Source organism: Pseudomonas sp. PDM21 (genome assembly GCF_014852505.2).
In the GTDB taxonomy this organism is placed as follows: Bacteria; Pseudomonadota; Gammaproteobacteria; order Pseudomonadales; family Pseudomonadaceae; genus Pseudomonas.
In genome coordinates this window covers 2,197,271-2,254,941 of sequence record NZ_CM181223.1, presented here as the reverse complement: position 1 = coordinate 2,254,941, position 57,671 = coordinate 2,197,271, and the positions used below count along the sequence as shown (strand labels likewise).

Below are 57,671 nucleotides of genomic sequence, written 5' to 3'. Positions count from 1 at the left end.
CTGCGCGACAAGCTGCCGCCAGAGGTCTTCAGCCAGGTCTACGTGCCGCCCACCAGCGACGGCAGCGGCATCATCCGCGAGCAGAAGCGCAAGGCCTACCAGTTGTTGCTGGAGGCCGGCTACAAGATCGAGAACGACAAGATGGTCGGCCCCGACGGCAAGCAACTGAGCTTCGAGTTCATGCTCGCCCAGGCCGACTTCGAGCGCGTGCTGCTGCCCTTCAAGCGCAACCTCGCGGAGCTGGGCATCGACATGCAGCTGCGCCGCGTCGACGTTTCGCAATACATCAACCGCCTGCGCTCGCGCGACTACGACATGATCGTCAGCAGCTGGCCGCAGTCCAGCTCGCCCGGTAACGAACAGCGCGAGTTCTGGCATTCCAGCAGCGCCGACAAGCCCGGCAGCCGCAACTTCATCGGCCTGCGCGATCCGGGCATCGATGCCCTGGTGGAAGCCCTGATCAACGCCGGCTCCCGCGAAAGCCTGGTGCGCCACGCCCGCGCCCTCGATCGCGCGCTGCTCTGGGGCCACTATGTGGTGCCCAACTGGTACCTGGGCAACTGGCGCATCGCCTACTGGAACCGCATCGCCCACCCGGAAAAACTGCCGCCCTACAGCTACGCGCTGCAGACCTGGTGGCAAGCCCGCGACAAGGCTGTACCGACCAAGACGGATACCAATGCCACGAGCGAAACGCCGGCCGACGGCGCCGTCGCCCAAGGGGCCCATTGATGCTGGCCTACATCCTGCGGCGCCTGCTGCTGATCATCCCCACCCTGTTCGGCATCCTGCTGATCAACTTCATCATCATCCAGGCCGCCCCCGGCGGCCCGGTGGAGCAGATGATCGCCAAGCTGGAAGGCTTCGACGCCGCCAGCGGCGGCGCCACCGGGCGCATCTCCGGCGGCGGCGGTGAAGTCGCCTCCGCCGGCACGCACTACCGCGGCGCCCAGGGCCTGGACCCGGAACTGGTGAAGGAAATCGAGCGCATGTACGGCTTCGACAAACCGGCGCCCGAGCGCTTCTGGATCATGCTCAAGAACTACGTGCACCTGGACTTCGGCCAGAGCTTCTTCCGCGATGCCAAGGTCACCGACCTGATCGTCGAGAAGCTGCCCGTGTCCATCTCTCTCGGATTGTGGAGCACGCTGATCATGTACCTGGTGTCGATCCCGCTGGGCATCGCCAAGGCGGTGCGCCACGGCAGCCATTTCGACGTCTGGACCAGCTCGGCGATCATCGTCGGCTATGCCATCCCCGCCTTCCTCTTCGCCATCCTGCTGGTGGTGCTGTTCGCCGGCGGCAGCTACTGGGACTGGTTCCCCTTGCGCGGGCTGACCTCCAACAACTTCGACGAGCTGACCTGGGGCGGCAAGGTACGCGACTACTTCTGGCACCTCGCGCTGCCCATCACCGCACTGGTGATCGGTAACTTCGCCACCATCACCCTGCTGACCAAGAACAGCTTCCTCGACGAGATCGGCAAGCAGTACGTGGTCACCGCCCGCGCCAAGGGCCTGACCGAGCGCCGCGTGCTCTACGGCCATGTGTTCCGCAACGCCATGCTGCTGATTATCGCCGGCCTGCCCTCGGCCCTGCTGGGCATCTTCTTCACCGGCTCGCTGCTGATCGAGGTGATCTTCTCCCTCGACGGCCTGGGCCTGCTCAGCTTCGAGGCAGCGCTGAACCGCGATTACCCGGTGGTGTTCGGCACGCTGTTCATCTTCACCCTGTTCGGCCTGATCATGAAGCTGGTCAGCGACGTCCTCTACACGCTGGTCGATCCGCGCATCGACTTCGAGAACCGGGAGTAATCCGATGCGCCTATCTCCCATCAATCAGCGCCGCTGGACGCGCTTCAAGGCCAACAAGCGCGGCTGGTGGTCACTCTGGCTGTTCCTCACGCTGTTCGTTCTCAGCCTGGGCGCCGAGCTGATAGCCAACGACAAGCCACTGGCGATCCGCTACGACGGCGAATGGTACTTCCCGGTGGTCAAGCGCTACCCGGAAACCGCCTTCGGCGGTGAGTTCCCCATGGAGGCGAACTACAAGAGCCCGTACATGCGCGAGCAGATCGCGCAGAAGGACGGCTGGATTCTCTGGCCGCCGATCGCCTACAGCTACGACACCATCAACTACGACCTGCGGGTGCCGGCACCCTCGGCGCCCACCGCGGAGAACTGGCTGGGCACCGACGACCAGGCGCGCGATGTGATGGCGCGGGTGATCTACGGCTTCCGCGTGTCGGTGCTGTTCGCCCTCATCCTCACCGTGCTCAGCTCCATCCTCGGTGTCGCCGTGGGTGCATTGCAGGGTTTCTACGGTGGCTGGATCGACCTGCTCGGCCAGCGCTTCCTGGAAATCTGGTCGGGCCTGCCGGTGCTCTACCTGCTGATCATCCTCGCCAGCTTCGTGCAGCCAGGCTTCTGGTGGCTGCTGGGCATCATGCTGCTGTTCTCCTGGATGAGCCTGGTGGACGTGGTGCGCGCCGAATTCCTCCGCGGCCGCAACCTGGAGTATGTGCGCGCAGCGCGCGCCCTGGGCATGCGCAACGGAGCGATCATGTTCCGCCACATCCTGCCCAACGCGATGATCTCCACCCTGACCTTCATGCCCTTCATCCTCACCGGCGCGATCGGCACCCTGACCTCCCTGGACTTCCTGGGCTTCGGCCTGCCCGCCGGCGCACCGTCGCTGGGCGAGCTGGTCGCCCAGGGCAAGTCCAACCTGCAGGCACCCTGGCTGGGCATCACCGCCTTCGTGGTGCTGGCCGTGATGCTGAGCCTGCTGGTGTTCATCGGCGAAGCCGCCCGCGATGCCTTCGACCCGAGGAAGTGACATGAGCCAGAACGAGAACCTCATCGAAGTCCGCGACCTGTCCGTCGATTTCCTCTGCGGCGACGAACAGGTGCGCGCGGTCGAACACATCAACTTCGACATCCGCAAGGGGGAGACCCTGGCGCTGGTGGGCGAAAGCGGCTCGGGCAAGTCAGTCACCGCGCACTCCATCCTGCGCCTGCTGCCCTACCCCACCGCCAGCCATCCCTCCGGCAGCATCCAGTACGCCGGCAAGGACCTGCTCAAGCTGCCCGAGCGCAAGTTGCGCGGCATCCGCGGCAACCGCATCGCCATGGTGTTCCAGGAACCCATGACCTCGCTGAACCCGCTGCACACCATCGAGAAGCAGATCGGCGAAGTGCTCGCGCTGCACAAGGGCATGAACGGCAATCAGGCCCGCGCCCGTACGCTGGAGCTGCTCGATCTGGTCGGCATCCCCAACCCCGCCAGCCGCCTCAAGGCCTACCCGCACGAACTCTCCGGTGGCCAGCGGCAGCGGGTGATGATCGCCATGGCACTGGCCTGCGAGCCGGAGCTGCTGATCGCCGACGAACCGACCACCGCGCTCGACGTGACGGTGCAGCTGAAGATCCTCGACCTGCTGCGTGACCTGCAGCAGCGCCTGGGCATGGCGATGCTACTGATCACCCACGACCTCAACCTGGTCCGGCGTATCGCCCATCGCGTCTGCGTGATGAAACGCGGCTGCATCGTCGAGCATGCCGATTGCGACACCCTCTTCGCGGCCCCACAGCACCCCTACACGCGCGAATTGCTCGGAGCCGAGCCCAGTGGCACCCCCGCGCAGAACGAGCCTGGTGCGCCGCTGCTGGAGGTCGACAACCTGCGCGTGTGGTTCCCGATCAAGAAAGGCGTGTTCCGCAAGACCGTCGACCACGTCAAGGCGGTGGACGGCATTGACTTCAGCCTGCCGCGCGGCCAGACCCTGGGCATCGTCGGCGAGAGCGGCTCGGGCAAGTCGACCCTGGGCCTGGCCATCCTCCGGCTCATCAGCAGCCAGGGCGGCATCTGCTTCGAGGGTCAGGCCATCGAAGGCATGAACCAGGCGGAAGTCAGGCCCCTGCGTCGCGAGATGCAGGTAGTCTTCCAGGACCCGTTCGGCAGCCTCAGCCCGCGCATGTCGGTCGGCCAGATCGTTGGCGAAGGCCTGGAAATCCATGGCATGGGCACGCCCGAGGAGCGCGAGCAGGCGATCATCGAGGCGCTCAAGGAAGTCGGACTCGACCCGGATACCCGCCACCGCTACCCCCACGAGTTTTCCGGGGGCCAGCGGCAACGCATCGCCATCGCCCGCGCGCTGGTGCTCAAGCCGGCGCTGATCCTGCTGGACGAACCGACCTCGGCACTGGACCGCACCGTGCAACGCCAGGTCGTCGAACTGCTGCGCGGGCTGCAGGCCAAGTACAACCTGACCTACCTGTTCATCAGCCACGACCTGGCAGTGGTGAAAGCCCTCAGCCACCAGCTGATGGTGATCCGCCACGGCAAGGTCGTCGAACAGGGCATGGCCGAGGAAGTCTTCGCCGCACCGCAACATGCCTACACACAGCAACTGCTGGAAGCAGCCTTCATGGTACCGACGCAAGCCTGAGCCAGCAGCAGACAAGGAAGCAATGACATGGGGTTTCTCGCCGGTAAACGCGTACTGATCGTCGGTGTCGCCAGCAAGCTGTCCATCGCCTCCGGCATCGCCGCGGCGATGCATCGCGAAGGCGCCGAGCTCGCCTTCACCTACCAGAACGACAAGCTCAAGGGGCGCGTCGAGGAATTCGCCGCCGGCTGGGGCTCCAGCGCCGAGCTGTGCTTCCCCTGCGACGTGGCCAGCGATGCAGACATCGAAGCCGTGTTCGCCGCGCTGGCGAAGCAATGGGACGGCCTGGACTGCATCGTCCACTCGGTGGGGTTTGCGCCAGGCGACCAGCTCGACGGCGACTTCACCGAAGTCACCACCCGCGACGGCTTCCGCATCGCCCACGACATCAGCGCCTACAGCTTCGTCGCCCTGGCCAAGGCAGGCCGCGAGCTGATGCAGGGCCGAAACGGCAGCCTGCTCACCCTCTCCTACCTGGGCGCCGAACGCACGATGCCCAACTACAACGTGATGGGCATGGCCAAGGCCAGCCTGGAAGCCGGCGTGCGCTACCTGGCCGGCAGCCTCGGCCCGGAAGGCACCCGCGTCAACGCCATCTCCGCCGGCCCGATCCGCACCCTGGCAGCGTCAGGCATCAAGAGCTTCCGCAAGATGCTCGCCGCCAACGAGCGCCAGACCCCGCTGCGACGCAACGTGACCATCGAGGAAGTCGGCAACGCCGGCGCCTTCCTTTGCTCGGACCTTGCCAGCGGCATCAGCGGCGAGATTCTCTATGTCGACGGTGGCTTCAACACCACCGCCATGGGCCCGCTGGGCGACGACTGAGCCTTCCCCCAGGCAAAGAAAAAGGCCGCTGATGCGGCCTTTTTCTTGTCCCGGATAAAACGAGGGCCGCTTGCGCGGCCCCTGTCTATCACTTCTTGGCTTCGTCGAACTTCTCGATCTTCGCCTGATCCTGCAGGTAGCGACGGAACGCGGAGAAATCGTCCTGACCGCTGCGCGAGGCGAGGAAGCGCTGGTACATCGCTTTCTCCTGCTCGGTCGGCTTGGCATCCGGCTCGCTGACACCACTGAGCTTGACCAGCACGAAGTCACCGTTCTGCAGTGCGACACCACCCAGGCTGGGCTTATCGGCACCTTCCGGACGAGCCATGCGGAACACGCTCTGCAGCACCACCGGGTCGACACCTTCCTGACCACGGGCGGCCGCTTCCACGACTTTCCAGTCCTGGCCGTCCTGAGCCTGGGTCAGCGGGATCTTGCCGTCGCGCAGACCAGCCAGCAGCGATTCGCCGCGAGCCTTGGCATCACTGGCTGCGTGTTCGACCTGCAGACGCTTGAGGATATCGGCACTCACCTGTTCCAGGGTTTCCTGCTCAGGCTTGTGGTGCTCCTTCACGCGCAGCACGACCGCAGTGTCGGGGTCCAGCTCGATAGCGCCACTGTTGGCGCCCTCTTCCAGCACTTCCGGGCTGAAGGCGGTCTGGATGACCTGGCGGTTGGCGGTCACGCCCTCGCCACCTTCTTTGCCGAACGGCTTGCTGGTCTGCACCTTCAGGCCCAGGTCCTGAGCCGGCTGGCCCAGATCGGAGGCTTCGTAGGCGGAGCTTTCCAGCTGCTTGGTTGCATCGACGAAGCGCTGCTCGACCAGTTGGGTCTTGGCTTCGTGCTCCAGCTTGACCTTCAGGCTGTCGAAAGTCGGAACCTCCGGCGCTTCAACGCCCAGCAGCTTGATCAGGTGCCAGCCGTAGGAGGTCTTCACCGGGGCGGAGACTTCGCCCTTCTTCAGCGCATACAGCGACTCTTCGAAGGCCGGGTCATACACGCCACGACCGGCAAAGCCGAGATCACCACCGTTTGCGGCGGAGCCGGTGTCGTTGGACAGCTCCTTGGCCAGCTTGGCGAAGTCTTCACCCTTGTCCAGGCGCGCCTTGATCTCGTCGATCTTGGCCTTGGCCTGCTGGTCGTTCTGCTTGTCGTTCACCTCGATCAGGATGTGCGCGGCGTCGCGCTGCTCGGCCAGACCGGCGATTTCCTTCTGATAGAGGGCATCAAGGTCTTCCTTCTTCACCTCGACCTGGTCGAAGAAGGCAGACTTCTTCAGCTCGACGTAGTCGATAGTGACCTGTTCGGGCGTCATGAACTCGGTGCTGTGGGCGTCGTAGTACGCCTTGATCTCGCTGTCCTCGACCTTGCTCTTGGCCGGGTCGGCCTTGAGCGTCAGGGTGGCGAAATCGCGGGTCTGCTTCTCCAGGCGGGCGAAGGCATTCAGCTCGTCATCGGTAACGAAGCCGGTACCGGCGATGCCGGCGCGCAGCTGACCGATGAGCATCTCCTCGCCGAACATGCGGCGGAACTGCATGCGGTCATAGCCCATCTGGCGGATGACCTGGTCGAAGCGCTCGGCGCTGAACTTGCCGTCCACCTGGAATTCAGGGGTCGACAGGATCAGTTGATCCAGCGCCTGCTGGGAGAAGGCGAACTTGTCGTTCTGGGCCGCCTGCAGGATCAGCTTGCGCTCAATGAGCGACTTCAGCGCAGAGTCCTTGAGCAGCTTGTCGTCTAGCATGGACGAATCGAAGTCCTTGCCCAGACGCTGCATCAGCTGGCGACGCTGCATATCCGCGGCCTGCTGCAGTTCCGGCAGACCGATGTCTTCACCGTTGACCTGAGCAGCGACGTTCTCGTGGTGGGTTGCGCGAATGATCTGATCGAACCCGGTCAAAGCCATGAGGACAACGATCACGCCCAGGATGGTCTTGGTGATCCAGCCTTGGGAATTGTCCCTGATGTTTTGCAGCATGCGGCCCCCGACGCGGCCACGGCTCACCGTCAATGGCGGCGCGGCGTGGAAAAAAGGCGGATATAAGAAAGGCGCATCCGAGGATGCGCCTTCTCGTAACTGGTGGAGCTTGCGGGCATTGAGCCCGTGACCCCTGATGATTCCAACCGACCTACGCCAGCCGGGTCATCGCTCCGTGACCGGCCCAACCGAAGTTGAACCGGTCCAGGTCAAGTCCAAAAAGACGCTTAGTTGACAGCGTCCTTGAGGGCTTTACCGGCCTTGAAGCCCGGGATCTTAGCAGCAGCGATCTTGATCGGCTTGCCGGTTTGCGGGTTGCGACCGGTGCGAGCAGCGCGCTCTTTGACAGCGAAGGTGCCGAAGCCTACCAGTACGACGGAGTCACCAGCCTTCAGGGCGCCAGTTACGGACTCGATCACCGCGTCCAGAGCGCGACCGGCAACAGCTTTCGGGATATCAGCAGATGCGGCGATAGCATCGATCAGTTCCGACTTGTTCACTCTAAGTCCCCTTATTTCTGTTGAGTATGTTTCTATGTGTTAGGTGTAAGCAAAAGCAGGTGCTGGTTTGCCAACTGACAAAGCAAGTGCCGCTTTATAACAAGGGCTCAAAAACAGTGTCAAGAAAGCCCCCCAACTAATGCGTGCTGATTCGCTCCTTGGAATCAGACTCGCGCTTCTCATCCTTTGCAACCATCTCGGGAGCCGCATCGGGCAAGGGCTCCGGGGCGTATTGCAGCGCAATTTGCAGGACCTCGTCAATCCATTTAACCGGTTTAATAACGAGATCAGCCTTAATATTATCCGGAATTTCCCTAAGGTCCCGTACGTTTTCCTCGGGAATGATCACTGTCTTGATTCCACCCCGGTGCGCGGCCAGAAGTTTTTCCTTCAGCCCACCGATGGCCAGAACCTGACCGCGCAGGGTGATCTCGCCGGTCATGGCCACGTCAGCACGGACCGGAATCTGGGTGATCGCCGAGACCAGTGCGGTACACATGCCAATGCCCGCGCTAGGGCCGTCCTTGGGCGTCGCGCCTTCCGGCACATGGATGTGGATATCGTGCTTCTCGTGGAAGTCCGGAGCGATACCCAGGCTCTTCGAACGACTACGAACCACGGTCAGCGCGGCAGTGATGGACTCCGCCATGACGTCGCCCAGCGAGCCGGTCTTGGTTAGTGCGCCCTTGCCCGGAACCATGGCCGATTCGATGGTCAGCAATTCGCCGCCCACCTGGGTCCAGGCGAGGCCGGTCACCTGGCCGATCTGATCCTGCTGCTCGGCCAGGCCGTAGCGGAACTTGCGCACGCCCAGGTAATTCTCCAGTGAATCCGGAGTCACCACGGCTTCGATGCGCTTGGCCTTGCCACCGTCCTTGACCGCCTTGCGGCAGACCTTGGCGATCTGGCGCTCAAGGCTACGCACACCGGCTTCGCGGGTGTAATAGCGGATGATGTCACGGGTAGCCGCTTCTTCGAAGACCACCTCGCCCTTCTTCAGGCCATTAGCCGCAGTCTGTTTCGGTACAAGATATTTCGAGGCGATGTTGATCTTCTCGTCCTCGGTGTAACCCGGCAGGCGGATGACTTCCATTCGGTCCAGCAACGCTGCCGGAATGTTCATGGAGTTCGCCGTGCAGAGGAACATCACGTCGGAGAGGTCGTAGTCGACTTCGAGGTAGTGGTCGTTGAAGTTGTGGTTCTGCTCCGGATCGAGCACTTCCAGCAGCGCCGACGCGGGGTCGCCGCGCATGTCGCTGCCCATCTTGTCGATCTCGTCGAGCAGGAACAGCGGGTTGCGCACGCCCACCTTGGTCATTTTCTGAATCAGACGACCGGGCATGGAACCGATGTAGGTGCGACGGTGACCGCGAATCTCGGCCTCGTCACGCACGCCCCCCAGGGCCATGCGCACGAACTTGCGGTTGGTCGCGCGGGCGATGGACTCGGCCAGCGAGGTCTTGCCCACGCCGGGCGGGCCGACCAGGCAGAGCACCGGGCCCTTGAGCTTCTTCACGCGCTTCTGGACGGCGAGGTACTCGAGGATGCGCTCCTTGACCTCTTCCAGACCGTAGTGATCGGCGTCGAGGATGTCCTCGGCCTTGTCCAGGTCATGGCGCACCTTGCTCTCGGCCTTCCACGGCACATTCACCAGCCAGTCGATGTAGGAACGCACCACGGTCGCCTCGGCGGACATCGGCGACATCTGCTTGAGCTTGTTCAACTCGGCAGTGGCCTTGGCCATGGCTTCCTTGGTCAGGCCGGCGGCGTCAATGCGCTTCTTCAGTTCCTCGACTTCGTTGTGGCCTTCGTCGATGTCACCCAGTTCTTTCTGGATGGCCTTCATCTGTTCGTTGAGGTAGTACTCGCGCTGGCTGCGCTCCATCTGCTTCTTCACGCGGCCGCGAATGCGCTTCTCGACCTGCAGCAGGTCGATCTCGGCATCCAGCATGGCCAGCACGTGCTCGACGCGGGCGGACAGCTCGGTGATCTCGAGGATTTCCTGCTTCTGTTCGATCTTCAGCGCCATGTGGGCGGCCATGGTATCTACAAGACGGCCCGGTTCATCGATGCTGTTGAGCGAAGACAGGACTTCGGCCGGGACTTTCTTGCCCAGCTGCACATACTGCTCGAACTGGCTGAGCAGGCTACGGGTGAAGACTTCGGACTCGCGCTCGCCGACGGAGGCCTCGTCAATGATCGAAACTTCCGCGCGGCAGTAGGCTTCCTCGTCGATGAAGCGCTCTACCTGGCCGCGCTGCTCGCCCTCGACCAGCACCTTGACGGTGCCATCGGGCAGTTTCAGCAACTGCAGGACAGTGGCCACGGTGCCCATGCGGTACAGGCCGTCGGCGCCCGGATCGTCGTCGGCCGGATTCTTCTGCGCCAGCAACAGGATCTGCTTGTCGCTGGTCATGGCGGCCTCGAGGGCCTCGATGGATTTCTCTCGTCCCACGAAAAGCGGGATGACCATGTGCGGATACACCACTACGTCACGCAGGGGGAGCAGGGGCAACTCGACGAGTGTTTTCATGATATTCGGCTCTACAGCGGCACTTGGCCAAAACGATGGGATTGGACCCTTCGGCCTAAGATGGGGTTAGGACTGGGAAAAAACAAGCGCGGTAGATGGGAAGAAAAAAGGGGCCCTAGGGCCCCTTCTGGTTTCAGGCGTCAGGTGCAGCCTTGGCCGGCTGCTCGCTGTTCTCGTAGATCAGCAGCGGCTGGGAGGAGCCCTCGATGACGCTTTCGTCGATCACCACCTTGCTGACGTCGTTCTGCGAGGGGATCTCGTACATGGTATCGAGCAGGATGCCTTCGAGGATCGAACGCAGGCCACGGGCGCCGGTCTTGCGCTCCAGCGCGCGACGAGCGACGGCCTTGAGCGCGTCCGGACGGAACTCGAGGTCCACGCCTTCCATTTCGAAGAGCTTGGCGTACTGCTTGGTCAGCGCGTTCTTCGGCTCGGTCAGAATCTGCATCAGGGCAGCTTCGTCCAGCTCTTCGAGCGTCGCGATGATCGGCAAACGACCGACGAACTCGGGGATCAGGCCAAACTTCACCAGATCCTCCGGCTCGACCTCGCGCAGCGCGTCGCCCACCTTCTTACCCGCTTCCTGACTGCGAACCTCGGCGCTGAAGCCGATGCCGCCTTTGGTAGAACGGTTCTGGATGACCTTTTCCAGGCCAGCGAACGCGCCTCCGCAGATGAACAGGATGTTGCGGGTGTCGACCTGCAGGAATTCCTGCTGCGGGTGCTTGCGGCCGCCCTGGGGCGGTACGGAAGCCACGGTGCCTTCGATCAGCTTCAGCAGAGCCTGCTGGACGCCTTCGCCGGACACGTCGCGAGTGATCGACGGGTTGTCGGACTTGCGCGAGATCTTGTCGATTTCGTCGATGTAGACAATGCCCATCTGGGCCTTCTCGACATCGTAGTCGCACTTCTGCAGCAGCTTCTGGATGATGTTCTCGACATCCTCGCCCACATAACCAGCCTCGGTGAGGGTGGTGGCATCGGCGATGGTGAAGGGAACATTGAGCAGACGCGCCAGGGTCTCGGCGAGCAGGGTCTTGCCCGAGCCGGTCGGCCCGATCAGCAGGATGTTGCTCTTGCCCAGTTCGACGTCGTCCTTGCGCTCACGCTGGTTCAGTCGCTTGTAGTGGTTGTACACCGCTACCGCCAGGGTTTTCTTGGCACGTTCCTGGCCGATCACGTACTGATCGAGGATGGTGCGGATCTCTTTCGGCGCCGGAAGCTTATGCGCACTGCTCTCCGCCTGTGCTTCCTGCACCTCCTCACGGATGATGTCGTTGCACAGGTCGACGCACTCGTCGCAGATAAAGACCGAGGGGCCGGCAATCAACTTGCGCACTTCGTGCTGGCTCTTGCCGCAGAAGGAGCAATACAGCAGCTTGCCGTTGTCCTCGCCGTTGCGGGTGTCAGTCATTCGATCGTTCCAATCGGGGATATACGTGAAGGACAAGATGAAGGCATTCGCAGGCATTTTCAAGCCCGCGAGCGGCCGGATTACCGGCCGCGGTAGTGCGGAGAGACTCAGCTGGCAGCAGGACGCTGAGTGAAGAGCTGATCGATCAGACCGTACTTGACGGCTTCCTCACCACTCATGAAGCGGTCACGGTCGGTATCGCGGGCAATGACGTCCAGCGGCTGACCGGTGTGGTGTGCCAGCACCTGGTTCAGGCGTTCCTTGATGAAAAGGATTTCCTTGGCGTGGATCTCGATGTCCGAGGCCTGGCCCTGGAAGCCGCCCAGCGGCTGGTGGATCATCATGCGCGAATGCGGCAGGCAGTAGCGCTTGCCAGCGGCGCCGCCAGCCAGCAGCAGGGCACCCATGCTGCACGCCTGGCCCACGCAGATGGTGGACACGTCAGGCTTGATGAACTGCATGGTGTCGTAGATCGACATGCCAGCGGTGACGGAACCACCCGGGGAGTTGATGTAGAGGTGGATGTCCTTGTCCGGGTTCTCGGCTTCGAGGAACAGCAGCTGGGCAACCACGAGGTTGGCCATGTAGTCCTCGACCTGGCCGACCAGGAAGATAATCCGCTCCTTCAGCAGGCGCGAATAGATGTCGTAGGAACGCTCACCGCGGGCGGACTGCTCCACCACCATCGGCACCAGACCACCAGCGGCCTGAATGTTCGGAACTTGCGGCATATAAGGATTATGCATGTCCGACGATCACTCCCTAATAAAAAGTCATGTCTCTATAGACGCACAAGCCAGCCCGAAGGCTGGCTTGTGACGATCGAACGAAGTAGCGCTGGATCAGGCCGCTTGCGGAGCTTCTGCAGGCTTGACCGCGTCTTCGTAGGATACCTGCTTGTCGGTCACATTGGCCTTCTGCAGGACAGTATCTACAACTTGTTCTTCCAGTACAACCGAACGGACTTCGTTCAGTTGCTGGTCGTTCTTGTAGTACCAGGAAACAACCTGTTCCGGCTCCTGATAGGCGGAAGCCATCTCTTCGATCATTTCGCGAACGCGGGCTTCGTCAGCCTTCAGTTCGTGCTGCTTGACCAGCTCGGCAACGATCAGACCCAGTACGACGCGGCGCTTGGCCTGCTCTTCGAACAGCTCGGCCGGCAGTTGGTCGGGCTTGATGTTGCCACCGAACTGCTGGACAGCCTGGACGCGCAGACGATTGACTTCGTTGCCGATCAGGGCTTTCGGAACTTCGATCGGGTTGGTCTCGACCAGACCTTCCATCACCTGGTTCTTCACCTTGGACTTGATGGCCTGACGCAGTTCACGCTCCATGTTCTTGCGAACTTCGGTGCGGAAGCCTTCCAGAGTGCTTTCCTTCACGCCGAACAGAGCGAAGAACTCTTCGTTCAGTTCCGGCAGCTTCGGCTCGGCGACGCTGTTGACGGTAGCGGTGAACTCGGCAGCTTTGCCGGCCAGGTCCAGGTTCTGGTAGTCCTCGGGGAAGGTCACGCTCAGAACGCGCTCTTCACCGGCCTTGGCGCCAACCAGACCCTCTTCGAAGCCCGGGATCATGCGGCCGGAGCCCAGCACCAGCAGGGTGCCCTTGGCGGAACCGCCAGCGAAGGCTTCGCCGTCGATCTTGCCGACGAAATCGATGTTCACCTGATCGTCGTTCTGCGCGGCACGATCAACAGCTTCGAAACGGGTGTTCTGCTTGCGCAGGATTTCCAGCATGTTGTCGAGATCGGCGTCAGCCACGTCGGCCTGCAGGCGCTCGACCTTGATGCCGTCGAAACCGGCAACCTGGAACTCAGGGAAGACTTCGAAGGTAGCGATGTACTCGAGGCCCTTCTCTTTCTCGAACACTTTCGGTTCGACGGAAGGAGCACCGGCCGGGTTCAGCTTCTGCTCGACCACGGCTTCGTAGAAGGTTTCCTGGATCAGGTCACCGAGGGCTTCCTGACGAGCGGCGGCTTCGTAGCGCTGACGGATCACGCTCATCGGCACCTTGCCGGGACGGAAGCCAGGAACCTTGGCGCGACGAGCGGTCTGCTGCAGACGCTTGTTGACTTCGGTCTCGATACGCTCGGCCGGCACGCCAACGGTCATGCGGCGCTCAAGAGCGGAGGTGCTTTCAACGGAAACTTGCATGGATATTCCTCGTGGCACAGACGTAAGCCGGTCCTTCCGGCTCCCAGAATCAAGGGCAAGCATTCTAGTAGCTAGAAATGCAGAAGTCACCCCGAGTGGAAGCTGCGGAAATTCACGGATGCGAGAGCTTATGGAAAGAAGATGGTGCGGACGGAGAGACTCGAACTCTCACAGCTTGCGCCACCGGAACCTAAATCCGGCGTGTCTACCAATTTCACCACGTCCGCAGGGTACCGCAGAAACGAAAACGCCAGGCACTGGGCCTGGCGCTTCGGAATATGGGGTGGACGATGGGAATCGAACCCACGACACCAGGAGCCACAATCCTGTGCTCTACCAACTGAGCTACGCCCACCATATTACATTTGCTTGTACCGAACGCCACTTGGCGCACCCGGCAGGACTCGAACCTGCGACCATCCGCTTAGAAGGCGGATGCTCTATCCAGCTGAGCTACGGGCGCTTTAGTGGCTGCAACCCTTGCTAAGCAGACTCAGTGGAAACCACCGAATCGGTTGGCACCGCCTCTTTCGTGTTTCAGGCTGTGCTCGGCAAGCGGGGCGCATGTTATCGATGAGGCCATACCCCGTCAACAACTTTTTTAAAAAAAGTTCAAAGAGATAAAGGAGTTACGCCAAATCAGGGGCTCCCGCCTTTGCCTTATGGAGGCAGCATGCGAAAATGCGCGCCTTCTTTTCACCCGCCTTAATGGTTATCCCCCCGACATGACTGCAAAACTGATCGACGGCAAAGCGATCGCCGCCAGCCTCCGCCAGCAGATTGGCCAACGCGTCAATGAACGCCGCCAGCAAGGACTGCGCATCCCCGGCCTGGCTGTGATCCTGGTCGGCAGCGACCCCGCCTCTCAGGTCTATGTCGCGCACAAGCGCAAGGACTGTGAAGAGGTCGGCTTCCTCTCCCAGGCGTACGACCTCCCCGCCAGCACCACCCAGGAAGAGCTGCTGGCACTGATCGACCGTCTGAACGCCGACCCGGCCATCGACGGCATCCTCGTCCAGCTCCCCCTCCCCGCCCACCTCGACGCCTCCCAGCTGCTGGAACGCATCAGCCCGGACAAGGACGTGGACGGCTTCCACCCCTTCAACATCGGCCGCCTGGCCCAGCGCATCCCGCTGCTGCGCCCCTGCACCCCGAAAGGCATCATGACTCTGCTGCAAAGCACCGGCGTCGACCTGTACGGCATGGACGCGGTGGTAGTGGGCGCATCGAACATCGTCGGCCGCCCCATGGCGCTGGAACTGCTGCTGGGCGGCTGCACCGTCACCGTGACCCACCGCTTCACCCGCGACCTGGCCGACCACGTGCGCCGCGCCGACCTGGTGGTCGTTGCCGCCGGCAAGCCGGGTCTGGTCAAGGGCGAGTGGATCAAGGAAGGTGCCATCGTCATCGACGTGGGCATCAATCGCCAGGAAGATGGCAAGCTGGTGGGCGACGTGGAATACGACGTCGCCGCCGAGCGCGCCAGCTGGATCACCCCTGTTCCGGGCGGTGTCGGCCCGATGACCCGCGCCTGCCTGCTGGAAAACACCCTGTACGCCGCCGAACACCTGCACACCTGACAGGTTTTCGACGAGCAAGAAAAAGGCCGCTGATCAGCGGCCTTTTTCATTTCCAGGAGACAGTTACTCGGCGAGACGCCAGGTAGTGCCGCCCTTGCCGTCTTCCAGCACTACGCCTAGAGCGGTCAGCTCGTCGCGGATGCGGTCGGATTCGGCCCAGTTCTTCGCCGCACGGGCATCCAGACGAGCCTGGATCAGCGCCTCGACCTGCGCCGCGTCGACCTTGCCGGCTGCGCCGGCCTGGAGGAACTCGTCGGCATCCAGTTGCAGAACACCCAGCAGAGCCCCCAACTCACGCACGCGTGCCGCCAGTGCAGCCGCAGCCGCCGGATCGCTCTCGCGCAGGCGGTTGACCTCACGGACCATCTCGAACAGCACGGCAACCGCTTCCGGCGTACCGAAGTCGTCGTCCATCGCAGCGCCGAAGCGCTCGACGAACGCCTCGCCTCCCGCGGCAGCCACCTGTGGCAGACCGCGCAGCGCGGTGTAGAAACGCTCCAGCGCGCCCTTGGCTTCCTTCAGGTTGTCTTCGGAGTAGTTGATCGGGCTGCGGTAGTGGCTGGAGACCAGCAGGAAGCGCACGACCTCCGGGTGGTACTTCTCCAACACCTCGCGGATGGTGAAGAAATTGCCCAGGGATTTGGACATCTTCTCGCCGTCCACGCGCACCGCGCCGGCATGCATCCAGCTGGCCGCATAGAGCTTGCCGGTGGCCGCCTCGCTCTGGGCGATCTCGTTCTCGTGGTGCGGAAACACCAGGTCCGGACCGCCGCCGTGGATGTCGAAGGTCTCGCCCAGGCAGCAGGTGGACATCACCGAGCACTCGATGTGCCAGCCCGGACGCCCGGCGCCCCAGGGCGACTCCCAGCTCGGCTCGCCCGGCTTAGCGCCCTTCCAGAGCACGAAGTCCAGCGGGTCTTCCTTGGACTCATCGACCTCGATCCGCGCACCGATGCGCAGGTCTTCGATCTTCTTGCGCGACAGCTTGCCGTAGCCGGCGAACTTGCCGACCCGGTAATAGACGTCGCCATTGCCCGGCGCGTAGGCGTAACCCTTGTCGATCAGGGTCTGGATCATCTCGTGCATGCCGACGATGTGGCCGGTGGCGCGCGGCTCGATGTCCGGACGCAGGACCGACAGGCGCGCCTCGTCTTCATGCATCGCGGCGATCATGCGGGCGGTCAGGTCTTCGAACGATTCACCGTTCTCCTGGGCGCGACGGATGATCTTGTCGTCGATGTCGGTGATGTTGCGCACATAGGTCAGGTCATAGCCGCGATGGCGCAGCCAGCGGGCGATGACGTCGAACGCCACCATCACGCGAGCATGGCCGATGTGGCAGAAGTCGTACACGGTCATGCCGCACACGTACATGCGCACCTGATTGCCCACCAGCGGCTTGAAGCTGTCCTTGGTCTTGGACAGCGTGCTGTAGATCTGCAAGTCAGCCATCCGTTACTGCCCCCAGGAGTCGCGCAGGGTCACGGTGCGGTTGAAGACCAGGGCATCCGCCCTGGAGTCCCGGGCATCCGCGCAGAAGTAGCCCTCGCGCTCGAACTGGAAGCGATCCTCGGCCGTGGCGCTGGCCAGCGACGGCTCGGCGCGGCAGCCCTTGAGCACCACCAGGGAATCCGGATTGATGTTATCGAGGAAGCTGCCGCCCTCTTCCGACTTCTCCGGATTGGCGGAACGGAACAGGCGGTCGTACAGGCGCACTTCGCACTCAACGCTCTCGGCGGCCGGCACCCAGTGGATCACGCCCTTGACCTTGCGGCCCTCGGGGTTCTTGCCCAGGGTGTTCTCGTCATAGCTGCAGCGCAGTTCGACGACGTTGCCGGCGGCATCCTTGATGGCTTCGTCGGCGCGGATCACGTAGCTGCCGCGCAGGCGCACTTCGCCACCGGGGATCAGGCGCTTGTAGCCGGCCGGCGGGACTTCCTCGAAGTCACTGGCGTCAATGTAGATCTCGCGGCTGAACGGCAGCACGCGCACGCCCATGTCCTGTTTCGGATGGCGCGGCAGTTCGAGGTTCTCGACCTGACCTTCCGGGTAGTTGGTGATGACCACCTTCAGCGGCTTGAGTACACACATGGCGCGGCCGGCGTTGGCATCGAGGTCGTCACGGATGGCGAATTCCAGCATGCCGATGTCCACCACGCCGCCGGCGCGGTTCACGCCGATCATGTCGCAGAAGGTACGGATCGACGCCGGGGTGTAGCCGCGGCGGCGGTAGCCGGAGAGGGTCGACATGCGCGGGTCGTCCCAGCCATGCACGTGGTTTTCATCGACCAGTTGCTTGAGCTTGCGCTTGCTGGTGATGGTGTAGTTGAGGTTCAGGCGCGCGAATTCGTACTGGCGCGGCTGGGCCGGGACCGGCAGGTTGGCCAGGAACCACTCGTACAGCGGGCGGTGATCCTCGAACTCCAGGGTGCAGATGGAGTGGGTGATACCCTCGATGGCGTCCGACTGACCGTGGGTGAAGTCGTAGCTGGGGTAGATGCACCACTTGTCGCCTGTCTGGTGGTGATGAGCGTGACGGATGCGGTAGAGGATCGGGTCGCGCAGGTTGATGTTCGGCGAGGCCATGTCGATCTTCGCACGCAGCGAACGGGCGCCGTCCGGGAACTCGCCGGCTTTCATGCGGGCGAACAGGTCCAGGTTCTCTTCCACCGAACGCTCGCGGAACGGGCTGTTCTTGCCCGGTTCGGTCAGCGAACCACGGTAGGCGCGCATTTCCTCGGCGTTCAGGTCGCAGACGAAAGCCTTGCCGGCCTTGATCAGGTCCACCGCCCAGTCATGCAGCTGGTCGAAGTAGTTGGAGGCGTAGCGAACCTGCCCGGCCCAGTCGAAGCCCAGCCATTTCACATCGGCCTCGATGGCATCGATGTACTCCTGGTCTTCCTTCGCCGGGTTGGTGTCGTCGAAGCGCAGGTGGCAGTCCCCGCCGAACTCCTTGGCCAGGCCGAAGTTCAGACAGATGGACTTGGCGTGACCGATATGCAGGTAGCCGTTGGGCTCCGGCGGGAAGCGAGTGACGATTTTCTGGTGCTTGCCACTTTCCAGGTCGGCCGCAACGATCGGACGCAGGAAGTTGGCGGCAACAGTGGCTTCTTTCGTATCGGCGGTAGGCTTGCTCATGGTGTCCTTGATCATGCTGGTGTTCGGCCAGGGTAGGCCAGCCAAACCAAAGCGCTTATCATAGCCGAAGCTGTCAACCCCCTGACAGGCCTTCGATTTTTCCAAAGAGCGGAATTCCCTGATGACTACCACCGTCAAACTGCAGACCAACTTCGGCGATATCACCCTTGAACTCTTCGACGACAAGGCGCCGGAAACCGTGGCCAACTTCAAGGAGTACGTGAAGGCCGGCCATTACGACAACACCGTTTTCCACCGTGTGATCAACAACTTCATGATTCAGGGCGGCGGTTTCGAGCCGGGCATGAAGCAGAAGTCCACCCGCAAGTCGATCAAGAACGAAGCCAACAACGGCGTCGGCAACAAGGTTGGCACCGTCGCCATGGCCCGCACCATGGAGCCGCACTCGGCCAGCGCGCAGTTCTTCATCAACGTCGCCGACAACGATTTCCTCAACCACAGCGCGCCGACCGTGCAGGGCTGGGGCTACTGCGTGTTCGGTGAAGTGAAGGACGGCATGGACGTGGTCAACAAGATCAAGACCGTCGCCACCACCATGCGCTCCGGCCACCAGGACGTACCGGCCGACGACGTGATCATCGAGAAAGCAGAAGTCATCGGCGAGTGAGTCGATGAGCGTCCTGTTCATCTCGGACCTGCATCTCGAAGCAGAACGCCCGGACATTACCCGGGCGTTCTTGCATTTCCTCTCCACCCGCGCCCGTATGGCCGAGGCGCTGTACATCCTCGGCGACTTCTTCGAAGCCTGGATCGGCGACGATGGCATGGACGAGTTCCAGCACTCCATCGCCCGCGCCCTGCGCAAGTTGTCTGACAGCGGCACGCGCATCTTCCTGATGCACGGCAACCGCGACTTCCTGATTGGCCAGGCCTTCTGCCGCGAAGCCGGCTGCACCCTGCTGCGCGACCCGAGTCTGATAGACCTTGATGGCGAGAAGATCCTGCTGATGCACGGCGACAGCCTTTGCACCCTCGACGTGGCCTATATGAAGCTGCGCCGCTGGCTGCGCAACCCGCTGACGCTGTTCATCCTGCGCAACCTGCCGCTGGCCACCCGCCACAAGCTGGCGCGCAAACTGCGCAAGGAAAGCCGCGCGCAGACCCGCATGAAAGCCAGCGAGATCGTCGACGTCACCCCGGCGGAAGTGGAGAAGATCATGCGCGACAAGGGCGTGCGAATCCTGATCCACGGGCACACCCACCGCCCCGCCATCCACGAACTGGAAATCGACGGCCGCCCCGCGCGGCGCATTGTCCTCGGCGACTGGGACAGCCAGGGCTGGGCTCTGGAGGCCGACGAGCAGGGCCTGCGGCAGGCACCCTTCACCCTGTGAAGCTCCGGGCCACCGCAATGGTGGCCTTTTGGCGTTAACCCACCCGCACTGTCAGACATTTCTCCTTGACCGGCACCGACCGCCTTGCGCAGCATTCGCGGTTTGCTCAATCAAGGAAGAAACATGTTCAGCAAGGGAAATCTCATCAAGTTCGGCGCCCTGCCCCTGGCACTGGTCGCCGCCGCCTTCATCCTGTTCAACGGCGTCTTCTTCTATAACGAAGCCGGCTTCATGACCCACGTGCGGACCATCTTCGGCGACGAGAAAATCGTCGACGACGTCGGCTACGCCACCAAGTGGTTCGGCCGCGCCACCACCTGGAAGAAAGCCATCAGCGTGCAGTCCGTGCTGATCATGGACGAGAACGACAACAACCCGGACAACGACGGACTGGGCGCGACCATCGAAGCCTTCCCCATCGTCTTCCTCGGCAACGTCGACGCCAAGGTCGAATCCTCGGCGCGCTTCCGCCTGCCCGGCGGCGACCAGTTCCTGAAGATGGCCCAGGAATACCGCAACCCGGACAACTTCATCCGCACCGCACTGGTCCCGGCGATCAAGGAAACCCTGCAGGCCACCGCCTCGCTGATGACCGCCGACGATTACTACGCCGGCGCCCGCAGCGAATTCGCCGCGGAGTTCGAGAACCAGCTCAACGATGGCCTGTACCTGATCAAGCGCAAGGAAGTCCGCGGCCCACGCGGCGCCGTACCACACCAGACCGCCATCCTGCAGGCCGGCACCGAACAGGGCAGCTTCGGCGACAACAACGCCAGCCAGTTCGTCACCGAGAAGGTCACCGACGCCAAGGGCATCCCGGTGCGCAAACAGCAGCAGTTCCGCAAGTTCGGTGTGGAAGTGGTGGAGGCGCGTATCACCAACGTCGACCCGAACCCGCAGTACAAGCAGCGCATGGTCAAGGTGCAGCAGGCACTGGCCGAGCTGGCCGTGGCACGCCAGAACCGCCTGAAGGAAGAGGAAGAGAAGCTGCTGGTCACCGCCCGTGGCGAGAAGGAAGTGGAAGCCAAGCGCCAGGAAACCCTGCGCGACCAGATCGAGCGCACCACCCAGGCGGAAACCGAGAAGCAGCTGGCGGTGATCAACGCCGAACGCGAGAAGCAGCGCGCCGAGATCGAGAAGCAGACTGCTGAATTGCTGCGCGACAAGGCTGCCGTGACGGCGCAGGCCACCAAGATCACCGCCGACGCCGATGCCTACGCCCGCGAAGCAGTGATCAAGGCGGACGGCGCGCTGCAACCTAAACTGGACGCGCTGATCGCCATCAACAAGGTCTGGGCCGAAGCCGCCGCCCAGGCCCCGGTGCCCAGCGTGATGATGGCCGGCGGGCAGAACAGCGCCAGCAGTCGCCAGGACGAGATAGGCCAACTGATGGGCGTACTGGCGACCAAGGCCGCGCGCGACCTGGCGCTGGATCTGAAGGTGAAGGACTGAGTCCCACCAGAAGCAACAAAAGAAAAAGCGCCCATCAGGGCGCTTTTTTCATTCCAGCGGGTGGCTCAGGCCGCCTGCGCCACCGGCACACCACTGTGGAAACGGAACTCGCTGTCCGGCGACTGGATCAGGCCAGCCTCCACTTCGCGAATCTCCGCCACGCGGCGGTCGATGTCGGCGTCGTCGCCATAGCGGCGCGCCAGGCTCAGGTAACCCTGGAAGTGCCGCGCCTCGGATTTCAGCAGCGAGCCGTAGAACTTGGCCAGATCGGCGTCCAGGTGATCCACCAGAGCGGCGAAGCGCTCGCAGCTGCGGCACTCGATGAAGGCGCCGACGATCAGGGTATCCACCAGCTTCTGCGGCTCGTGATTGCGCACCACGGTACGCAGGCTGGAGGCGTAGCGGCCGGCGGAGATCGGCCGCAGGGGGATGCCGCGCTTCTTCAGGATCGCCAGCACCTGCTCGTGGTGGCGCAGCTCCTCGCGCGCCAGGCGCGACATGAAGTTCACCAGTTCCTCGTGGGCACTGTACTTGGCGATCAGGGCCAGGGCCGTGCTGGCGGCCTTGAACTCGTTGTTCTTGTGGTCGATCAGCATCACCGCCTGATCCCGCAGCGCGGCTTCCACCCACGCATCCGGCGTGGCACAACCGAGGAATTCCCTGATTTCAGACAGCATGTTCAAAACTCCGAGCTCGCGACCCACCGGCTGGCCGGTGTCATAAAGGCGGAGCATTATACGAATGCCACCGCGCGGAACCAGCTTCCGGCGTTGATATGCCTCAACGTCATGAACGAGATATCCCGACTACAGTTGTTCCACATAAACAACGCGCACGAAGGGAGACGATCATGCAAGCCATCCGTAGCATCCTCGTAGTCGTGGACCCGGACCAGCCGGAAGGTCTCGCGCTGAAACGGGCCCGCCTGATCGCCAGCGTGACCCAGTCACACCTGCACCTGCTGGCCTGCGAGCGGCGCGCCGACTACAGCACCAAGCTCGAGGAAGTCGCCGAGGTGCTGCGCCAGGAAGGCTTCAGCGCTTCCAGCCGCCAGGCCTGGAAGGACAACCTGCACCAGACCATCATCGCCGAGCAGCAGGCCGAAGGCTGCGGGCTGGTGATCAAGCAGCACAGCCCGGACAACCCGCTGAAAAAAGCACTGCTCACCCCGGACGACTGGAAGCTGCTGCGCTTCTGCCCTTCCCCGGTGCTGCTGGTGAAGACCAGCCTGCCCTGGGCCGGACGCAACATCCTCGCCGCCGTGGACGTGGGCAACAACGACATCGAGCACCGCACCCTGCACGCCGGAATCGTCAGCCATGCCTACGACATAGCCGGCCTCGCCCATGGCAAGCTGCACGTCATCAGCGCGCATCCCTCGCCCATGCTCTCGGCGGCCGACCCGACCTTCCAGCTCAGCGAGACCATCGAGGCCAAGTACCGCGAGGCGTGCAAGGCGTTCCAGGCCGAATTCGGCGTCGACGACCAGCACCTGCACATCGAGGAAGGCCCGGCGGACGTACTGATCCCCCGAGCGGCGCACAACCTTGATGCTGCGGTGACGGTGATCGGCAGCGTGGCACGCACTGGGCTGTCCGGCGCACTGATCGGCAACACCGCCGAAGTGGTGCTGGATTCGCTGGAGAGCGACATCCTGGTCCTCAAGCCGGACGACATCATCGCCCACCTGGAAGAGATCGCCGCCAAGCCGTGATCCGACAGCCCTGACGAAAAAAGCCGCCCATCGGGCGGCTTTCTTATTGCGCGGCGGCGATCAGACCCGCGACTCCAGCGCCTCAGCCAGGAAGCTCGGGGCGATATAGCGCTCGTAATGCGCCTCGGAAAGGATGAAGAACTCCTTGTCGATGGCGTCGCGCAGGTCCGGCAGCGGCCATTCGCGGAACTCCGGCAGCAACGCCAGACCGTAGGCTTCAACCTGATTGATCATCCGCGAGCCGCGGGCGATCAGCTGGTAGGCCCAGCAATAGGGCGACTGCTCGGGCACGAAGCGGATCTGCCGCTGTTCCAGCTGACTGCGCAGCAGGGATGCATCGAAGACCTCCAGCTTGGCCATCATCACCTGCGTCAGCAGGATCTCCAGACGGCTCAGCACCGCCCGCTTCTCCTCGTCGCCGTAGCGGTTCCAGTTCACCACCTCGTGGTGGAAGCGCTTGCAGCCACGGCAGACCAGGTCGCCATAGACCGTCGAGCAGAGCCCGACACAGGGGGTTTTGATGCGTTGCGAAGACATGGCTGAACAGATAGCTGGCAAAGCGGGCATGTTAGCCCTTTGTCTAGGCAAGATCACCCTCGGGCGCCACGCAAATCGGCTTACCAAGGCCCATTAATTCCATTAGAATGGCTGCGCCTTTTTGGCGTCATTGTCCGAAAGAAGCTGTTTTCAAAGCGTCACGAAGCACAGATTCCGGCAGCCGCGCGGTCTGGGCGCCTCCCTCAAGCGCCCAGCCCCATCAGTCCCTGGCCCCCCGGCGTAAAACTTTGAAAACAGCTTCTGCCCGGAGATCGCCGGTGCCGTCGTAGGTCAGTGGATTACCGTCCACCATGCCTGACGAATGGATCGGAGGGGTCTCCTGGATACGCGTCCTCCGGGACCACTGATGAGGGAAATACTGTGCTTGAAGCCTATCGCAAACACGTAGAAGAGCGTGCCGCCCAGGGCGTCGTGCCCCAGCCGCTGAACGCCGAACAGACCGCTGGTCTGGTCGAACTCCTGAAGAACCCGCCGGCCGGCGAAGAAGAATTTCTCCTCGACCTGATCACCAACCGCGTACCGCCGGGCGTGGACGAAGCTGCCTACGTCAAGGCCGGTTTCCTGTCCGCCGTCGCCAAGGGTGAAGCCACTTCCCCGCTGCTTTCCAAGACCCGCGCCCTCGAGCTGCTGGGCACCATGCAGGGTGGCTACAACATCACCACCATGGTCGAGCTGCTGGACAGCGCCGAGCTGGCCGAAGTCGCCGCCGCGCAACTGAAGCACACCCTGCTGATGTTCGACGCCTTCCACGACGTCGCCGAGCGCGCCAAGAAAGGCAACGCCGCCGCCAAGTCCGTGCTGCAGTCCTGGGCCGAAGGCGAGTGGTTCAAGGCCCGTCCGGCCGTCGCCGAGAAGCTGACCCTGACCGTGTTCAAGGTCCCCGGCGAAACCAACACCGACGACCTGTCCCCCGCTCCGGACGCCTGGTCGCGCCCTGACATCCCGCTGCACGCCCTGGCCATGCTGAAAATGGCCCGCGACGGCATCGAGCCGATCCAGCCGGGCTCCGTCGGTCCGCTGAAGCAGATCGAAGCGGTCAAGGCCAAGGGCTTCCCGGTTGCCTACGTCGGTGACGTGGTCGGTACCGGTTCTTCCCGTAAGTCCGCCACCAACTCGGTGCTGTGGTTCTTCGGCGACGACATCCCCTACGTGCCGAACAAGCGCGGCGGCGGTTTCTGCTTCGGCACCAAGATCGCCCCGATCTTCTACAACACCATGGAAGACGCCGGCGCCCTGCCGATCGAATTCGACTGCACCAACCTGGCCATGGGCGACGTCATCGACGTGTACCCGTACGAAGGCAAGGTCACCCGTCATGACAGCGGCGAAGTGGTCACCACCTTCGAGCTGAAGACCCCGGTTCTGCTGGACGAAGTCCGCGCCGGCGGCCGTATCCCGCTGATCGTTGGCCGCGGCCTGACCGAGAAGGCCCGCGCCGAGCTGGGTCTGCCTGCCTCCGACCTGTTCAAGAAGCCGGAAGCGCCGGCCGACAGCGGCAAGGGCTTCACCCTCGCCCAGAAGATGGTTGGCCGCGCCTGCGGTCTGGCCGAAGGCCAGGGCGTACGTCCGGGCACCTACTGCGAACCGAAGATGACCACCGTCGGTTCCCAGGACACCACCGGCCCGATGACCCGCGACGAGCTGAAAGACCTGGCTTGCCTGGGCTTCTCCGCCGACCTGGTGATGCAGTCCTTCTGCCACACCGCTGCTTATCCGAAGCCGATCGACGTCAAGACCCACCACACCCTGCCGGACTTCATCATGACCCGCGGCGGTGTTTCCCTGCGTCCGGGCGACGGCATCATCCACAGCTGGCTGAACCGCATGCTGCTGCCTGACACCGTCGGCACCGGCGGCGACTCGCACACCCGCTTCCCGATCGGCATCAGCTTCCCGGCCGGCTCCGGCCTGGTAGCCTTCGCCGCTGCCACCGGCGTCATGCCGCTGGACATGCCGGAATCGGTTCTGGTGCGCTTCAAGGGCCAGCTGCAACCGGGCATCACCCTGCGTGACCTGGTCCATGCGATCCCCTACTACGCCATCCAGGCTGGCCTGCTGACCGTCGAGAAGAAGGGCAAGAAGAACATCTTCTCCGGCCGCATCCTCGAGATCGAAGGCCTGAACGACCTGACCGTCGAGCAAGCCTTCGAGCTGTCCGACGCCTCCGCCGAGCGTTCGGCTGCCGGTTGCACCATCAAGCTGCCGGAAGAGGCGATCGCCGAGTACCTGAAGTCCAACATCACCCTGCTGCGCTGGATGATCGGCGAAGGCTACGGCGACGCCCGCACCCTGGAGCGCCGCGCACAAGCGATGGAAGCCTGGCTGGCCAACCCGCAACTGCTGGAAGCCGACAAGGACGCCGAGTACGCCGCGGTCATCGAGATCGACCTGGCCGACGTCAAGGAGCCGGTACTCTGCGCTCCGAACGACCCGGACGACGCCCGTCTGCTGTCCAGCGTCGAAGGCCGCAAGATCGATGAAGTCTTCATCGGTTCCTGCATGACCAACATCGGTCACTTCCGCGCTGCCGGCAAACTGCTGGACAAGGTCAAGGGTGGCATTCCGACCCGTCTGTGGCTGGCTCCGCCGACCAAGATGGACGCCCACCAACTGACCGAAGAAGGCTACTACGGCATCTACGGCAAGGCTGGCGCGCGCATGGAAATGCCGGGCTGCTCGCTGTGCATGGGTAACCAGGCTCGCGTACAGACCGGTTCGACCGTGGTTTCCACCTCGACCCGTAACTTCCCGAACCGTCTGGGCGACGCCACCGACGTGTTCCTGGCATCTGCCGAGCTGGCCGCTGTCGCTTCGATCATCGGCAAGCTGCCGACCGTCGAGGAGTACATGGCCTACGCGAAGGATATCGACAGCATGTCTGCCGACATCTACCGCTACCTGAGCTTCGACCAGATCGCCGAGTTCCGCGAAGCTGCTGCCAACGCGAAGATCCCGGCCGTCCAGGTCTGAGTCTCCTAGCGTGATGAAAAGCCCCGCCTCGTGCGGGGCTTTTCTTTTCCAGGCCCCGAAACAGAGCGCTCCCGCCCGCCCCTAACGATGGGCCTAATACTTATTGACCGGTTGCGCCACGGGCTACCGGGTCTAAGGTGGACGACAGGCTCCTGCCGATATCCGTGCTCAGGTGCCCTTGTGGAACCCTCCAGAGGTGCGCTCCCTTCCTCTGCGCCCCGCCCTCCATGGCGGGGCTTCTTTTTTTCCGCACTGCGCTGGCACAGCCCTTGCTCCACTCCTCGTACCTGCGATCCAACGGCGGATCGCGCCCGACAATCAACAATCGACAATGGCGTCGCGGCTACCTCCCTTCGGGGCAGGCGGCACGGCGCCATTCTTTTGCGTTGAGCGTGCATTGAGAGTGAGTTCAGAGGTGGAGATGATCGACAGCACCAGCCCACTGCCGGACAGCCTGGCCTGGGTGGCCGGCTCCGATGCCCCGGAGAAGACAGCCCTTAACCTGGGCTTCATGGCCCTTACCGACTCCGCCTCGCTGGTGGTAGCCGCGACCCAGGGCTTCGGCCAGCCCTACGGCCTGACGCTCAACCTGCAGCGGCAGAACTCCTGGGCCGGCCTGCGCGACCGCCTGCTCAGCGGCGAACTGGACGCGGCGCAATGCCTCTACGGACTCGTCTATGACCTGCAACTGGGCCTGGGCGGCGCCCCGGCCACCGACATGGCCGTGCTCATGGGTCTGTGCCAGAACGGCCAGTCGATCAATCTTTCCGCCCCACTGATGCGCGACGGCGTGACCTCTGCCGGGGCACTGCAGAGCCACGTGCGCCAGAACGGTGCGCAACTGACCCTGGCCCACACATTCCCCACCGGCACCCATGCGATGTGGCTCTACTACTGGCTGGCCAGCCACGGCATCCACCCCCTGCAAGACGTCCGCAGCCTGGTGGTGCCGCCGGCACAGATGGTCGAGCACCTGAAGGCCGGGCGCATCGACGGCTTCTGCGCCGGCGGCCCCTGGGGCGCGCTGGCGGTGGACGAAGGCATGGGCTTCACCCTCGCCACCAGCCAGCAGATCTGGCCGGACCACCCGGAGAAGGTCCTGGGCACCACCCGCGCCTTCGTCGAGGAATATCCCAACACCGCGCGCGCACTGGTCATGAGCCTGCTGGACGCCAGCCGCTTCATCGAAGCCAGCGCAGACAACCTGCGCAGCGCCGCCCAACTGATCAGCAGCGAAGACTACGTCGACGCCCCACTCGCCAGCGTCGAGCCGCGTCTGCTCGGCCGTTACCAGGACGGCCTCGGTCACGCCTGGCAGGACGCGCATCCACTGCGTTTCTTCAATGAAGGCCACGCCACCTATCCCTGGATCTCCGACGGGCTGTGGTTCATGACCCAGTTCCGCCGCTGGGGCCTGCTGCGCGAAGACGTCGACTACCTTGGCATCGCCCGCCAGGTCCAGCAGCTCGACCTCTACCGCGAAGCGGCCAGCGCCGTGGGCGCAAGCGTTCCGGACACCGAGATGCGCACCTCGACCCTGATCGACGGCCGCCTCTGGGACGGCAGCGACCCGGCCGGCTATGCCCGCAGCTTCGAGCTGAATGCCCTGGCGGAGCGAGGTTGAGCATGCTGCGCGTCCTGCTGATCAACGACACCCCGAAGAAGGTTGGGCGCCTCAAGGCTGCGCTGGTGGAAAGCGGCTTCGAGGTCATCGACGAATCCGGCCTGACGGTCGACCTGGCGCAACGGGTGGAGGCCCTGCATCCGGATGTGATCCTCATCGACACCGAGTCCCCTGGCCGCGACGTGATGGAGCAGGTAGTGCTGGTCAGCCGCGACCAGCCGCGCCCCATCGTCATGTTCACCGACGAGCACGACCCGCAGGTGATGCGCCAGGCGATCCGCTCTGGGGTCAGCGCCTACATTGTCGAGGGCATCCAGGCCGAGCGGCTGCAGCCGATCCTCGATGTCGCCATGGCCCGCTTCGAGAGCGACCAGGCCCTGCGTGCCCAATTGCAGGCCCGCGAGATGCAGCTGGCCGAGCGCAAGCGCATCGAGCTGGCCAAGGGGCTGCTGATGAAAATGAAAGGCTGCGCCGAGGAAGAGGCCTACACCCTGATGCGCCGCCAAGCCATGGGCCGCCAGCAGAAGCTGGCGCAGGTGGCCGAGCAGATCATCGCCATGCACGAGATGCTCGGGCACTGAGGCTGCAAGTGCGAATCGGCTGAAAGTGCGAGGCGGCCAACGGCCAGCGGCGGCAAGGCGCGATCATTTCGCCAGCCGCCGAGCTGGCCCCCACCTCGCCCGCAACGCCCTATGCTGCGGCCGCCCGGTCTTCTGGCCGGGCCCCAGGAGCGTCATCGGCAGGGTTCGATGGCGCATCGCAGTGGCCGCCGCCGGCTAGGCACCTCGGCGCCCACCCGACCTCGCCGCCTACGCGGCTCAGCAAGGGCAAGCCCATGATCGACCTCACCACCTGGAACCTCAGCGTTCCCACCGACCCGCGCCCCACCGAAGTCACCACCGAACAGATCGCCCGGGGCTACCAGAGCCGCTACTTCCAGCGCGGCGGCAGCCAGGTGGTGTTCTGGGTGCCCGTCACCGGCTCGCACACCTCCGACAGCGTCTACCCGCGCAGCGAGCTGCGCGAGACTCTGTCCAACGGCGAGGTTTCCAACTGGTACTACACCCAGGGCGACAACGAGCTGCGCGTGACCATGAGCGTCCAGCAGGTGCCCTCGAAGAACAAGATCATTATCGGCCAGATCCACAGCCGCTCGCCCTACACCGGCAACGGCGAGCCGCTGGTCAAGCTGCAGTACCACTACCTGCCCACCCTGGAGAGCGGACGCCTGGAAGCCCTGGTGCGCAACCACCCCGACGACAGCGCCAGCATCAACGTCCCGCTGATCGACAACATCGCCCTGGACCAGACCTTCAACTACAGCCTGCGCGTCACCTCGGTGGGCAACCTGGCGATCCGCGTGGAGACCTCCGACGGCCGGGCCAACTACTACCGCAAGATCCTCAGCACCACCTGGTCCAAGCAACTGCTCTACTTCAAGGCCGGCGCCTACATCAACGACAACTACGGCGACAGCAGCGAGGGCGCGCGGGTGACCGTCTTCCACCTGAACTCGGCGCACCGCTGATTCGCCATTCACTGGCCTGATGAGGCGCGGGGCGCGCCGACTGCGCGTAGAATGCGCGGCACATCCGCACTACCCGTTGCCTTGTCACCGAGACCGCCATGGCCCGCCTGAAACTGGAATTCCCCGAAGAACTCTTCATCTACGAAACCAAGCTCACCGTCCGCGTCACCGACATCAACGGCGCCAACCATCTGGGCAACGATTCGATGATCTCGATGATCTCCGAAGCTCGCGCGCGCTTCCTGTTCGACTACGGCATCCGCGAGACCGGCATCATCGTCACCGACCTCGCCACCACCTATCGCGCCGAGGCCCACGCGCGCGACCAGCTGCTCTTCGAGGTCGGCGTGATGGACTTCAACAAGTACGGCGGCGACATCATCTTCCGCATCACCCGCCCGGCCGACGACACCCTGGTAGCCATGGCCAAGTCGGGCTTCGTGTTCTTCGACTACAAGGCCGGCAAGGTCGTGCCGATCCCCGAGGCCTTCCGCGACACCTTCCCCAACGTCAACTGGATCGCCTGACGCTCCAGTACAGGGCACGCCGCAGCACGGCGCGCCCTTTGATGGATCAGCATCGGTCCTGACCCTCATCTCATCTCTTTGATCTGACTGGGATTTCTCATCCTGGCCCGCGCCTTGCTCTGCACAGGGCGATGGTAATCAACGGCGATTACCCGACTTCGACAAAGGCGTCGCATCCACACCCGCGCAGTGCGGTGGGTGGAGCGACGCCTTTTTCGTTTGCCCCGGCGCAGGGGCACTGGGGTCTGATGACGTTTTGCCGCGACCGCGACGGCGCCGCATTTTGCGCAGTGTTAGGCGCGAGGAGTGTGGTTTGGTCATTCCAAATGAACGACGAGTAACGCAGCACTGCGCAAAATGCGGCCCGTCCCTTCGGGTTGCGCGGCAAATCACGCCATGCGTCGTTGCGGGACTTGAAAAGGGAATGACCATTTCCTGCATCCCGCGCCTAGCCTGGCGTGATTTGTCGCAGCAACGCGGCTTGCGTCAAAACGTCATCAGACCCCACGACCTTCTCGAACCCGGCGGCTGCCAAGTGGCGCATGACCGGGCTCCTCTACCGTTGCTGATGAGGTGTTCGATGAACACGAGTTTCTGGAAAGCCGGCCACGCGCCGACCCTGTTTGCCGCCTTCCTGTATTTCGACCTGAGCTTCATGGTCTGGTACGTCCTCGGCCCGCTGGCGGTGCAGATCGCGACCGACCTGCAACTGACCACCCAGCAGCGCGCGCTGATGGTCGCCACGCCGATCCTCTCCGGCGCCATCCTGCGCTTCCTCATGGGCCTGCTGGCCGATCGCTGGTCGCCCAAGGCCGCCGGCATCCTCGGCCAGGTGATCGTCATCTGCGCGCTGTTCGGAGCCTGGCGGCTGGGCATCCACAGCCTGGAGCAGGCGATGATCCTCGGCGTGCTGCTGGGCATGGCCGGCGCCTCCTTCGCCGTGGCGCTGCCACTGGCCTCGCAGTGGTACCCGCCGCAGCACCAGGGCAAGGCCATGGGTATCGCCGGGGCCGGCAACTCCGGCACCGTGCTCACCGCGCTGTTCGCCCCGGCCATCGCCGCCGCCTTCGGCTGGCAGAACGTCTTCGGCTTCGCGCTGATCCCGCTGCTGGCCACCCTGGTAGTGTTCGCCCTGCTCGCCCGCAACGCCCCGGAGCGCCCGCCGGCGAAGTCCCTGGCGGATTACCTGAAGGCTCTGGGCGACCGCGACAGCTGGTGGTTCATGTTCTTCTACAGCGTGACCTTCGGCGGCTTCCTCGGCCTCGCCAGCACCCTGCCCGGCTACTTCCACGACCAGTACGGCCTCGACCCGGTGAAAGCCGGCTACTACACCGCCGCCTGCGTCTTTGCCGGCAGCCTGATGCGCCCCCTGGGCGGCGCCCTGGCCGATCGCATCGGCGGTATCCGCAGCCTGCTGGTGATGTACACCGTCGCTTCGATCTGCATCGCCGCCGTGGGCTTCCACCTGCCCAGCGCGGTGGCGGCGCTGAGCCTCTTCGTGGTCGCCATGCTCAGCCTCGGCGCGGGCAACGGTGCGGTGTTCCAGCTGGTGCCGCAGCGCTTCCGCCAGACCATCGGCGTGATGACCGGCCTGATCGGCATGGCCGGCGGCATCGGCGGCTTCTGCCTGACGGCGGGCCTGGGCGCGATCAAGCAGGCCACCGGCGACTACCAGATCGGCCTCTGGCTGTTCGCCAGCCTCGGCGTACTGGCCTGGTTCGGCCTGCACGCGGTGAAAGCCCGCTGGCGCACCACCTGGGGCAGCGCAGCCGTCACAGCGGCGCGGGTGTAGCCATGACCAGCAGGAGCGAGCTTGCTCGCGAACCTTCCACTGCGATTCGCGAGGCCGATTTTGTTCCCGACAAAATTCGGCATTCCCCACATCCCTGTGGGTCACAAGCTCGCTCCTACCAGGAGCTGCGCCTGAGCTTCGCCCAGGCCAGCGCCACCGGCCCGCGCGACGAGAACCAGGATGCCCTGCGGGTGGTCACCCCGCCCGCCGGGCTGGCCGCCAGCAAGGGGCACCTGTTCGCCATCGCCGACGGCGTCAGCCACTGCGCCGACGGCGGCCTGGCCGCGCGCCTGAGCCTGCAGGCGCTGGCCGCCGACTACTACGCCACCCCCGAGACCTGGGCCGTCGCCCAGGCCCTCGACCGCCTGCTGATCTCGCAGAACCGCTGGCTGCAAGCCAACGGCGGCGGCCAGCCGCTGCTCACCACCCTCACCGCGCTGGTCCTGCGGGGCCGGCGCTTCACCCTCGCCCATGTCGGCGACTGCCGCCTGTACCGCTGGCACGCCGGCATTCTGGATTGCCTGACCCAGGATCACGTCTGGGAACAACCCGGCATGCAACACGTCCTCAAGCGCGCACTGGGCCTCGACCAGCATCTGGTAGTGGACTACTGCGACGGCGAACTGGAAGCCGGACAGAGCTTCCTGCTGGTCAGCGACGGCATCTGGGCTGCTCTTGGCGACAGCGCCATCCAGCGCCTGCTGGAGGACGCACAGAGCTTGCAGGCCTGCGCCGACGCACTGGTCAGCGCCGCCCACCTGGCCGGCAGCCAGGACAACGCCAGCGCCCTACTCCTGCAGGTGGACGAACTGCCGCCTGCGAGCCTCGGCGACGCCCTCGCCCAGCTCGACCACTGGCCCGCGCCGCCCGCCCTGCGGGACGACCAGGAGTTCGAAGGCTGGCAGGTGGAAGGCCGACTGGCGCAATCGCGCCAATCGCTGATCTACCGCGTGCGCGACCGGCAGAACCGCCCCTGGCTGCTCAAGACCCTGCCGCCGGCACTGCGCGACTCCGCGGAAGCCGCCCAGGCGCTGCTGCTGGAGGAGTGGTTCCTGCGCCGCGTGCAGGGCCGCTACTTCCCCGAACTGCACAGCCTGCCGCAACGCCAGCACCTGTATTACGTGATGCGCGAGTACCCGGGGCAGACCCTGGAGGAGCACCTGAAACTCAACGGCCCGTTGAACCTGCCCGACTGGCTGGACCTCGCCCAGCGCTTGCTGCGCGGCCTGGGCCAGCTGCACCGGCGCAACATCCTGCACCGCGACATCAAGCCAGAAAACCTGCACTGGGCCGATGATGGCGAGCTGCGCCTGCTGGACTTCGGCCTGGCCTACTGCCCGGGATTGTCGCAGGAAGACCCGCACGCGCTGCCCGGCACCCCCAGCTACCTCGCACCGGAATCCTTCCAGGGTGCCGCGCCGGAAGCCCGCCAGGACCTCTATGCGGCCGGCGTCACGCTCTACCGCCTGCTCTGTGGGCACTACCCCTATGGCGAGATCGAAGCCTTCCAGCATCCGCGCTTCGGCACGCCCGCACCGGCCAGCCGCTATCGCCCGGATGTGCCAACCTGGCTGGACGACTGGCTGGCAAAGCTGATCGCCGCCCAACCGCAACAGCGCTTCGAAACCGCCGAAGAATGCCTGCTCGCCCTGGAACAAGGTGAACGCCAGGCACCGCCGCGCCCACGCCCGCTGCTGGAACGCGAACCGCTGCGGGTCTGGCGCGGCGTCGCCCTGGCCTCGCTGGCGATCAACCTGGGGCTGCTGCTCTGGCTGCTGCACGGGGGCTGAAGGCGCACCAGATCGGTTCAGAACGCATCACCACAGTGCAGCAAAAAGGCCAACCGGCAGAACAGGCCAGCCGAAAGCCCCGAAAACCGCGGGCCGAGAAAGTTGGCACAGCCCCTGCAATAACCGTTTCAACAATCTACAAAAGCGCGTCCCTCAACGAAGAGGCTCGCACTTCCCGATCGATCGGGACTTGGACAAAGGCGTCCTCGCTGGGTAACCGGCGGGACGCCTTTTTTGTTTTCCGTGTTTCAGCTTTGCGTGACGGAGCCCTGACATGAAAAAGCTCAAGCTCGTACTGATCGGCAACGGCATGGCCGGTGTGCGGACCCTGGAAGAACTGCTGAAGATCGCACCGGACCTCTACGACATCACCGTGTTCGGCGCCGAGCCCCACCCCAACTACAACCGCATCCTGCTCTCCCCCGTACTGGCCGGCGAGCAGGCCTTCGAGGACATCGTCCTCAACGACCTCAACTGGTACAGCGAGAACGGCATCCGCCTGCTGCTCAACCGCAAGGTCACCCGCATCGACCGCCATCGCCGCAAGGTCTATGCCGAAGACGGCACCGAGGCCGAGTACGATCGACTGCTGATTGCCACCGGCTCCAATCCCTTCATCCTGCCGGTGCCGGGCAGCCGCCTGCAGGGCGTGATCGGCTACCGCGACATCGCCGACACCCAGACCATGATCGACACCGCCGGCACCCACAGCCACGCGGTGGTCATCGGCGGCGGCCTGCTCGGCCTGGAAGCGGCCAACGGCCTCAAGCAGCGCGGCATGGACGTCACCGTAGTACACCTCTCCGACTGGTTGCTGGAGCGCCAACTGGACCGCACCGCCGGCAAGCTGCTGCAGGAAGCGCTGGAATCACGCGGCATCAACTTCCGCCTGAACACCCACACCGAAGAACTGATCGACGACGGCAGCGGCCGCGTCTGCGCCATCCGCTTCAAGGACGGCGAAGTGATCGCCGCCGACCTGGTGGTGATGGCCGCCGGCATCCGCCCCAACACCGAACTGGCGGAGAAGACCGGCCTGCCCTGCAACCGCGGCATCCTGGTCAACGACACCCTGCAGACCTATGACCCGCGCATCTACGCCCTGGGCGAATGCGCCAGCCACCGCGGCATCGCCTATGGCCTGGTAGCACCGCTGTTCGAGCAGGCCAAGGTCTGCGCCAACCACCTGGCCATGCTCGGCTTCGCCCGCTACCAGGGCTCGGTGACCTCCACCAAGCTCAAGGTCACCGGCATCGACCTGTTCTCCGCCGGCCAGTTCATGGGTGGCGAAGGCACCGAGACCATCACCCTCTCCGATCCCATCGGCGGCGTGTACAAGAAGCTGGTGATCAAGGACGACGTGCTGGTCGGTGCCTGCCTCTACGGCGATACCGCCGACGGCGGCTGGTACTTCCGGCAGATCCGCGAGAACCACAACGTCGGCGAAATCCGCGACCACCTAATGTTCGGCGAGAGCAGCATCGGCGACGTCGGCCACCAGGGCCAGAACAGCGCAGCGAACATGCCCGACACCGCCGAAGTCTGCGGCTGCAACGGCGTGTGCAAGGGCACCATCGTCAAGGCGATCCAGGAGAATGGCCTGTTCAGCGTCGACGAGGTAAAGAAGCACACCAAGGCCGCCAGCTCCTGCGGCTCCTGCGCCGGGCTTGTCGAGCAGATTCTGATCAGCACCGTGGGCGGCGCGGCGGACGTGAAGCCCAAGAGCGAAAAGGCCATCTGCGGCTGCAGCGACCTCAACCACGGCCAGGTACGCCAGGCGATCCGCGACCATCACCTGATCACCCTGAGCAGCGCCATGCGCTTCATGGACTGGCGCACCCCGGACGGCTGCGCCACCTGCCGCCCGGCGCTGAACTACTACCTGATCTCCACCTGGCCGGGCGAAGCCAAGGACGACCCGCAGTCGCGCCTGATCAACGAGCGCGCCCACGCCAACATCCAGAAGGACGGCACCTACTCGGTAGTCCCGCGCATGTGGGGTGGCGTCACCAACGCCGCCGAACTGCGGCGCATCGCCGACGTCGCCGACAAGTACCAGGTGCCCATGGTGAAGGTCACCGGCGGCCAGCGCATCGACCTGCTGGGTATCAGGAAAGATGACCTGCCGGCGATATGGAAGGAACTGGACATGCCCTCCGGCCACGCCTACGGCAAATCCATCCGCACCGTGAAGACCTGCGTCGGCAGCGAGTTCTGCCGCTTCGGCACGCAGAACTCGACCCAGCTGGGCATCGACCTCGAGCACGACCTGTTCAACATGTGGTCGCCGCACAAGGTCAAACTGGCGGTCTCCGGCTGCCCGCGCAACTGCGCCGAGGCCGGCATCAAGGACATCGGCATCATCGGTGTGGATTCGGGCTGGGAGCTGTACATCGGCGGCAACGGCGGGATCAAGACCGAGGTGGCGGAATTCTTCGTCAAGCTCAAGACCTCCGACGAAGTCCGCGAATACAGCGGCGCCTTCCTCCAGCTCTACCGCGAGGAAGCCTTCTACCTCGAACGCACCGTGCACTACCTGCAGCGCGTCGGCATGGAGCGCATCAAGAAGGCCGTGCTGGAAGACGCGGACAACCGCAAGGCGCTCAACGCCCGCCTGCAGTTCTCCCTGTCGCTGGAGCAGGACCCGTGGCAGGAGCGCATCGCCCAGCAGCCGCTGAAGAAGGAATTCGAACGGATTCCCCTCAAGCAGCTGGAACCCGCCTGAGTGCCCGCCGGGCCCCGCCACCGGGGCCCCTACTACCCGATTGCCGGAGACACCCCATGAACTGGTTAGACATCTGCGCCCTGGACGACATCAACCCGCTGGGCTCGCGCGTCATCGCCGGCCCCAAGGGCGACATCGCGATCTTCCGCACCTCCGATGACGAGGTCTTCGCCCTCGACGACCGCTGTCCGCACAAGGGCGGCCCGCTGTCCCAGGGCCTGATCTACGGCAAGCGCGTGGCCTGCCCGCTGCACAACTGGCAGATCGAACTGGCCAGCGGCGAGGCCGTGGCCCCCGACCAGGGCTGCGCCCATCGCCACGAGGTGAAGATCGTAGATGGCCGTGTGCTGCTGGCCCTGCGCGACAACCTCGCCCACTGCGCCTGATCCCCCTGCGATTGATTTCCCTGCTTCCGATTCAGAGCGAGGCTGCGCCATGACCCACAACCGTCGCACTACCGCATCCACCTGCTGCTACTGCGGCGTGGGTTGCGGTGTACTGATCGAGCACGACGACGAGCGCATCCTCGGCGTGCAGGGCGACCCGCAGCATCCGGCCAACTTCGGCCGCCTGTGCAGCAAGGGCTCGACCCTGCACCTCACCGGCGACGCAGACGCCCGTGCGCAATTCCCGGAGCTGCGCCTGGGCAAGGGACTGTCACGCGCCCGCACCGACTGGGACACCGCACTGGAGCATGCCGCCGGCGTCTTCGCCGAAACCCTCCGCGAGCACGGGCCGGACAGCGTGGCCTTCTACGTCTCCGGCCAACTGCTGACCGAGGACTACTACGCCTTCAACAAGCTCGCCCGCGCCCTGGTCGGCACCAACAACATCGACAGCAACTCCCGCCTGTGCATGTCCTCGGCAGTGGTCGGCTACAAGCGCAGCCTGGGCGCCGACGCCCCGCCCTGCAGCTACGAGGACATCGAGCTGGCCGACTGCGTGATGATCGCCGGCAGCAATATGGCCTATGCCCACCCAGTGCTGTTCCGCCGCCTGGAAGAGGCCCGCGCACGTCGCCCGGAGATGAAGCTGATCGTCATCGACCCGCGCGTCACCGACACCGCCGAGGCGGGCGATTTGCACCTGGCGATCCTGCCCGGCACCGACGTCGCGCTGTTCCACGGCATCCTGCACATCCTGCTCTGGGAAGGCTGGACCGACCGCGCCTTCATCGACGCCCACACCGACGGCCTGGATGAACTCAAGGCCCTGGTGCGGGACTACGGTCCGCTGGCCGTGGCGGAAATCTGCGGCATCGCCGTCGATGACCTGCAGCGCGCGGCCCAGTGGATCGGCCAGTCGCCCTCCTTCCTCTCGCTCTGGTGCATGGGGCTGAACCAGTCCACCGCCGGCAGCGCGAAGAACAGTGCGCTGATCAACCTGCACCTGGCCACCGGGCAGATCGGCCGACCCGGTGCCGGCCCCTTCTCCCTCACCGGCCAACCCAATGCCATGGGCGGCCGCGAGACTGGCAGCCTGTCCAACCTGCTGCCCGGCCACCGCGAGGCGGCCAACGCCGAACACCGTGCCGAAGTGGCTGATTACTGGGGTGTCGAACAACTGCCGGAGAACCCCGGCCTGAGCGCCATCGAACTCTTCGACGCAGTACGCGACGGGCGCATCAAGGCCCTGTGGATCGCCTGCACCAACCCGGCCCAATCACTGCCGGACCAGACCCGCGTGCGCGAAGCCCTGGCCGCCTGCCCCTTCGTCATCGTCCAGGAAGCCTTCACCACCAGCGAGACCTGCCAGTACGCCGACCTGCTGCTGCCGGCCGCCAGTTGGGGCGAGAAGGAAGGCACGGTGACCAACTCCGAACGCCGCATCAGCCACGTGCGCCCGGCCATCCCGGCCATCGGCGAAGCACGGGCGGACTGGAACATCGTCTGCGACTTCGCCCGCCGCCTGGAGCAGCGCCTGCGCCCCGACGAAAACAGCCTGTTCGACTTCGATTCGCCGTCCGCGCTGTTCGACGAATACAAGCTGCTGACCCGTGATCGTGATCTCGACCTGTCCGGCGTCGACTACGCCCTGCTGGACACACGTGGACCGCAGCAGTGGCCCTTCCGCACCGGCGCTACCCGAGGCACCGAACGCCTGTATGGCGACGGACAGTTCGCCACCATCAATGGCCGCGCGCGGCTGATCGCCGAGCCCTACCGAGCACCGAAGGAAAAGCGCGATGCACGTTACCCGCTGATCCTCAACACCGGCCGCCTGCGTGATCAGTGGCACGGCATGACCCGCACCGGCACCGCGCCGCAACTGTTCGGCCATGTGGAAGAGGCCGTGCTCGGCCTGCACCCGGACGAGCTGCGACGCCGGCGCATCAGCGACGGCCAACTGGTTCGCCTGCACAGCCGCCGTGGCGAACTGGTGCTGCCGGTACAAGCCGACGACCGCCTGCGTCCCGGCCAGGCCTTCCTGCCGATGCACTGGGGCGACCGCTTCCTCAAGGGCCTGGGCATCAACGTGCTGACCCTGCCGGCGGTGGATCCTCTGTCGCGTCAGCCCGAACTGAAACACGCCACGGTGGAAGTCAGCCGCATCGAGCTGCCCTGGCAGTTCTTCGCGCTGGTGGAAGGTGAGGTGCAGAAACGCTTCGACGCCCTGCGCCCGCTGTTCGAAGACCTGCGCTACGCCAGCTTCAGCCCCACCGGCCGTGAACGCCCGGCACTGGTGATCCGTGCCGCACACCACGAAGCGCCCAGCGCGGACTGGCTGGCCCGCATCGACGCCCTGCTCGACCTCGGCGACGGTCCGGTCATGGCCTATGACGACCCGCGCCGCACCGTCGGCAAACGCGTGCGTATCGAACAATCGCGAATCGTCTCGCTGCGCCTGGCTGGCGAAACCGCCGCCCGCGCGTGGCTGCGCGAATTGTGGAAGGAAGGCCGCGCCGATCAGGAGCTGCGCCGCTGGCTGCTTGCCCCGCTGAGCGCCGCCCCGGGTAAAGCCGGCGCGGCAACGGACAAGACGCTGTGCAACTGCCTGAACGTCAGCCAGAGCCGCATCCAGACCGGGATCGACAAGGGCCTGGACCTGGAAGGCCTCAAATGCGAACTCAAGTGCGGGACCGCCTGCGGCTCCTGCGTACCGGAAATCAAGCGCCTGCTGGCTCAGAAGCCACTGGCCGCTACCGCCTGAATCAAGCCGCGAAGACGGCAGCCTGAGGAGAACGACATGAGTGGAAAAGTCTGGCTGATCGGCGCCGGCCCCGGCGACCCGGAACTGCTGACCCTGAAGGCCGTCCGGGCCATGGCTCAGGCCGACGTGGTGCTCATCGACGACCTGGTGAACCCGGCGGTGCTGGAGCACTGCCCTTCGGCGCGAGTGATTGGGGTCGGGAAACGCGGCGGCTGCCGCTCCACCCCGCAGGACTTTATCCACCGCCTGATGCTGCGCTACGCCCGCCAGGGGCGCCGCGTCGCACGCCTGAAAGGCGGCGACCCATGCATCTTCGGCCGTGGCGGCGAAGAAGCTGACTGGCTGATTGCGCGGGGTATCGATTGCGAGTTGGTCAACGGCATCACTGCCGGGCTGGCCGCAGCGACTCAGTGCGGCATCTCCGTAACCTTGCGCGGCATCAGCCGAGGCGTGACTCTGGTGACCGCGCACACCCAGGACGACAGCCCGCTGAACTGGCGCGGCCTGGCCGAAGGCGGAACAACGCTGGTGGTGTACATGGGCGTGGCGAAACTGGCGGAAATCCGCGACGGACTGCTCGAAGGCGGCATGGCGGCCGGCACGCCGGTGGCGATGATCGAGAACGCATCCCTGCCCGCCCAACGCGAATACCGCAGCCAGTTGGGCGACCTGCTGGAAGACGCCCAGAGTTTTTCCCTGAAGAGCCCGGCAATCCTGGTGATCGGCGAAGTCGCCGCCGCTGCGCAGCAGGCAATTCTGGCCCGCACCGCCTGAGATTCACTTTCCTGCAGGCAAAGAAAAACCCGGCCTAGGCCGGGTTTTTCTCGTCAGCTCAGACCAATTACTTGGCTTGGGCTTCCACTTCGGCTTCTACGCGGCGGTTAACAGCGCGGCCTTCGGCGGTTGCGTTGTCAGCAACCGGACGGGACTCACCGTAACCAACAGCGTTTACGCGGCCGCCTTCAACACCGTACTCGTTGACCAGTACGTCACGAACGGCGTTGGCACGACGCTCGGACAGCTTCTGGTTGTAGGCGTCGGTGCCGACGGAGTCGGTGTGGCCTTCAACGGTGGTGGAGGTGGACGGGTACTGCTTCATGAAGTCAGCCAGGTTTTTGATGTCAGCGTAGCTGTTCTCTTTAACCTTGGACTTGTCGAAGTCGAACTTCACGTCCAGCTGAACGCGAACGACTTCAGCAACAGCCGGGCAGCCGTTGGCGTCAACGGTGACGTTGGCCGGGGTGTTCGGGCACTTGTCGACGTTGTCGCAGACGCCGTCGTTGTCGGAGTCGGAGCAGACTTCAGCAACCGGCTCGGGAGCCGGGGCCGGCTTGGCGCCGCCGCCGAAGTTCATGCCGACGCCCAGGCCAGCCATCCACTCGCCCTGGTGACCGTTGTCACGCTTCTCCAGGCCGTACTGGCCGTCGAGGCTGGCTTTGGCGTAGAAGTTTTCGGTGAAGTAGTACTTCAGACCGGTACCGACCATGGCCATGGTCAGGTTCTGACGACCACCGTTGTCGGAGTTGATGTTGGTCAGGCTCTGGTGACCAACGCCGGCGGAAACGTACGGACGCAGGTTGCCAGCACCCGGGGTGCCGAAGTGGTAGATGGCGTCCAGAGTGCTCAGGTTGCCATGGACCTTCTTGTTGCCGGTCTCGTAGGTGCCACGTACGTCGTGGTACTCACCGTAGGACAGAGCCAGCTCGACGTCGTCGGTCAGGAAGTAACCAACGGAGCCGCCGTACAGGTCCGCGTTCTTCATGTTGCGGGTGCTGTCGGTGAAGTAGCGCTTGCCGAATGCTTCGACTTCGACGGCGCCCTGGCCTTGAGCGAAGGCATTGACAGCGGCGGTGGCGATCAGCGAGCCAACTACGACGCCTAAGGTGTTCTTCAGTTTCATCCGTTAAATCCCCATCTTGGTGGTCAATAAGTTGTCCTAACCATAGGCCGTACAACTTGGGTGGCAAGTTTATCAGAACTTGCCAAACAGAGAGACAATATTTCCCGGACTAAGATTCCGTCACATTCGAAAACTTTTCTCTCATTCGATCGAGTGCACGTTTGTAGCGCATCTTTGTGGCGCTAAGCCCCATGTGCATGATGTCGGCGATCTCCTGGAACTCCAGTTCCGCAACAAATCGAAGCACGAGGATTTCCCGATCAATGGGATTGACATGAACTAGCCAGCGGTCTAGCCCACCCCGTTCTTCGACTTTCGGAGCCTTCTCTTCAGAGGCTTCCTCGACTGGATCCAGACTCAGCGCATCAAGCAATCTGCGTTTGCGCCGTTCCTTCCGATACTGGGTAATGCACTCGTTGTAAGTGATGCTGTACAGCCAGGTCTTGAACTTCGACTTTCCCTCGAAGTTCTTCAGACCATACAGCACCTTGAGCATGACCTCTTGACACACATCATCGGCGTCCCGGTCGTTGCCCAGATAGCGCGCGCAGACGTTGAAGAGCGTGCGCTGGTAGCGGCGCATCAGCTCTTCATAAGCCCGCGTCACGTGGTAGAGCTCCTCGTGGGAACGCTCCACCAGCTCCTCGTCGGTGAGCTGGCGCGGGTCATAGCGCAAGGACAGTGATTGCGGCTTGTTCAAGTCGGGTCGGGCCAGGTCAAGTCAGCGTCCGGCGCGGCTTTACAGAAGCCGTACCGGTAATCGGTCATCATCTTCAGCGACTGGTTACACGCTGATCGAGCAGGATGCGGTTGGCGATCGACACCAGCTCACCCTCGTCTGTCAGCAGGATAGTCTTGATGGTACCAATTTCCTCGATGATGCCTTCGACATCAGCCACTTTCACCTGTTGTCCGACCTGATACAGCTCCCGCACGTAAATGCCCGCGATGATCTGCCCTGCCACCTCACGGCTGCCCAGGCCCAGGGCAAGTGCGGCAGCTAGGCCGATGGTGATCAGCACGATGGCGATGATGTAGTTCAGCAGGTCGGTCTTGACCTCGAGCTGGCCGATGGCCACCGAGATACTGATGATGATGACCAGCCACTGGGCCACGCGGCCCAGGCCGTTGGCGTACTCCAGCCCGACGCCGTCGGCAGCGCCGCGCACCAGGCTGTTGGCCAGTTGGGCGAGCAGGATGCCGACGATCAGCACCAGCGCCGCGCCGAACACCTTGGGCAGGTACAGCGCGAGCATGTCCAGGGTGGCCGAGACGCGCTGCAGACCGAGGGACTCCGCCGCGGAGACGAGGAATACCAGCAGCACGAACCAGTAGATGATCTTGCCGATCAGGGTCGAGACCGGCACCTGGATGCCGGCGCGGGCCAGCAGCTTGGTCAGGCCGGTACCCGCCATCAGGCGGTCCAGGCCGAGCTTGGCCAGCAGCTTGGAGAGCAGCGCATCGAGCAGTTTGGCGACGACGAAGCCGAGCAGCACGATCACCAGCGCGGCGAGCAGGTTCGGGATGAACCCGGCCAGCTTGCCCCACAGGGTGTTCATGGCGGTGAGCAGGCTTTGCGTCCAGATGTCGAATTGCATGTTCAGTCGGCCTTGTCAGCGGAAGGGGCGGAATTCTGCGCGTGGCGCGAGACGGGTGCAAGGTGCGCGGCGCCACGGCTCACGCCAATGGACAGGGCCTGGAACCAGTGCCCCATCAGGCTGAACAGATCGCCCGCGCCAACCTGGCGGTTGGCGGTCTTCAGGACGCGATCCAAGCGCGAATCGTCTCCCGGCTGTTCCGGGGGCATTCGCAGCAGATCGCGCAAGGATTCTTCAAATGGGTCGTGCATACGCACCTCGCCTGTGTGAGGTGCTTGACGCCCCCACCACCTCAAAAGTCACACCTAGAGCCAACGCATGCGGCGGAATATCCACCATTGGAAAGCCACTATCCCGAGGATCACCAGGCAGGCCACGGCGAAGCCGTAGGGCGCGCTGGAGCCGGGAATGCCGCCGACGTTGATGCCCAGGAGACCGGTCACGAAGCTCATGGGCAGGAAAAAGCCGGTAATGATACCAAGCAGGTACATGGTGCGGTTCATCCGCTCGGTAATTCGACGATGTTCGGCTTCCTGGATCAGGCTGATGCGCTCGCGCACCAGCTCCAGTTCTTCCAGGTTGCGGGTCAGGCGGTTGTAGAGCTCGTTCCAGTAGTCGGCGTCGTCGGCCACCGTCCAGGACGCCTTGAACCGGACCATCTGCGAGTAGATTTCCCGCTGCGGCGCCAGGTAACGGCGCAACCCCGCGGCACGTCGCCGCAGGGTGCGCAGTTGGTGCTGGTCGGGAATGCTGCGCTCGTCTTCCTCGATGGCCTCCTCCATCGCATCGAGCTGATCGGCGAGGCCGCCGATCAGGGTATCGACGCGGTCGGTGAGGTAGTGGGCGAGGTACAGCACCACTTCCGAGGCCGTCTTCGGGCCGGTACCGGCATCCAGGTCGGCGCGCAGGTCGGCGACCGCCTTGAGCGGACGCAGACGCAGGGAAATCACCCGCTGCGACTCGGCATAGACCCGCAGCGAGACCATGTCCTCCGGCACCGCGCCGGGGTTCAGGTTGACCCCGCGCAGAAACAGCAGCAGGCGCTCGCCCCCCAGGTCGACCAGGCGCGGGCGGGTGGCCTCTTCCAGCAGCAGGTCGCAGGCGAATTCGTTCAGACCGCTGGACTCGCGCAGCCAGGACTGGGCTTCGGGCACACCTCGGTCCCAGTGCACCCAGAGGCTCTCCTCGGGCTTGAGATCCAGCAGCGGCAACTCGCTGCGGGTGATCCGCCGACCACCACCGTGGCCATCCAGCACGAAGCCGTCGATCAGTCCGCGTTCCGTGCCGCTCTCGTACTGCTGCATGCCCTTTTCCTTCGCTCAAGGTCGCTTGCGCGAGGCCCCATGAAAAATGCCGGAAGCTTTCGCTCCCGGCATTGACCCGAACTTCAGCTGGAAGGTTCGAATTATTCCGGCATTTTCAACGCTTTAGGCGAGACGATGATGCCGTTGTTGTCGGCATAGACGAACTCGCCCGGGCGGAAGGTGATGCCGCCGAAGGTCACGACCACGTTGAGGTCGCCGATACCGCGCTTGTCGGTCTTCATCGGGTGGCTGGCCAGCGCCTGCACGCCCAGATCGGTCTGCGCGATCACGTCGACGTCACGGATGCAGCCGTACACCACGATGCCTTCCCAGCCGCTCTTGGCGGCCTTCTCGGCCAGCATGTCACCCAGCAGTGCACGGCGCAGCGAGCCGCCGCCGTCGACCACAAGCACCTTGCCCTTGCCATCCTTCTCGACCTGCTCCTTGACCAGCGAGTTGTCCTCGAAGCACTTGATGGTGACGATCTCGCCACCGAAGGAGTCCCGTCCGCCGAAGTTGCTGAACATCGGCTCGACGACCTGGACCAGCTCCGGGTAGGCATCGCACAGATCGGGGGTGACGTAATGCATGGAGAAGCTCCTCTTGATGAAATCCGGCAGGGTTTCAGGCCTGGATGTGACCGAAAGCCGCAATGGCGTCACAGTCTACTCCCTGCCACGCCAAGCTCAAGCCTGCGCCAGAGCGCCCTGCCCTTCCGGCAAGCCGCTGTGCTCCAGCCAGTATTGCAGCAGTGGCCAGACCTCACGCTGGGCGCCCTTGCTGATCAGCATCTCGATGTGACCAAAATCTTCCGAGAAGCCCTGGCGCCGCCCCAGGTGCAGGAACTGCCGGATCTCGGAGCCGAACTGCTCCAGCAACTTGCGACAGGCCCAGGCCGGGTCCTGGATATCGCCATCGGAGCCGATGGCCAGCACCGGCAGGGAAACCTTCTGCAAACCGCCCCACCAGTCGTTGTCCTTCTCGCCGAAGCGGCCGAACAGGCTGTACCAGTGCAGGGCCTCCAGGGCGAGCCCCAGCGGCTCGTCCTCCGGCCCGCGTTTCAGGCGCGAACCGGACAGCCCACCCATGCGTTTGAGCAGCAAGCGCCCGCCCCAGGCCACGGGCGGTAGCTTCAGCGGCCAGTAGGTACGGCTGATCTGGCTACCGCACAGCGCCGCGCTGGCGGCCTGCTGCTCATTCAGGTAGCCGCCGCCCAGCGCGGCAGCCAGGGTGACGCCGCCCAGAGAGTGCCCGACCCAATGCGGCGCCTGGCCGCTCTGCTCGACCACGAAATTGGCAATGGCCGGCAGGTCGAAACGTGCGTAGTCGGCGACACGATTGCGATCGTAGTCAGCGTTACGGGGCGACAGGCCATGCCCGCGCATCTCGGCGATCCAGACATCGAAGCCGGCACGCGCCAGATACGCACCCAGGCCAATACCCTTGGGCGAGAACCAGAAGCGGCGGTTGGAGAAGCTGCCGTGCAACAGGATCACCGGCACGCCACGCCGCCCTTCGGGGCGACCGAGACGGGTGACCGCCAGCTCGACGCTGGAGTCCGGGCTGTTGTTCGGCTTGAGGCGGTAGACGTCCTCGGTGAGGTCGCCGCGCAATTCCGCGCTGACTAGCGCGACGGGGAAGAGTTGACTGCTGCTTTGCATGGAATCGCTTGCATAAAAAAGGGCGGGTGAAATCACCCGCCCTTCTCAGGATGGAGAAGGAACCGTCAGGACTGGCCTTCGGCGAGGAAGAACCAGGTGTCGAGGACCGAGTCGGGGTTCAGCGACACGCTCTCGATGCCCTGCTCCATCAGCCACTTGGCGAGATCCGGGTGGTCCGACGGGCCCTGGCCGCAGATGCCGATGTACTTGCCGGCGCGGTTGCACGCCTGGATGGCATTGGACAGCAGCTTCTTCACCGCCGGGTTACGCTCGTCGAACAGGTGCGCGACGATGCCCGAGTCACGGTCCAGGCCCAGGGTCAGCTGGGTCAGGTCGTTGGAGCCGATGGAGAAGCCGTCGAAGAACTCGAGGAACTCGTCGGCCAGCAGGGCGTTGGACGGCAGCTCGCACATCATGATGACGCGCAGGCCGTTCTCGCCACGCTTGAGGCCATTGGTGGCCAGCAGGTCGACGACCTGGGAGGCTTCGCCGAGGGTACGGACGAACGGCACCATCAGCTCGACGTTGGTCAGGCCCATCTCGTTGCGGACCTTCTTCATCGCGCGGCATTCGAGTTCGAAGCAGTCACGGAAGGATTCGCTGATGTAGCGCGAGGCGCCACGGAAGCCGAGCATCGGGTTCTCTTCTTCCGGCTCGTAGAGCTTGCCGCCGATCAGGTTGGCGTATTCGTTGGACTTGAAGTCCGACAGACGCACGATGACTTTCTTCGGCCAGAAAGCGGCGGCCAGGGTGCTGACACCCTCGACCAGTTTCTCGACGTAGAAGCCGACCGGATCGTCGTAACCGGCGATGCGCTTCTCGACGCTTTCCTTGATGTCCGCCGGCAGGCTGGCGAAGTTCAGCAGCGCCTTGGGGTGCACGCCGATCATACGGTTGATGATGAATTCCAGGCGGGCAAGGCCCACACCTTCGTTCGGCAGCTGGGCGAAATCGAAAGCGCGATCCGGATTGCCGACGTTCATCATGATCTTGAACGGCAGGTCGGGCATGGCGTCGACCGAGTTCTGGCGGACGTCGAAGCCCAGCTCGCCTTCGTAGATCAGGCCGGTATCGCCTTCGGCACAGGATACGGTCACGCGTTGGCCATCCTTCAGCGCCGCGGTGGCGTTGCCACAGCCGACAACTGCCGGGATGCCCAGTTCACGGGCGATGATCGCGGCGTGGCAGGTGCGGCCGCCACGGTTGGTGACGATGGCGCTGGCGCGCTTCATCACGGGTTCCCAGTCCGGGTCGGTCATGTCGGAGACCAGCACGTCGCCCGGCTGGACCTTGTCCATCTCGGAAACGTCGTGGATCACCTTCACCGGGCCGGCGCCGATGCGCTGGCCGATGGCGCGGCCTTCGACCAGGACCTTGCCTTTTTCCTTGAGCAGGTAGCGTTCCATCACGTTGGCGCTGGAACGGCTCTTAACGGTTTCCGGACGGGCCTGCACGATGTACAGCTTGCCGTCGTCACCGTCCTTGGCCCACTCGATGTCCATCGGACGCTCGTAGTGCTTCTCGATGATCAGGGCCTGCTTGGCCAGTTCGGTCACTTCGGCGTCGGACAGCGCGAAGCGGGCGCGGTCGGCCTTCTCCACGTCGACCACCTTGACCGATTTTCCGGCCTTGGCTTCGTCGCCGTAGATCATCTTGATTGCCTTGCTGCCCAGGTTGCGACGCAGAATGGCCGGGCGGCCAGCTTCCAGGGTCGGCTTGTGGACGTAGAACTCATCGGGGTTCACCGCGCCCTGCACCACGGTCTCGCCGAGGCCGTAGGCGCCGGTGATGAACACCACGTCACGGAAACCGGATTCGGTGTCCAGGGTGAACATCACGCCGGCGGTGCCGGTTTCCGAGCGGACCATGCGCTGCACGCCGGCGGACAGGGCGACCAGTTTGTGGTCGAAGCCCTGGTGGACGCGGTAGGCAATGGCACGGTCGTTGAAGAGGGAGGCGAAGACTTCCTTGGCCGCGCGGATCACGTTGTCCACGCCGCGGATGTTCAGGAAGGTCTCCTGCTGGCCGGCGAAGGAAGCGTCCGGCAGGTCTTCGGCAGTGGCGGAGGAACGCACGGCCACGGCCATGTTGTCGTTGCTGCCGGCCATCTCGGCGAAGGCCTTGCGAATCTCGGCATCCAGACGCTCGGGGAACTCGGCGTCCATCACCCACTGGCGGATCTGCGCGCCGGTCTTGGCCAGGGCGTTGACGTCGTCCACGTCCAGGGCGTCGAGGGCCGCGTGGATGCGATCGTTCAGGCCGCTCTGGTCGAGGAAGTCACGGTAGGCCTGGGCGGTAGTGGCGAAGCCACCCGGTACGGAAACGCCGGCACCGGCGAGGTTGCTGATCATTTCGCCCAGGGATGCGTTCTTGCCCCCCACATGTTCGACATCGTGGACGCCGAGCTTATCGAGGGAAACTACGTACTCTACCAAGGTGATCTCTCCACTAAGTGTTGGAAAAGGTCATACAAGTCGGTGCGGCCCCACCCTGTCTGGCCGGAGCCGGAAAAATGGGTGAGAATGCCCCGGCAAAGGGCCTTGCAAACGCGGGGCCTATCATAACCAGGATTCGATCCTACCTATAAGGCCCGCAGCGCACATGAAACGAACTGCATTCTTCATCTCCGACGGCACCGGCATCACTGCCGAAACCCTCGGCCAGAGCCTTCTGGCGCAGTTCGAGAACATCAACTTCACCAAACTGACACGACCTTACATCGATACCGAAGAAAAGGCGCGCGTCATGGTACAGCAAATCAACCGGGCTGCGGAGGCGGACGGGGCAAGACCGATCATCTTCGATACCATCGTCAATCGTGAGATCCGCTCGGTCCTGGCGCAATCCAACGGTTTCATGATTGACATCTTCTCGACCTTTTTGTCCCCGCTCGAGCAAGAATTATCCTCAGACTCGTCGTATTCCGTCGGAAAATCCCACAGCATCGGCCATAACCCGCACTACATGGAGCGGATCGATGCGGTGAACTTCGCCCTCGACAACGACGACGGCGCCCGCACCCACTACTACGACAAGGCCGACCTGATCCTGGTCGGCGTCTCGCGCTGCGGCAAGACGCCCACCTGCCTCTATATGGCCCTGCAATACGGCATCCGCGCGGCGAACTACCCGCTGACCGAAGAAGACATGGAGCGCCTGCAACTGCCCAACGCGCTCAAGCCCTACAAGCACAAGCTGTTCGGCCTGACCATCGATCCGGACCGGCTCACCGCCATCCGCCACGAGCGCAAGCCCAACAGCCGCTACGCCAGCTTCGCCCAGTGCGAGTTCGAGGTTCGCGAGGTGGAGAACCTGTTCCGCCGCGAGAACATCGCCTACATCAACTCGACGCATTTCTCGGTGGAGGAGATCTCCGCCAAGATCCTCGTCGAGAAAGGCGTCGAGCGCCGGCTAAAGTAACCGGCCACCACGTAAAAATCCCCCAACCGACGGCCGGCATCACCGGCCGTTCGACTTTCTGCAGCCTTTCATTCGGGCGCCTATCATTCTCTGAACCCGCGTTTTACCCGTGGCAGTTTTCACGGATCGGGCATTCCCGGCACAGGAGAGCGCCATGCGAGAATGTCAGTACCTGATTCTGGTCGCCTTGTTGGCATTGACGGGTTGCGATTCGGGCGACAAGCCCGTCGCCAAGACCGCCACGGCCGCCACGCCACCCGCCAGCCCGCCCGCCGCGACAGCGCCTCCCCCGCCAGCGCCCCCTGCCCCGCCTCCAGCCGCCGCCCCGGCCGCGCCCGCTGCCGCGCCCTCGCAGGCGGTGTTCAGCGTCGAGGAACTGGACCAGATGCTCGCGCCGCTGGCGCTGTATCCCGACTCGCTGCTGGCCCAGGTGCTGATGGCCACCACCTACCCCGGCAACGTTGCCGACGCCGCAGCCTGGTCGAAGGCCAACCCCAAGGCGGCAGGCGATGACGCCGTGAAACAGGTCGCCAACCAACCCTGGGACCCCAGCGTCCAGTCGCTGGTCGCCTTCCCCCTGGTGCTCGCCACGCTGGGGCAGGACCCGGCCTGGGTGCAACGCGTCGGCGATGCCTTCCTTGCCCAGCCCGATGCGGTGATGGATTCCATCCAGCGCTTGCGTCGCCAGGCCCAGGCCGCCGGCAACCTGCAGTCGAACGAGCAGCAGACCGTAACCATCAAGCCGGCCGCCCAGCCGGCACCGACGCAGCCCGCTTCCGGTGGAGACACCGTAGTAGTGCAGCAACCAGCAGCGGCGCAGACGATCATCATCGAGCCCACCGATCCGCAGGTGGTCTACGTGCCCAGCTACAACCCCACGCAGGTCTACGGCTCCTGGCCCTATCCCGCCAGCCCGCCGGTGTATTACCCGCCACCGCCCGAATACCCCGTCGCCACGGCGCTGGCCACCGGTCTGGCGTTCGGCGCGGGCGTTGCCATCGTCGGATCTCTCTGGGGCGACTGTGACTGGGACGACCATGACATCGACGTCGACGTGGAGCATTACAACAACTTCAACAGCAACCGGAACGTGAATCGCAATGTGAATCGAGACTTCACCGGCAACGTCAACGGCAACCGGGCGAAGTGGCAGCACAATCCGACTTATCGCAATGGCGTGCCTTATCGCGATTCTGCCAGCCGCGAGCAGTACAACCGCCGACTGGCCGGGGGCGAGCAGCGTGATGCGCTGCGCGGCTTCGACTCGGCCCGCACCCAGGAGCGCGCGAAAGCCAGGGAGAGCCTGACCCAACGCGGCATCTCCCCACCGGCGGCGAACAATGCCCAGGCCCGCGAGCGTGCCCAGGCGGCGACCCGCGACCTGCGGGACAACCCGCAAGCCCAGCAGCGTCTGCAGCAAGGCAACCGCGACAACGCCCAGGCCCGTGAGCGGGCGCAAGCTGCCACCCGCGAGTTGAACCGTACCCCGGACAACCGCCAGCGCACGCAGAACCAGGTACAGAACCGCAGCAACCAGGCGCAGCAACGGCCACGGACGCAGAACAACCAGCAGATCCGCGAACAGGCGCGCCAGCAGCACGCCCGCACCCAGGCCCCGCGCAACAATGCCTTTGCCGGCGCCAACAACCCCAGGCAATCCCGCGAAGTTGCCAACCGCGGCCAAGTCAGCCGCGCCGCCGCCAGCCGCCCGCAGGCCGCCCGCGCCGGTCACACCGTCCAACGTCCTGCCCGCGCGCCCTCCGGCGGCGGCCGGCGCCGCTAGGAGACGAGCCATGCCCATCGCATCGCGCCTGCTGGCGCTCGCCCTCCTCGCCGCCCTGCCCGCCAGCCTGCTGGCCCAGGACAGCTTCCCCACCCCCGACGCGGCCGCCGACGCCTTCATCGCCGCGCTCGGCACCGAAAAGGCCGACCCCGAACGCCTGGCCGCTCTGCTGGGCAAGGACTGGCAGAGCTACATACCGACCGCCGGCATCGACCGGGATGAAGTGGACGCCTTCCTCGCCCACTACAAGGACAAGCACCGGATCGAGAAAGACAATCCGCGACTCGCCCATCTGGTCGTCGGCAACGATCCCTGGACCCTGCCCCTGCCGATCGTCCACGACAAGAACGGCTGGGCCTTCAACGCCAAGGCCGGCGGCGAGGAAATACGCATTCGCCGCATCGGCCGCAACGAGGAGTCGACCCTGGAGGCCGTGCAGGCCTACCACGACGCGCAGATGGACTACGCCGAGGTTGACCGCAACGGCGACGGCGTCCTGGAGTACGCGCAGCAGTTCGTCAGCAGCGACGGGCACCATGACGGTCTGTACTGGCCGGAGGAAGACGGCGGCGAGGAAAGCCCGCTCGGCCCATTGTTCGGCGACGACCTGCCGGGCGACGGCTGGCATGGCTACCACTACCGCATCCTCACCGCCCAGGGCCCCTCGGCCCCCGGTGGCGCCTACGACTACAAGATCGGCGGCAGGATGACCCGCGGCTTTGCCCTGATCGCCTGGCCGGTGAAGTACGGCGACAGCGGCGTGATGAGTTTCATGATCAGCCACGATGGCGAGATCTTCTCCAAGAACCTCGGCCCGGAGAGCGACAAAATCGCCAAGAAGATGAGCCGCTTCGACCCGGACAGTAGCTGGACCGAGGTCACCGCCGAGGAGGAAAAGCCCTGAGTGACTGAACCCGCCCGGCCGCCTGGCGGTCGGACGGGTTCTGGCAGAGCCCGCCGCTCGCCCGGCATTCGGCGGGCCCGCAAGGCCCTGTCATATGCCTGAAACAAATACCCTGCCAACACGCCAACCGACTGTCGCCAGCGAAAAACCACATGATAGAATTCGGCGCGCTATTGCCTGGCGTCACCAGGCCACGCCGGCCGGCATGCCGGCCACAGCCATTTGGGGTGACGACCGGGGCGTTTCTTTTCAAGGCTTTGCGGCCACTCACTCATCAAGGCCCATGAGACTCAAGCCCACTGCCCTGCTCCTCTTCCTGAGCATCTTCCTGCTTCCCGGCATCAGCGCAGCTGCCGGCAAGACCGTCTATGGCCTGAACGAATACGCCCGGATCAACGACCTGGACATCGAACTGGCCGCCAAGCTCGACACCGGCGCCAAGACCGCTTCCCTCAGCGCCCGCGACATCAAGCGCTTCAAGCGCGATGGCGAGACCTGGGTGCGGTTCTACCTGGCCACCGACACCGCCGACAGCCAGCCGATCGAGAAACCCCTGGCGCGCATCAGCAAGATCAAGCGCCGCCACGGCGACTACGACCCCGACGAAGGCAAGGCCTATACCGCGCGTCCGGTCATCGAGCTTCAGCTGTGCATGGGCAAGGCCCTGCGCACCATCGAAGTGAACCTTACCGACCGCAGCGCCTTCCAATACCCGCTTCTGATCGGCTCCGACGCGCTCAAGCGCTTCGGCGCCCTGGTCGACCCGAGCCTGAAATACGCTGCCGGCAAGCCCGGCTGCCAACCCGTAGCGAAACCTGCCGAGTAATCCCATGCGCTCTCTTACCCTGCATCTGAAGGTCCTGATCGCCATCCTGCTGACGCTGGGCGTCGCGATCACCGCCTACCAGATCTTCGTCCTCGGCATCCCCATGACCGAGGCCGAGACCGACGACCTGTGGAACATCGACGCCAAGGTCGAGTTCATCGCCACGCCGAAGACTCCGGTGAAGGTGCAGATGTTCGTGCCGCCATTGGCCCAGGATTACGTCAGCCTCAACGAGAGCTTCGTCTCCAACAACTACGGCGTGGGCATCAACCGCTCCGACGGCAACCGCAAGGTGACCTGGTCCTCGCGCCGCGCCAGCGGCCAGCAGACCCTCTACTACCGCCTGGTGCTGACCAAGCGCTATGCCGGCGCTACCGAGAAGGCCAAGGAAAAGGGCCCGATCTTCCGCGACAGCCTGCCCCTGGAAGGCCCGGACAAGATCGCCGCCGAAGCCCTGATCGCGCCCATCCGCCAGCACTCGGCGGACGTCGAGACCTTCGTCAGCGAAGCCATCAAGCGCGCCAACAACCTCAATGACGACAACGTGAAACTGCTGCTGGCCGGCGACACCAGCCTGGACAAGCGCTCCCACGTGGTCGAAACCCTGCTCGCGGTGGCCCACGTGCCGCTGGAGCGCGTGCATACCATCCGCCTGGTCGCCAACCAGCCGCAGCAGCCCGAACTCTGGCTGCGCAGCTACAACGGCAAGGAATGGCTGTACTTCAACCCGGAAACCGGCGAGCGCGGCCTGCCCAACGATCGCCTGATCTGGTGGCTGGGTGACGAGAGCCTGCTGTCCATCGAAGGTGGCAAGAAGGCCCAGGTCAGCTTCAGCCTCAACAGCAGCGAGATGAACGCCATCCGCCTGGCCAAGCTGTCGGACGAGAACACCGACGCGGCCTTCCTCGAGTACTCGCTGTACGGCCTGCCGCTGTCCACTCAGCAGACCTTCCAGATCATGATCATGATCCCGTTCGGCGTGCTGGTGATCCTGATCCTGCGCAACCTGATCGGCCTGCAGACCCTGGGCACCTTCACCCCGGTGCTGATCGCCCTGGCCTTCCGCGAGACCGGCCTGCAGTGGGGCATCGGCCTGTTCACCGTTATCACCGCGCTGGGCCTGTCGCTACGCTCGTACCTGGAACACCTGAAGTTGCAGATGCTGCCACGCCTGTCGGTGGTGCTGACCTTCGTGGTGGTGATGATCGCCGCCATCAGCCTGCTCAGCCACAAGCTCGGCTTCGAGAGCGGCCTGTCGGTCGCCCTGTTCCCGATGGTGATCCTGACCATGAGCATCGAACGCCTGTCGATCACCTGGGAAGAGCGCGGCGCCGCCCACGCCATGAAGGCTGCCATCGGCACCCTGTTCGCCGCTGCCCTGGCGCACATCCTGATGCGCGTACCGGAGCTGGTGTACTTCGTGTTCACCTTCCCGGCCGTGCTGCTGATTCTGGTGTCGTTCATGCTGGCGATGGGTCGCTACCGCGGTTACCGCCTGACCGAACTGTTCCGCTTCAAAGCCTTCCTCAAGGACTAAGCCATGTTCGGCCTGATCAAGCGATGGAAAGCCCTGGAAGCCAAAGGCATCATGGGCATCAACCGACGCAACGCGGACTACGTGCTCAAGTACAACCAGCGGCACCTGTACCCGATCGTCGACGACAAGATCATCACCAAGCAGCGCGCCATCGAGGCGGGCATCCACGTACCGGAAATGTACGGGATCATTTCCACCGAGAAGGAGATCGAACGCCTGCCGGAGATCATCGGCGAGCGCAGCGACTTCGTGATCAAGCCGGCGCAGGGCGCCGGTGGCGACGGTATCCTGGTGATCGCCGATCGCTTCGAGGAGCGCTACAAGACGGTCTCCGGGCGGATCATCAGTCATGAGGAAATCGAGCACCAGCTGTCGAGCATCCTCACTGGCCTGTACTCCCTGGGCGGCCACCGCGACCGCGCGCTGATCGAGTACCGGGTGACCCCGGACCAGATCTTCAAGAGCATCAGCTACGAAGGCGTACCGGACATCCGCATCATCGTGCTGATGGGCTACCCGGTGATGGCGATGCTGCGTCTGCCGACCCGCCAGTCCAACGGCAAGGCCAACCTGCACCAGGGCGCCATCGGCGTGGGCGTGGACCTTGCCACCGGCCTGACCCTGCGTGGCACCTGGCTGAACAACAAGATCAGCAAGCACCCGGACACCACCAACGCGGTGGACGGCGTACAACTGCCCAACTGGGACGGCTTCATGAAGCTCGCCGCCGGCTGCTACGAATTGTGCGGCCTGGGCTACATCGGCGTGGACATGGTGCTGGACCAGGACAAGGGCCCGCTGATCCTTGAGCTCAACGCCCGCCCCGGCCTGAACATCCAGATCGCCAACGACTGCGGCCTGACCCTGCGCACCCATGCCGTCGAGGCGCACCTGGCCGAGCTGGAAGCCAAGGGTGTGAAGGAAACCGTGGAAGAGCGCGTGCGCTTCTCCCAGCAGCTCTTCGGCCACGTGCATCCGAAGGAAGTCTGAAGCGCCCTGCCCCACAAAAAAGCCCGGCATTCGCCGGGCTTTTTCATGGTCATCTGATTTCGCGGACAGCGCGTAGGGCGCATAACGCCAACGGCGTTATGCGCCGTGGAGGCTGGCGGATAACCCGCTTCGGGTTATTCGCCCTACGAAACTACTTCAGCGCACTACGGCCAGCTCGAACCCACCCTGGTCACCGTGCTCGCGCACCTTCATCCCGGCCTCGTTCACCGCCAGGTCTTCCAGCGGTCGCTTGTAGGGCTTGTTGTCGAGGGTCTGCAGGCTGCGGTCCTCGTCGGTAGTGAGCAGCAGGACGTAACGCTCACCCTGGTTGGCGCGCACCGGGATTGTCCCTTCGATGAATGCATAGCGGTACCAGGTCTCCGGATTGAGCTTGTACACCGCGTCACTCACCAGGCGCGTCGGGCGCTTCTGCTCGTCGAGGAACAGCAGCGACGGGTAGACCACCTGGTGGTTGGCGAAGCTGCGCACGCGCAAGCCGTAGACGTGTTGTGAGCTGGGCAGCTTCATTGCCACGAAGTAGCTCTTGCCCATGGGGAAATCGAAGCTCGGCGAGAACTTGTTCAGCTCCTCGTAGCGCGGTTCTTCCACCGACAGCTCGGTGAAGTCACCGTCGCCCATCTGATCGCAGCAACGCCGCTGCAGGTCGACATAGAGGTCGTCCAGGGTCTTTCCACTGCCCTTGAGCAGCGCCTTCATGGCGTCAGTCTGCTCGCCCATGCCGTCGAGCCCCGGCAGGTTGTTCGGGCGCCCCTTCAGGTCGATCTGCCGGCCTTCGGTAAAGGCGATAGTGCTGCCGCCCTGCTCGCCCCGACGAAACATTGCCCCGCGCTGCTCCGCTGTGATCGGTGAGTTGCGCACCTGCCCCTTGTCGTCGACCCAGGTGAAGTACGGGTTGCCGTTCTCACTGCGGACAAAGCCGCGATCCTCGTAGGACTCGGCGTCGATGTACTCGGAAGAATGGTCCCCGTTGGGCAGCACGTAATCCGCGCGGCCGGGTGCTACCTGGCCGGCGGCGTAGAAGCTGTTCTGCAGGTTGCCCTGGGCGTCCACCCAGGTGAAGTAGCGGCGCTTGCTCTCCCCCGCCGGCCGGGCGCCCGGCCACTGGGTGGCACTGAGGTCGATCAGGCGTGCGCGGTCGCTCTGGTCGATGCGCTTGTCCGCCTGGCGCTGCTGCTGGGCGTAGTTGGCGTCGACGAAGGTGTTGTGCACCTGGCCGCTGTCGTCGATCCACGACAGGTAGCGGCCGCTGGCAGCCTGCGCCGATGCGCTCACCACGCCGACGGCGGCGACGCAGGAAATCAGGAGGGTCAGCCCGTTCATGTTGTTGCCCTCAGAAGGTGGTGCGGTAAGTCATGGCGAACACATAGGCCTTTACCGTGGTGCTGACGTCGAGGCCGGCATAGGGGTTGTACACCAGGTTGTCGATGCCGGTGCAGTTCAGATTGCAACTGGTGCCCGCCTTGATGCTCTGCTTGGAGACGAAGTAGTTGAAGCCCAGGTCGATCACCGTGTCCTTGTCCCACTGATAGCCCAGGCCCAGGCCGTAGAGATCGGCGTCGCCGATAGGCACCAGGGCGTCCGCCTTGTCCTTGGGGATCGCCGAGGGACGGTACTCGTATCCGGCGCGCAGTTGCAGGCGGTCGTTGACGTCGTACTGCACGCCCATGGCATAACTCCAGGTGTCCTGGTAGCCACGGTCGAGGATGATGCTGTGGTCGGTGGCGCCGTTGGGCGCGAAGTTCTTGGCGATGCGCAGCAGGTCGAGCTCTTTGTCGAACTCGATTTCCAGCTTGTTCCAGTCGCTGTAGTCGGTCCACTTCAGGTCGAAGTTGAACTGCCACCTGTCGAACGGCCGCACCTTGATCCCGGTGGAGAAGCTGTCCGGGTTGACCATGTTCAGTGTCGCCACACCGTGCTCTTCCTCGGCGTTGCCGTAGGGGAACAGCGGGCTGAGGAAGGCGCCGAATACCG

At 64.2% G+C, this 57,671-nt stretch carries 47 protein-coding genes and 3 tRNA genes (2 of these 50 running past the window's edge); 27 read left to right on the top strand and 23 right to left on the bottom strand.

Translation table 11 applies throughout. The features are described 5' to 3' along the window. The 5 genes in view from IB275_RS10795 to fabI are tightly spaced (at most 27 nt apart) and all read left to right on the top strand, a layout consistent with a single transcriptional unit that may run on beyond the window. Nucleotides 1–732, top strand: the 3' end of a protein-coding gene (locus IB275_RS10795; protein ID WP_192295433.1) for an extracellular solute-binding protein. Its footprint begins 1,134 nt before the window's first position; the window shows 732 of its 1,866 coding nt (coding positions 1,135–1,866); its start codon lies off the left edge, out of view; its stop codon occupies nt 730–732. Next, complete coding sequence (locus tag IB275_RS10790) at nt 732–1,814, top strand: microcin C ABC transporter permease YejB (RefSeq protein WP_081516482.1); 1,083 nt, start codon at nt 732–734, stop codon at nt 1,812–1,814. The genes IB275_RS10795 and IB275_RS10790 overlap by 1 nt, the downstream gene beginning before the upstream one ends. 4 nt (nt 1,815–1,818) lie before the next feature. Next, the gene (locus IB275_RS10785; protein WP_192295432.1) at nt 1,819–2,838 is read left to right on the top strand and encodes an ABC transporter permease; all 1,020 of its coding nucleotides are present in this window, start codon (nt 1,819–1,821) and stop codon (nt 2,836–2,838) included. A 1-nt stretch (nt 2,839) separates the two neighbouring features. Continuing rightward, nucleotides 2,840–4,450, top strand: a complete 1,611-nt coding sequence (locus IB275_RS10780) for an ABC transporter ATP-binding protein (RefSeq protein ID WP_192295431.1) — start codon at nt 2,840–2,842, stop codon at nt 4,448–4,450. A 27-nt stretch (nt 4,451–4,477) separates the two neighbouring features. Continuing rightward, nucleotides 4,478–5,275 carry an enoyl-ACP reductase FabI gene (fabI, locus tag IB275_RS10775; protein ID WP_192295430.1) on the top strand — a complete coding sequence of 266 codons (798 nt, stop codon included), beginning with the start codon at nt 4,478–4,480 and terminating at the stop codon, nt 5,273–5,275. Nucleotides 5,276–5,363: 88 nt separating this feature from the next. Here the strand turns inward: fabI and IB275_RS10770 are convergent, their stop codons facing one another. The 9 genes from IB275_RS10770 to IB275_RS10730 all read right to left on the bottom strand — a co-directional run bounded on the left by IB275_RS10770 (nt 5,364) and on the right by IB275_RS10730 (nt 14,316). Then, nucleotides 5,364–7,253, bottom strand: coding sequence for a SurA N-terminal domain-containing protein (locus IB275_RS10770; RefSeq protein ID WP_192295429.1), 1,890 nt, complete (start codon nt 7,251–7,253; stop codon nt 5,364–5,366). Between the two features lie 227 nt (nt 7,254–7,480). Next, complete coding sequence (gene hupB / locus IB275_RS10765; protein ID WP_003087931.1) at nt 7,481–7,753, bottom strand: nucleoid-associated protein HU-beta; 273 nt, start codon at nt 7,751–7,753, stop codon at nt 7,481–7,483. 136 nt (nt 7,754–7,889) lie between these two features. Then, a complete protein-coding gene (lon, locus tag IB275_RS10760; RefSeq protein ID WP_192295428.1) occupies nt 7,890–10,286 on the bottom strand; it encodes an endopeptidase La in 2,397 nt (798 codons plus the stop codon). A 133-nt stretch (nt 10,287–10,419) separates the two neighbouring features. Then, the gene (gene clpX, locus IB275_RS10755; RefSeq protein ID WP_138216335.1) at nt 10,420–11,700 is read right to left on the bottom strand and encodes an ATP-dependent Clp protease ATP-binding subunit ClpX; all 1,281 of its coding nucleotides are present in this window, start codon (nt 11,698–11,700) and stop codon (nt 10,420–10,422) included. A 107-nt stretch (nt 11,701–11,807) separates the two neighbouring features. Beyond that, nucleotides 11,808–12,446 (bottom strand): ATP-dependent Clp endopeptidase proteolytic subunit ClpP, encoded by a 639-nt coding sequence (gene clpP / locus IB275_RS10750; RefSeq protein WP_138216336.1) that lies wholly within the window; start codon nt 12,444–12,446, stop codon nt 11,808–11,810. Between the two features lie 96 nt (nt 12,447–12,542). Further along, nucleotides 12,543–13,853, bottom strand: coding sequence for a trigger factor (tig, locus tag IB275_RS10745; protein WP_192295427.1), 1,311 nt, complete (start codon nt 13,851–13,853; stop codon nt 12,543–12,545). Between the two features lie 142 nt (nt 13,854–13,995). Then, nucleotides 13,996–14,080: transfer RNA gene (locus IB275_RS10740), tRNA-Leu, on the bottom strand. A 52-nt stretch (nt 14,081–14,132) separates the two neighbouring features. Beyond that, nucleotides 14,133–14,208 (bottom strand) — tRNA-His (locus IB275_RS10735). Nucleotides 14,209–14,239: 31 nt separating this feature from the next. Next, nucleotides 14,240–14,316: transfer RNA gene (locus IB275_RS10730), tRNA-Arg, on the bottom strand. A gap of 262 nt (nt 14,317–14,578) precedes the next feature. On the opposite strand from IB275_RS10730, the gene folD reads away from it, so the two are divergent. Further along, entirely contained in the window at nt 14,579–15,433 is an 855-nt protein-coding gene (folD, locus tag IB275_RS10725) for a bifunctional methylenetetrahydrofolate dehydrogenase/methenyltetrahydrofolate cyclohydrolase FolD (protein ID WP_045208481.1), read from the top strand. Nucleotides 15,434–15,496: 63 nt separating this feature from the next. On the opposite strand, the gene cysS is transcribed toward folD, so the two are convergent. Further along, nucleotides 15,497–16,885, bottom strand: a complete 1,389-nt coding sequence (gene cysS, locus IB275_RS10720; RefSeq protein ID WP_192295426.1) for a cysteine--tRNA ligase — start codon at nt 16,883–16,885, stop codon at nt 15,497–15,499. A 3-nt stretch (nt 16,886–16,888) separates the two neighbouring features. Beyond that, nucleotides 16,889–18,571, bottom strand: a complete 1,683-nt coding sequence (locus IB275_RS10715) for a glutamine--tRNA ligase/YqeY domain fusion protein (protein ID WP_192295500.1) — start codon at nt 18,569–18,571, stop codon at nt 16,889–16,891. 121 nt (nt 18,572–18,692) lie between these two features. Here IB275_RS10715 and IB275_RS10710 point away from each other — a divergent pair, with 121 nt between their 5' ends. From IB275_RS10710 to IB275_RS10700, 3 genes are all read left to right on the top strand, one after another. Beyond that, entirely contained in the window at nt 18,693–19,199 is a 507-nt protein-coding gene (locus IB275_RS10710; protein WP_192295425.1) for a peptidylprolyl isomerase, read from the top strand. A 4-nt stretch (nt 19,200–19,203) separates the two neighbouring features. Further along, on the top strand, nt 19,204–19,926 hold the full coding sequence (gene lpxH / locus IB275_RS10705) for a UDP-2,3-diacylglucosamine diphosphatase (protein ID WP_192295424.1): 723 nt from the start codon (nt 19,204–19,206) through the stop codon (nt 19,924–19,926). A gap of 123 nt (nt 19,927–20,049) precedes the next feature. Beyond that, nucleotides 20,050–21,378 carry an SPFH domain-containing protein gene (locus tag IB275_RS10700; RefSeq protein ID WP_081516467.1) on the top strand — a complete coding sequence of 443 codons (1,329 nt, stop codon included), beginning with the start codon at nt 20,050–20,052 and terminating at the stop codon, nt 21,376–21,378. 65 nt (nt 21,379–21,443) lie between these two features. Here the strand turns inward: IB275_RS10700 and IB275_RS10695 are convergent, their stop codons facing one another. Continuing rightward, entirely contained in the window at nt 21,444–22,055 is a 612-nt protein-coding gene (locus tag IB275_RS10695) for a MiaE family protein (RefSeq protein WP_405307771.1), read from the bottom strand. A gap of 173 nt (nt 22,056–22,228) precedes the next feature. On the opposite strand from IB275_RS10695, the gene uspL reads away from it, so the two are divergent. Next, the gene (gene uspL / locus IB275_RS10690) at nt 22,229–23,092 is read left to right on the top strand and encodes a universal stress protein UspL (protein ID WP_192295423.1); all 864 of its coding nucleotides are present in this window, start codon (nt 22,229–22,231) and stop codon (nt 23,090–23,092) included. Between the two features lie 60 nt (nt 23,093–23,152). Here the strand turns inward: uspL and IB275_RS10685 are convergent, their stop codons facing one another. After that, entirely contained in the window at nt 23,153–23,629 is a 477-nt protein-coding gene (locus IB275_RS10685; RefSeq protein WP_138216343.1) for a DUF1289 domain-containing protein, read from the bottom strand. 381 nt (nt 23,630–24,010) lie between these two features. On the opposite strand from IB275_RS10685, the gene acnB reads away from it, so the two are divergent. The 11 genes from acnB to cobA all read left to right on the top strand — a co-directional run bounded on the left by acnB (nt 24,011) and on the right by cobA (nt 40,530). Next, nucleotides 24,011–26,620 carry a bifunctional aconitate hydratase 2/2-methylisocitrate dehydratase gene (acnB, locus tag IB275_RS10680; protein WP_151186560.1) on the top strand — a complete coding sequence of 870 codons (2,610 nt, stop codon included), beginning with the start codon at nt 24,011–24,013 and terminating at the stop codon, nt 26,618–26,620. Nucleotides 26,621–27,041: 421 nt separating this feature from the next. Next, entirely contained in the window at nt 27,042–28,244 is a 1,203-nt protein-coding gene (locus IB275_RS10675) for a CmpA/NrtA family ABC transporter substrate-binding protein (protein ID WP_192295422.1), read from the top strand. 2 nt (nt 28,245–28,246) lie between these two features. Continuing rightward, nucleotides 28,247–28,825 (top strand): ANTAR domain-containing response regulator, encoded by a 579-nt coding sequence (locus IB275_RS10670; protein WP_192295421.1) that lies wholly within the window; start codon nt 28,247–28,249, stop codon nt 28,823–28,825. Nucleotides 28,826–29,079: 254 nt separating this feature from the next. Next, nucleotides 29,080–29,772, top strand: coding sequence for a polysaccharide lyase family 7 protein (locus IB275_RS10665; protein ID WP_192295420.1), 693 nt, complete (start codon nt 29,080–29,082; stop codon nt 29,770–29,772). A gap of 98 nt (nt 29,773–29,870) precedes the next feature. Continuing rightward, complete coding sequence (locus IB275_RS10660; RefSeq protein WP_138216348.1) at nt 29,871–30,299, top strand: thioesterase family protein; 429 nt, start codon at nt 29,871–29,873, stop codon at nt 30,297–30,299. Between the two features lie 580 nt (nt 30,300–30,879). After that, nucleotides 30,880–32,091 carry a nitrate/nitrite transporter gene (locus tag IB275_RS10655; RefSeq protein WP_192295419.1) on the top strand — a complete coding sequence of 404 codons (1,212 nt, stop codon included), beginning with the start codon at nt 30,880–30,882 and terminating at the stop codon, nt 32,089–32,091. 2 nt (nt 32,092–32,093) lie between these two features. Further along, nucleotides 32,094–33,881 carry a bifunctional protein-serine/threonine kinase/phosphatase gene (locus IB275_RS10650; RefSeq protein ID WP_225601937.1) on the top strand — a complete coding sequence of 596 codons (1,788 nt, stop codon included), beginning with the start codon at nt 32,094–32,096 and terminating at the stop codon, nt 33,879–33,881. A gap of 274 nt (nt 33,882–34,155) precedes the next feature. Further along, nucleotides 34,156–36,606 carry a nitrite reductase large subunit NirB gene (nirB, locus tag IB275_RS10645; protein WP_138216351.1) on the top strand — a complete coding sequence of 817 codons (2,451 nt, stop codon included), beginning with the start codon at nt 34,156–34,158 and terminating at the stop codon, nt 36,604–36,606. Between the two features lie 56 nt (nt 36,607–36,662). After that, complete coding sequence (nirD, locus tag IB275_RS10640; RefSeq protein ID WP_192295418.1) at nt 36,663–36,992, top strand: nitrite reductase small subunit NirD; 330 nt, start codon at nt 36,663–36,665, stop codon at nt 36,990–36,992. A 49-nt stretch (nt 36,993–37,041) separates the two neighbouring features. Next, nucleotides 37,042–39,756 carry a nitrate reductase gene (locus IB275_RS10635; RefSeq protein WP_192295417.1) on the top strand — a complete coding sequence of 905 codons (2,715 nt, stop codon included), beginning with the start codon at nt 37,042–37,044 and terminating at the stop codon, nt 39,754–39,756. A 36-nt stretch (nt 39,757–39,792) separates the two neighbouring features. Further along, complete coding sequence (gene cobA, locus IB275_RS10630; RefSeq protein ID WP_192295416.1) at nt 39,793–40,530, top strand: uroporphyrinogen-III C-methyltransferase; 738 nt, start codon at nt 39,793–39,795, stop codon at nt 40,528–40,530. A gap of 67 nt (nt 40,531–40,597) precedes the next feature. On the opposite strand, the gene IB275_RS10625 is transcribed toward cobA, so the two are convergent. From IB275_RS10625 to ppsA, 8 genes are all read right to left on the bottom strand, one after another. Then, entirely contained in the window at nt 40,598–41,656 is a 1,059-nt protein-coding gene (locus tag IB275_RS10625; RefSeq protein ID WP_045208524.1) for an OmpA family protein, read from the bottom strand. Between the two features lie 109 nt (nt 41,657–41,765). After that, complete coding sequence (sigX, locus tag IB275_RS10620) at nt 41,766–42,356, bottom strand: RNA polymerase sigma factor SigX (RefSeq protein ID WP_045208526.1); 591 nt, start codon at nt 42,354–42,356, stop codon at nt 41,766–41,768. A 73-nt stretch (nt 42,357–42,429) separates the two neighbouring features. Continuing rightward, a complete protein-coding gene (locus tag IB275_RS10615; RefSeq protein ID WP_045208529.1) occupies nt 42,430–43,254 on the bottom strand; it encodes a mechanosensitive ion channel family protein in 825 nt (274 codons plus the stop codon). A gap of 2 nt (nt 43,255–43,256) precedes the next feature. Continuing rightward, nucleotides 43,257–43,505, bottom strand: coding sequence for a hypothetical protein (locus IB275_RS10610; RefSeq protein WP_017516812.1), 249 nt, complete (start codon nt 43,503–43,505; stop codon nt 43,257–43,259). Nucleotides 43,506–43,559: 54 nt separating this feature from the next. Continuing rightward, entirely contained in the window at nt 43,560–44,558 is a 999-nt protein-coding gene (gene cmaX / locus IB275_RS10605; protein ID WP_081516451.1) for a divalent cation transporter CmaX, read from the bottom strand. Between the two features lie 101 nt (nt 44,559–44,659). Then, nucleotides 44,660–45,148 carry a ribonuclease E activity regulator RraA gene (gene rraA / locus IB275_RS10600; protein WP_192295415.1) on the bottom strand — a complete coding sequence of 163 codons (489 nt, stop codon included), beginning with the start codon at nt 45,146–45,148 and terminating at the stop codon, nt 44,660–44,662. Nucleotides 45,149–45,244: 96 nt separating this feature from the next. Then, nucleotides 45,245–46,219 (bottom strand): alpha/beta fold hydrolase, encoded by a 975-nt coding sequence (locus IB275_RS10595; protein WP_192295414.1) that lies wholly within the window; start codon nt 46,217–46,219, stop codon nt 45,245–45,247. 65 nt (nt 46,220–46,284) lie between these two features. Then, the gene (ppsA, locus tag IB275_RS10590) at nt 46,285–48,654 is read right to left on the bottom strand and encodes a phosphoenolpyruvate synthase (RefSeq protein WP_081516449.1); all 2,370 of its coding nucleotides are present in this window, start codon (nt 48,652–48,654) and stop codon (nt 46,285–46,287) included. A 166-nt stretch (nt 48,655–48,820) separates the two neighbouring features. On the opposite strand from ppsA, the gene ppsR reads away from it, so the two are divergent. The 6 genes from ppsR to IB275_RS10560 all read left to right on the top strand — a co-directional run bounded on the left by ppsR (nt 48,821) and on the right by IB275_RS10560 (nt 55,679). After that, complete coding sequence (ppsR, locus tag IB275_RS10585) at nt 48,821–49,639, top strand: posphoenolpyruvate synthetase regulatory kinase/phosphorylase PpsR (protein WP_017516884.1); 819 nt, start codon at nt 48,821–48,823, stop codon at nt 49,637–49,639. A 154-nt stretch (nt 49,640–49,793) separates the two neighbouring features. Next, nucleotides 49,794–51,422, top strand: coding sequence for a DUF3300 domain-containing protein (locus IB275_RS10580; protein ID WP_192295413.1), 1,629 nt, complete (start codon nt 49,794–49,796; stop codon nt 51,420–51,422). 10 nt (nt 51,423–51,432) lie between these two features. Continuing rightward, nucleotides 51,433–52,326, top strand: coding sequence for a DUF2950 domain-containing protein (locus IB275_RS10575; RefSeq protein ID WP_192295412.1), 894 nt, complete (start codon nt 51,433–51,435; stop codon nt 52,324–52,326). A gap of 283 nt (nt 52,327–52,609) precedes the next feature. Beyond that, the gene (gene rloA / locus IB275_RS10570) at nt 52,610–53,152 is read left to right on the top strand and encodes a retropepsin-like aspartic peptidase RloA (RefSeq protein WP_081520578.1); all 543 of its coding nucleotides are present in this window, start codon (nt 52,610–52,612) and stop codon (nt 53,150–53,152) included. A gap of 4 nt (nt 53,153–53,156) precedes the next feature. Next, entirely contained in the window at nt 53,157–54,689 is a 1,533-nt protein-coding gene (gene rloB, locus IB275_RS10565) for an osmotic stress tolerance membrane protein RloB (RefSeq protein WP_192295411.1), read from the top strand. A 3-nt stretch (nt 54,690–54,692) separates the two neighbouring features. Beyond that, a complete protein-coding gene (locus tag IB275_RS10560) occupies nt 54,693–55,679 on the top strand; it encodes an alpha-L-glutamate ligase-like protein (protein WP_081520580.1) in 987 nt (328 codons plus the stop codon). Nucleotides 55,680–55,835: 156 nt separating this feature from the next. Here the strand turns inward: IB275_RS10560 and IB275_RS10555 are convergent, their stop codons facing one another. Together IB275_RS10555 and IB275_RS10550 are read right to left on the bottom strand one after the other, a co-directional pair. Beyond that, nucleotides 55,836–57,020 (bottom strand): MalM family protein, encoded by a 1,185-nt coding sequence (locus tag IB275_RS10555; protein WP_192295410.1) that lies wholly within the window; start codon nt 57,018–57,020, stop codon nt 55,836–55,838. Between the two features lie 10 nt (nt 57,021–57,030). Continuing rightward, a protein-coding gene (locus IB275_RS10550) for an outer membrane protein transport protein (RefSeq protein WP_139791695.1) crosses the window boundary here: on the bottom strand, nt 57,031–57,671 show its 3' portion. It continues 958 nt past the right edge of the window; 641 of the gene's 1,599 nt are visible here — the last part of the coding sequence; its start codon lies off the right edge, out of view; it ends in the stop codon at nt 57,031–57,033.

Bases quoted from the DNA above. Each gene is read 5' to 3' on its own strand.
- IB275_RS10790 (WP_081516482.1), top strand. From the start codon at position 732: ATGCTGGCCTACATCCTGCGGCGCCTGCTGCTGATCATCCCCACCCTG.
- IB275_RS10785 (WP_192295432.1), top strand. From the start codon at position 1,819: ATGCGCCTATCTCCCATCAATCAGCGCCGCTGGACGCGCTTCAAGGCC.
- IB275_RS10780 (WP_192295431.1), top strand. From the start codon at position 2,840: ATGAGCCAGAACGAGAACCTCATCGAAGTCCGCGACCTGTCCGTCGAT.
- fabI (WP_192295430.1), top strand. From the start codon at position 4,478: ATGGGGTTTCTCGCCGGTAAACGCGTACTGATCGTCGGTGTCGCCAGC.
- IB275_RS10770 (WP_192295429.1), bottom strand. From the start codon at position 7,253: ATGCTGCAAAACATCAGGGACAATTCCCAAGGCTGGATCACCAAGACC.
- lon (WP_192295428.1), bottom strand. From the start codon at position 10,286: ATGAAAACACTCGTCGAGTTGCCCCTGCTCCCCCTGCGTGACGTAGTG.
- clpX (WP_138216335.1), bottom strand. From the start codon at position 11,700: ATGACTGACACCCGCAACGGCGAGGACAACGGCAAGCTGCTGTATTGC.
- clpP (WP_138216336.1), bottom strand. From the start codon at position 12,446: ATGCATAATCCTTATATGCCGCAAGTTCCGAACATTCAGGCCGCTGGT.
- tig (WP_192295427.1), bottom strand. From the start codon at position 13,853: ATGCAAGTTTCCGTTGAAAGCACCTCCGCTCTTGAGCGCCGCATGACC.
- folD (WP_045208481.1), top strand. From the start codon at position 14,579: ATGACTGCAAAACTGATCGACGGCAAAGCGATCGCCGCCAGCCTCCGC.
- cysS (WP_192295426.1), bottom strand. From the start codon at position 16,885: ATGGCTGACTTGCAGATCTACAGCACGCTGTCCAAGACCAAGGACAGC.
- IB275_RS10715 (WP_192295500.1), bottom strand. From the start codon at position 18,571: ATGAGCAAGCCTACCGCCGATACGAAAGAAGCCACTGTTGCCGCCAAC.
- IB275_RS10710 (WP_192295425.1), top strand. From the start codon at position 18,693: ATGACTACCACCGTCAAACTGCAGACCAACTTCGGCGATATCACCCTT.
- lpxH (WP_192295424.1), top strand. From the start codon at position 19,204: ATGAGCGTCCTGTTCATCTCGGACCTGCATCTCGAAGCAGAACGCCCG.
- IB275_RS10700 (WP_081516467.1), top strand. From the start codon at position 20,050: ATGTTCAGCAAGGGAAATCTCATCAAGTTCGGCGCCCTGCCCCTGGCA.
- IB275_RS10695 (WP_405307771.1), bottom strand. From the start codon at position 22,055: ATGCTGTCTGAAATCAGGGAATTCCTCGGTTGTGCCACGCCGGATGCG.
- uspL (WP_192295423.1), top strand. From the start codon at position 22,229: ATGCAAGCCATCCGTAGCATCCTCGTAGTCGTGGACCCGGACCAGCCG.
- IB275_RS10685 (WP_138216343.1), bottom strand. From the start codon at position 23,629: ATGTCTTCGCAACGCATCAAAACCCCCTGTGTCGGGCTCTGCTCGACG.
- IB275_RS10675 (WP_192295422.1), top strand. From the start codon at position 27,042: ATGATCGACAGCACCAGCCCACTGCCGGACAGCCTGGCCTGGGTGGCC.
- IB275_RS10670 (WP_192295421.1), top strand. From the start codon at position 28,247: ATGCTGCGCGTCCTGCTGATCAACGACACCCCGAAGAAGGTTGGGCGC.
- IB275_RS10665 (WP_192295420.1), top strand. From the start codon at position 29,080: ATGATCGACCTCACCACCTGGAACCTCAGCGTTCCCACCGACCCGCGC.
- IB275_RS10660 (WP_138216348.1), top strand. From the start codon at position 29,871: ATGGCCCGCCTGAAACTGGAATTCCCCGAAGAACTCTTCATCTACGAA.
- IB275_RS10655 (WP_192295419.1), top strand. From the start codon at position 30,880: ATGAACACGAGTTTCTGGAAAGCCGGCCACGCGCCGACCCTGTTTGCC.
- IB275_RS10650 (WP_225601937.1), top strand. From the start codon at position 32,094: ATGACCAGCAGGAGCGAGCTTGCTCGCGAACCTTCCACTGCGATTCGC.
- nirB (WP_138216351.1), top strand. From the start codon at position 34,156: ATGAAAAAGCTCAAGCTCGTACTGATCGGCAACGGCATGGCCGGTGTG.
- nirD (WP_192295418.1), top strand. From the start codon at position 36,663: ATGAACTGGTTAGACATCTGCGCCCTGGACGACATCAACCCGCTGGGC.
- IB275_RS10635 (WP_192295417.1), top strand. From the start codon at position 37,042: ATGACCCACAACCGTCGCACTACCGCATCCACCTGCTGCTACTGCGGC.
- cobA (WP_192295416.1), top strand. From the start codon at position 39,793: ATGAGTGGAAAAGTCTGGCTGATCGGCGCCGGCCCCGGCGACCCGGAA.
- IB275_RS10625 (WP_045208524.1), bottom strand. From the start codon at position 41,656: ATGAAACTGAAGAACACCTTAGGCGTCGTAGTTGGCTCGCTGATCGCC.
- IB275_RS10615 (WP_045208529.1), bottom strand. From the start codon at position 43,254: ATGCAATTCGACATCTGGACGCAAAGCCTGCTCACCGCCATGAACACC.
- IB275_RS10610 (WP_017516812.1), bottom strand. From the start codon at position 43,505: ATGCACGACCCATTTGAAGAATCCTTGCGCGATCTGCTGCGAATGCCC.
- cmaX (WP_081516451.1), bottom strand. From the start codon at position 44,558: ATGCAGCAGTACGAGAGCGGCACGGAACGCGGACTGATCGACGGCTTC.
- rraA (WP_192295415.1), bottom strand. From the start codon at position 45,148: ATGCATTACGTCACCCCCGATCTGTGCGATGCCTACCCGGAGCTGGTC.
- IB275_RS10595 (WP_192295414.1), bottom strand. From the start codon at position 46,219: ATGCAAAGCAGCAGTCAACTCTTCCCCGTCGCGCTAGTCAGCGCGGAA.
- ppsR (WP_017516884.1), top strand. From the start codon at position 48,821: ATGAAACGAACTGCATTCTTCATCTCCGACGGCACCGGCATCACTGCC.
- IB275_RS10580 (WP_192295413.1), top strand. From the start codon at position 49,794: ATGCGAGAATGTCAGTACCTGATTCTGGTCGCCTTGTTGGCATTGACG.
- IB275_RS10575 (WP_192295412.1), top strand. From the start codon at position 51,433: ATGCCCATCGCATCGCGCCTGCTGGCGCTCGCCCTCCTCGCCGCCCTG.
- rloA (WP_081520578.1), top strand. From the start codon at position 52,610: ATGAGACTCAAGCCCACTGCCCTGCTCCTCTTCCTGAGCATCTTCCTG.
- rloB (WP_192295411.1), top strand. From the start codon at position 53,157: ATGCGCTCTCTTACCCTGCATCTGAAGGTCCTGATCGCCATCCTGCTG.
- IB275_RS10560 (WP_081520580.1), top strand. From the start codon at position 54,693: ATGTTCGGCCTGATCAAGCGATGGAAAGCCCTGGAAGCCAAAGGCATC.
- IB275_RS10555 (WP_192295410.1), bottom strand. From the start codon at position 57,020: ATGAACGGGCTGACCCTCCTGATTTCCTGCGTCGCCGCCGTCGGCGTG.